Below are 55,215 nucleotides of genomic sequence, written 5' to 3'. Positions count from 1 at the left end.
CTGCTTGACGATCACGTTGTTCCCGGCCGGCAGGCGGAACTCCAGCTGCGCGGTCAGTTTGTTCCAGGGGGCCAGCACGGACGGCGTGACCAGCACCGGCCGGACCTGCACCGCGCCGGGCGTGGCGGGATCGGTGGCGATCACGGCGTTCGGGTAGCGGCGCTTGATCGCTCCGGCCGAGTCGCGCTGCATGGCTTCCAGCACACCCTGACGCTGCTGGGCGCTCACGGCGTTCGGGTTGCCCTGAATCTGCGGGGCCAGGATCACGTACGTGGCGGACGACAGCGCGGCGCCGTTCCAGCCGGCCGGGCCGGCCTGCGCGTTCCCGACCGGCAGCGCGGCAGCGAGCAGCAACGCGGCGGGCAGCAGGGCCACGCGCCGCCGGGCCGGGCGGGTCAGGAGGGGGGTACGGGTCGGTTCGGTCATGATGGGCATGGCCGCAGTGCATCACACTCCAGCTGACGCGGCATGAAGTGAGGGTGAGGGACCGCGCCCCGGCCGCCGCGCGGCCTCATACGGACTGCCGTCTGTTTCGCCAACAATCCGGAACTTCACCGCCCCTGCTGGCTCCACGTCCGGAGGGGCGTGTGGCTCCCACTCTGCGGGGCAGCTCTCCGAGTCGCATCCGCTCGGACCGGGCGGGCTTTGCAGCCCATTCAATCGGAGTCCGTCTCATGTGTTCCGGCGTACGGACGGGCACGCAGGTGCGGGCGCTACAGTGACGGCATGCAGGACCTGCTGACGATCATGCGCCGCCTGCGCGCCCCGGACGGGTGCCCCTGGGATCAGGAGCAGACCCACGACTCCCTGCGCCCCTACCTGCTGGAGGAGGCGGCCGAGGCGGCCGACGCGGCAGGCAGCGGCGACCCGGCCGCGCTGAGCGACGAACTGGGCGACGTGCTGCTTCAGGTCGCGTTTCACAGCGTGATCGCCGAGGAGGCCGGCACCTTCGACTACGCGGCCGTCGAGCGGGGCATCGTGGAAAAACTGGTGCGCCGCCACCCGCATGTGTTCGGTGAGGCCAGCGTTCAGGACAGCGCGGACGTCATGAGAACCTGGCAGGCGATCAAGGCGCAGGAACGCGGCGGCCGGCCGCGCCGCCCCGAGGACCGCGTGCCCGCCGGGCTGGGCGCCCTGGCCCGCGAGGCCAAAACGCAGAAACTGGCGGGCGTTCCGAAAGTGCCGGCAGAGCAGGCGCGGGCCGCCGTCACGCAGGCGGCCACGCAGGCCCCCGATACCGCGCAGGGCGTGGCGGACGTGCTGGCGGCGGTGGTCACCTGGGCGCGCAGCGTGGGCGTGGACCCGGAACTGGTCCTGCGGGACCACTCGCGGACAACGCTGCGCGCCCTGCCCGGCACGGAGGACACTTGAACGGCGCCGACCCGCTGGACCACGCGCTGGCGGACCCCTGGGCGCTGTGGGTGGGCGAGCGGGGCCGGCGCAGCCTGCACCTGCCCACCTACCGCCGCGCCGCCGTGCTGGTCGCCCTGACCCGCGAGGTGGACCCGCGCGTGCTGCTCACGGTGCGCTCGGCGGACCTGCCCACCCACCAGGGGCAGATCAGTTTCCCCGGCGGCAGCCTGGAACCCGGCGAGACGCCCGTGCAGGCCGCCGTGCGCGAGGCCTGGGAGGAAGTGGGCCTGGACCCCGCTCAGGTGACGGTCCTGGGTGAACTGGACGACGTGTTCACCCCGGTCGGTTTTCACGTCACGCCGGTCCTGGCACGCATTCCGGCCGAACCCACCCTGACCCTGGGGGGCGAGGTGGCGCAACTGCTGCTGCCGTCCCTGGCGGACCTGCGGGAACTGCCGGTGGTGCGGGAGGTCCGCACCCTGCCGGACGGGCAGCGGGTGCCGCTGTACCGCTACCCCTGGCAGGGCCACGACATCTGGGGCATGACGGCGCGCGTCCTGCACGACCTGCTGACCGACGGACCCGGCTGACCACCCCGCCCCCGTGGCCGTCGTCGAGCAGGCCAGAACGGGCCGCCCCCACTCACCAGGGTTCGGTGAGTGGGGGCGGCCCATGGGCTCAGGTCAGGCCTGCGCAGTGTGGACCCGGATCAGCGGGCGGGTTCAGCGCGTGGGGGTGATGGTGATCTGGCCGTTCTGGGTGATGTTGTAGGTGTTGCTGAAGGTACGGTAGCCGGGCGCCACGAGCAGGATCTCGTGGGTGCCGCGCGTCAGCTGGAGGTTCAGCTGGCCGCCGCTGACCGTGCCGGCTTCCTGGCCGTCCACGAACACGCGCGCGCCGTTCACGGTGGTGCGGATGGTGACGGTGAAGCGGTTGGTGACGGGAGCGGGCGTGACGGCCTGCGCGAACTCCACGTTCAGGTTGGTGGTGCTGCCGGCGCGGACGGTGATGGTCGTGGTGTAGTCACGGTAGCCGGGCGCCTTCACACGAACGGGGTAGGTGCCGGCGCGCAGGCCGCTGTACGTGACGTTCGCCGCGCCGAGGGTCCGGCCGTTCAGGATGACGCTGGCGTTGGCGACGTTCGTGCCGACGAACAGGCTGCCGGTGCTGACCGGGTTGCGGGCGGCGACGGTGTAGAAGGCCGTGTCGCTGACCCAGCTGTTCTGCGGCAGGGGCGTGACGACGATGCTCAGGGCCTGCGCCAGTCCGTTCTGGTTCTTGGCGTTCACGGTGGCGAACTGGTCCTGGGCGGTCTTGAAGGAGCTGATCTGGTCGAGTTCCAGCGGGGTCAGGCTGGCGAGCGCCAGGACCTTGTTCTGCCCGACGGGACCGCCCACCGTGTACGTGAAGTTGTCGCCCGGCGCGGGGAAGCTCTTGGTGGTGCCGGCCTTCACGAAGTTGCTGTCGCTCAGGCGGTTGGGGAGAATCTGGTCGACGCTGCCGTCGGGGTTCACGTTGAACAGGTACACGTACGCGTCACGGTTGACGGTGGCGCTGACGGTGATCTTGTCGTCCACGCGGTAGGCGGGGTTCTGGTTGCCGGTGGCGTCCTTGTCCACGCGGACGCTGACGTTCAGGTCCGGCTGCGCGGGGTTCACGATGATGCTCTGCGCGCTGATCTTGGGGGCGGCGGCGGCGGTGCTGAGCAGCAGGGCTGCGGGAATCATCAGGAACTTGTTCATGGGTTCAGCCTAGGCGCCGTCACATGACGGACCATGAGGCGAACCCGGTGAAACGTTTAGGGGCGTTCAGCTGACGGTCAGGTCGGAGACTCACAGCGGTTTGCACTTTCACCCCGGAGCCGACGGTACGCCCCAGGGTTTCACTTCCAATGGAGGAGTCCCCTCAACACACCAGAAACCGCTCTCATACGGATTCCGTTTGTTTCGCCGACAATCCGGAACTTCACCGGATTGCCGGCTTCACGTCCGGAACCCGTTTCTCTCCTGCTCGCATCCGCTCGGATTGAACGGGCTTTGCAGCCCATTCAATCGGAGTCCGTATCAGCGGATGATGCGGGCCGGTTCGATGCCGGCGGCGCGCCGGGCGGGAATCAGGGCGGCCAGCAGGGTGGTGATCAGGCCGATGGCGTTCACGCCGATCAGGTCGCTGGCGCGCACCTCGACCGGGAGGCTGGTGATGAAGTACAGGTCGCCGGGCAGCGTGAAGGGCCGCACCGTGAAGTACGCGCTGATGCCCAGGCCCAGCACGTTGCCCAGCAGCAGGCCGCCCAGGCCCAGCGCGAGGCCCTCGAGCAGGAACACCTGCGTGATCAGGCGGCGGGTGGCGCCGATGGCGCGCAGGATGGCGATCTCCTGGGTCTTCTCGAACACGGCCAGCGTCAGGACGTTGGCGATGCCGAACGCCGCGACGACCACGATCAGCAGGACCACGAACCCGATGACCTTCTTCTGCAGCGCCAGCTGGTCGAGCAGGGTGCCGTACAGGCTCTGCCAGGGCAGCGGCGAGTACGGGCGGGTGCGGGTCAGGTCGTCCCCGACGGCGGGGGCGAGGTCCGGGTTGCGCAGGCGCAGCTGGTACCCGGTGATGTTGGTGGTGCCCTGGAGGGTCTGGAGGGTGCTCAGGTTCGTGAAGGCGTACGCGGAGTCGATCAGGTAGTTGCCGGTGGTGAACACGCCCCGGACGCTGAGGCTGGTGCGGCGCTGCGTGGAGTTCAGCAGGCGGACCTCGTCGCCGGTGAAGGCGCCGACGCTGCGGGCCAGGGCCGAGCCCAGGATCACCTCGCCGTCTTTCAGGGAGGCCAGGGCGGCGCGTTCGGCGGGCGGCAGGTCGAGCACGCGGGCGGCCTGCCCGGTCACGCCGAACAGCGTGGCGAAGTCCACCCCGGCGGCGCGGCCCTGCGTGGCGGGGCGGGTCAGCAGGCCCTTGTCGGCCAGGAAGGGCGTGAAGGCCAGGACGCGTGGGTCGGAGGCGGCGGCGCGTTCCAGTTCGCGGTCCGGGCCGGAGGCGTTGAAGGCCGTGACGCTCAGGTGGGGGCTGGCGCGCAGGGTGGCGTCCACCAGGGCGCGGGTGAAGCCGTTGGTGAGGCTCAGCGCGGCGATCAGGGCCATGACGCCCACGGCGATGCCGAGGATGGTCAGGACGTTCTGGGTGCGGCGGCGGCGCAGGTGGGCGCGGGCCAGGGACCATGCCAGCGAGCGGTCGGGGGCGGCGGGGCCGCGCTCGGGTGGGGTGGCCGGGGCTGAATTCATGCAAGGCGGAGGATACCAGAAGCGCCCGGAGGCTTCCGGGCCGGCGTGCGGGCAGATTGAAACCGGGCCCCGCTCGCGTGGAGGGGGCCCGGTCGGGTGCAGGGGGTCAGTGGGCGGGGATCAGCGGACGGCGGTGATGCGGATCTGGCGTGCGCCCCAGTTCAGGGCCTCGCTGCGGGTAGCCATCCAGATGTCGACCGAGTTGGTCTTGCGGGCGGCCATGGTGTCCTCGACGATGAAGACGCGGCCCTTGAGCATGTTGGTGTACTTGCCGCTCAGGTCCTCGATCATGACCTTGGTGCCGTAGGGGAAGGTGCGCAGCAGGTCGCGGGACAGGGCGACCACGCCGGGGCGGGTGCGGGTGCCGGTGGCCGTGATGAACGGCGTGGAGTCGGTCTGTCCGGGGACGCTGTTGTACGCGGTGGAGCGGGCGATGGCGGTCTTGCCGCGGATGGGCGTGAGCGCGACGGTATCGCTGGCGGCGCTGGCGCGGGCGACGGCCTCGGCGCGGACCTGCGCGGCGCTCTGGGCCTGGGTGGCGGCGGGTGCGGGGGCCGGGGTGGTGGCCAGGGCGTCGCGGACGGCGTCGGTGGCGACGGTGCTGGCGGGCAGGGCGGGGGTGGCGGCGGCCACTCCGGCGAGGCTGAACAGGACGGCGCGGGTCCAGCGGATCAGGGGTTGAAGCATGAGGTCTCCTGCGGAGGCGGGGCGGGTGGCCCGGCAGCATCCGGCGTTTTTCTGGTGGTGGATTCAAGTGCGGGTGCCAGCATGAAGGCTTTCCCGATCTCGAGAATGAGCGTACGGGGCCAGGATGGCAGCTTCCTGATAAATAGCCGTTTGTGATCTCATTCTAAAGATGATTTATTTCTTGATCGAGTTCAAAAAAAACAGAAAGCGCCCACAGAAAGGCGCTTTCTAAGATGAGACAAGTTCTAATGCTCTCATTTAGTTTCTCATAGAAATGTTCTGCGCAGGGCAGAATCTGGTAAAGACCACCACTCCCGACGACCTGGATTGGCCTCAATTAGTAAGCCAGATTACCCTGCCGGAGGACCGGACCGTGAGAGAACCCCGAAAGCACAGATGTACTGGCGGTCAATTCCGGACGCGCACTCATGAATGACTCATACGGACTGCCGTCTGTTTCGCTGGCAAGCCGGTGAGGTTCCGGTTTGCCAGCTCCAGGTCCGGCACCCGCCCAGCTCCTACACGCATCCACTCGGATTGAACGGCCGTGCAGGCCATTCAACCGGAGTCCGGATCAGTCGTCCTTGCTCTTGCCCGGCGCGGCCGCCCAGCCGGACAGGACGTCCGCCGAGATCTCCTTGAAGATCGGCGCGGCCAGCTGCGAACCGTGGTAATCGAGCCGGGCGCCGTGGACCATCACCGCGATCGTCACGCGCGGCGACTCGGCCGGGAAGAACCCACCGAACGTACTGTCGTAGATCGTCTTCGAGTACCGGCCGTTGGCGTCCACCGTCTGCGCCGTGCCGGTCTTGCCCGCCAGGTCGTAACCCTCGATGCCCGCCTTGGCGAAAATGCCCTCATTGATCACGTTCCGCAGCATCAGCCGCGTGGCGCGCGCCACCTCCGGACGGATCACGTTGCGGCGCTCCACCCCGCCGGCTCCCTCGACCAGACGGGGCGTCACGTACTGCCCGTCGTTCGCCAGGACGTTGAAGGCCGCCGCCAGTTGCAGGTTCGTGCTGCTCATGCCCTGCCCGAACGAGTTCGTGGCGCGCACCAGATCGTTCCAGCGGGCCAGGGGTTGCAGCGATCCGGTCGCGGCCGGCAGGTTCGGCAGGCTCATCTGCCGCCCGAACCCGTAGTCCTGAAGGTACCCGTACAGGTCCTCGGACGGGAAACGCTCGACGATGTGCGTCATGCCCACGTTGCTGCTGTACCGCAGGACGCCCTGGGTGTTCAGCGAGGACGGGTGAGCCACGGCGTCCCCGATGGTGCTGCCCCAGCGGCCCCCCACGAAGCGGCGCATGGGCGTGCTGTACACCGTGTCCGGCGTGGTCAGGCCCTCGTTCATGGCGGCGGCCACGACCAGCGGCTTGACGGTGGAGCCCGGCTCGAAGCGGGTCACGAACGGCCGGTTCAGCCAGACGTCCGGCTTGTAGCGGCGCCACTGGTTCGGGTCGAACGGCGGGTACGTCGCGGCGGCCAGCACGCGGCCCGTGCGGGTCTCCAGCACCACCACCGACCCGAATTCGCCCCGGTGCGCCGGAACGGCCCGCGCCAGCGCCGCCTCGGCCGACGCCTGCACCTGGGTGTCCAGCGTGAGTTTCAGGGTCTGCCCGGCGGCCAGCGAGTCGTTGTACGCCGCTTCCAGGCCCTCGAGGCCCTCGGTGGCGCCCATCATGCCGACCAGCTGCCCGGCGATCTGCCCCTGCGGGTACACCCGCTTGCCGTCGCGGCTCATGGCCAGCACCTTGCCGTCGGAGGTCACGATCTTGCCGCGCCCCTGCATCACCGAGCTGCGCACCGCCTGCGGCACGCCCCACTCCAGCTGCCCGTACGCCCAGACCAGCAGCAGGAACATCCCCAGGGCCAGCACCCGCATGAACGCCGAACGGTTCCGGATCTTCACTTCCACTGAACGCTCACCTCCACCCGGCGGGGCGCGGTCGGCGCGGCCGGCGCGGCCTTCACGCCCGCGATCTTCGCGGTTTCCTTGCGGGCGTCCGTGAACCGCTGCATGCCGTTCGCGAACGCCCAGTCCCTCAATCGCTGCGGGTTTTCCAGCATCTGCAGTTGCAGCGCCAGGTCGTCACGCTGGGTGGTCAGGGCCGCCTCGCGCGCCTGCGCCTCTTTCAGGTTCGGCCGGACCTGCTGGGTGGCGGCGCGGACCGTCACGAGCGCCAGCACCATCAGCAGGTAGATCAGCACGTACCGCACCGCCCGGCCCCGCCAGGTGGGCAGGCTGGTGTCCACCGTCAGGCGGCCCAGGCGCACCTCGCGCAGCGCCGCTCCCTTCCGGAACGGCAGGATCACGCGCTTCCCACCCGTTCGGCCGAGCGGAGTTTCGCGCTGCGGGCGCGCGGGTTGGTCGCCTGCTCGGCCTCGGAGGCGATCACGGGGCGCTTGGTCAGCGGCGACAGGACCTCGCTGCCCAGCAGGAAGCGTTTCACGATGCGGTCCTCCAGCGAGTGGAAGCTGATCACGGCCAGCCGCCCGCCGGGGGCCAGCAGCGTCTCGGCGGCCTGAAGACCGTCGCGCAGCGCGCCCAGTTCGTCGTTCACGTGGATACGCAGCGCCTGGAAGGTCCGCCGGGCCGGGTGGATGCCCTTGCTGAAGCCCGGATACGCCCGCTTGACGATGTCGGCCAGTTGCACGGTCGTCTCGATGGGCGCCTTCTCGCGGGCGTACACGATGCCCCGCGCGATCCGGCGCGACAGGCGGTCCTCGCCGTACTCGTAGATGATCGCGGCGATGTCCTCCTCGTCGTAGCTGTTCACCACGTCGGCGGCGCTCTCGCCGGACTGGCTCATGCGCATGTCCAGCGGCGCCTCGGTGTGGTACGAGAAGCCGCGCCCGGTGTCGTCGAGCTGAAAGGAACTCACGCCGATGTCCAGCAGGATGCCGTCCACCTGCGTGACGCCCGCGCCGGCCAGCAGCGCCACCATGTCGCGGTAGTTGCCCTGCAGGACGTGCAGGCCCGCGTGGTTCGCGGCGCGCGCCCGGTCGAGCGCGAAGGGGTCCTGGTCGATGCCGTACACGGTCGCGCCGGCTGCCAGCAGCAGCCCGGTGTGCCCGGCGCCGCCCAGCGTGCCGTCCACGAAGACCTTGCCGGGCGCGGGCGCCAGGGCCTGGATGACCTCGTCAGCCAGTACCGGCACGTGCGAGAGGCTCCCGGTGTCCTCGGCCGGGTCGGTGGGGAGCTCAGGGTGAATCGGTTCAGACGGAGCGTCAGGCTCCGGGGTCAGGCGGTTGGGGTGTTCGGTATCTGCATTCATGCTGTTCACGCCACGAAGTTCACGAGAAGGTCAGGGTTGGGCGGGTTGTCCTGCACGGCCGTGATGGCCGCCTCCCAGCGCGCCGGGTTCCACAGTTCCAGGCGGCCGGGTGCGCCCGCCACGATCACGTCGCTGTCCAGACCCGCGAAGGCCCGCAGGGTCTGCGGGACCGACACGCGGCTCTGGTTGTCCAGCCGGGCCTTGTTCGCGCCGGAGTAAAAGAAACGCACGAACGCCCGCGAGCCGGCGTCCGTGAGGGGAAGACCTTCGAGCTGCTCCTCGACACGCTTCCAGCTCGACACCGGAAACACGTACAGGCAGCCCTCCATGCCGCGCGTCAGGATCATGCCGTCCTCCACGAATTCACGAAAAGGCGGTGGAATGACCACACGCCCCTTGTCGTCGATGGTGTACGGGTACTCTCCGAACGGCAACGTCTCCCCTTTTCCCCACCCGTTCCCACCGGTCAGCCCGGCGGAACGTCAGGCAACGTTCAACCATGAACACGAACTAAACGCATTGAGGTTGATGCGGGGAGTGTAACAGTCCTCCCCACGAATTACCACCAATTCCCACCAGACCCCACAAATCGACCCCCAAGCCGGCCGTTTTCCCACCCCGGCCCCCCGGACACCGTTCCGGGGGTTCCCGGTCGCGGCCGGGTTCCCCGCAGGACACTTTCCCCGGACCCGCCGGACTAGCATCCGCGTATGCCTGCCCCCCACGCCCTGCGAAGCGGCGCGCTCCTGGCCGCCGCGGGCGTCGCGCTCGGCGCGTTCGGAGCCCACGCCCTGAAAGCCCAGCTGACGCCCGAAGCCCTGACGACCTTCGAGACCGGCGTGCGTTACCAGATGTACGCCGCGCTGGCCCTGATGATCCTGGGCACCCAGCCGGCCCAGATCCGCGCGCCCTGGCCGCTGCTGGCGGGCGCCGTGATCTTCAGCGGCAGCCTGTACCTGCTGACCCTGACCGGCGTGAAGATCCTGGGCGCCGTCACCCCCATCGGCGGCGTCCTGATGATCGCCGCGTTCGTGCTGGCCGCCCTGGACGCGAGGAAGGCGGCGTAGATCGCGGGCTGTGGGAACAGCACGCCCCACAGCCCACCACCTGAAGCAGGCCGCCTCCGGAAAACCGGGGCGGCCTGCTCGTACTGGTGCGGGGGAACTGTAAGCCGGGTTCTGTCCGTCACTCTCGTGACTGTTCGGCCATCTCTCTGGGACGCGCGTCGCCGCGCGCCTCAAGCGACCATCCTGGCGGTCATCGGGCGGGCCACCCTCGCGCACTGTCGGGTCTTGCACCGGATGGGGTTTACCAGACACCTCCGGTCTCCCGGAAGCCTGGTGCGCTCTTACCGCACCGTTTCACCCTGACCACCTGCCCGCCCGCGCCGGGGCTCCGCGTACTGAAACGTCAGCAGGTGGCGGTCTGGTTTCTGTGGCACTGTCCTTCGGCTTCGCCGCCACCCACGCGCAGGCGCGCGCCGCGGGCACTTGACTCGCCGACCAGCCGTTAGCTGGCATCCCTGCCCTGCGGTGCCCGGACTTTCCTCACCCAGACTCACGCCTGGGCGCGGCCGAACATTCCCCCGCAAGGACAGAGCATAGCAGGATGGGGTGTGGGCTGTGGGTTGCGGGAACGGCACTGCCTGTCAACCCACAGCCCCCTTACCCCCCTTTACCCCCAGCGTTTCTGGATGCGTTCCCACTCGCGGTCCCAGACGGCTGCCGGGACCTTCTCCGGGTGCAGCAGGTCCTGCAGGTCGCGCCCGTCGAGCTGCTGGTACTCGCCGACCTCCATGTTGCCCAGCCACAGGCCGCCCACGCGGTAGCGCAGCAGGCGCGTGACCGGGTGCCCGATCCCGTCGAGCATGCGCCGCACCTGCCGGTTGCGGCCCTCGCCGAGCGTCACGAACGCCCCGCCGCGCGCCGGGGTCGCCTGCAGGGCGCGGGCCGGACCGTCCTCCAGTTTCAGGGTGCCGTCCGTCAGGGGGTCCAGGTCCGCCTGGGTGGGGTCTTCCGGGCCGTCCGTCCAGGCGCGGTACGCCTTCTCGTGCCCGTAGCGGGGGTGGGTCATGGTCAGTGTCAGGTCGCCGTCGGTGGTCAGCAGCAGCAGCCCTTCGGAGTCGCGGTCCAGGCGGCCGACCGGGTGCAGGCCCGGAATGTTCGGCATGGCGTCCAGCACGTTGCGGCGGCCGTACTCGTCGCGGGCGGTCGTGACGTACCCGCGCGGTTTGTACAGCATGAACGTGACCTTCGGGACGCTCTCGGTCTCGATCAGCCGCCCGTCCACGCGGATGTCGTCCGCGTCGGTGACGGTGCGGCCCAGCACGGCGACCTCGCCGTTCACGGTCACGCGGCCCGCCTTGATCAGGTCCTCGACGGCGCGGCGCGAGGCGACCCCGGCGCGCGCGAGGCGTTTCTGGAGGCGTTCCCCGCCGGGACTGGTGGGGATGGGGTCGGGATGGTCAGCGGAACGGTCGGTCATAGGTGCCCCCGGCGGGATGGAAAGGAGAGGATGGCCAGCACGGCCAGGACGATCAGGAAGGCCGACAGGCCCAGCAGCAGCGAGCGCAGGCCCGGCGGCAGGGATTCGGCGCCGCGCAGCGCGGCGGGCAGCAGCGCGGCCACGCACAGCAGGTTCCCGCCGACCAGTCCGGCGACCTTCACGGCGTCCGGCCGGAAACTGGCCGCCACCTGAAAGGCCCCCCAGGCCAGCAGCAGCGCGCCGCTGCCGCGTGCCAGCCACAGCGGCGAGACGCCCAGCAGGGCCGCCACGCCCGGCGACAGGAAGTAGAGGTACAGGCCCAGCGGGATGAACAGCAGGGCGGTCAGCCAGAACGCGACGCGCAACACAGGACCCAGTCTACCCGCCCGGCTGAGCGGCGTCGCCCCGCGCAGTCCCGGCCGCCGGGGGGCGCTGCGGCGGGCTCCCGCACCTGCTACCCTCCCCCGTATGCCCGTGATTGCCGTGGACAAGCCGCTGAACCTGACCTCACACGATGTCGTGAACCGCGCGAGGCGGGCGCGCGGCACCAAGCGCGTGGGGCACACCGGCACGCTGGACCCGCTGGCGACCGGGGTACTGGTGCTGTGCGTGGACGACTCCACGAAGGTCGTGCAGTTCATGGAGGCCGACAGCAAGGACTACCTCGCATGGATCAGCCTGGGGGCCGGGACGCCCACCCTGGACGCCGAGGGGCCCGTGGAGGAGGTCGCGGACGTCTCCGGTTGGTTGACCCCGGACGCGAAGAGTCTTGATGACCTTCGCGAAACTCTCTACACGTTCACCGGGCCGCAGGCGCAGGTGCCGCCGCAGTACAGCGCGATTCAGGTGGGCGGCCAGCGGGCCTACGCGGTCGCCCGAGCCGGGGGCGCGCTGGACCTGCCTGCCCGGAACGTGACCATCCACTCGCTGGACCTGCTGGGCGTGTACCCCAGTGTGGACGCCGCGCCGCGCACCTTCGACCCGCAGGACTGGACCCCCGCTGAAACCGGCCACACCTTCACCCTGCCGCCCGCGCTGGGCGAGTTCCCGACCCTGCTGGTGCGCGCCAGCGTGGGCAGCGGCACGTACCTGCGCTCCCTGGCCCGCGACGTGGGCGCCGCACTCGGCGTGCCCGCGCACCTGGGCGGACTGGTCCGCACCCGCGTGGGCCGCTACGACCTGCGTGACGCCGTGACCGTGGACGACCTGCCCGGCGCGACCGGCATCCCCGACCTGGCCGCGCTGGACTTCCCCGTCATCGAGGCCGACGACCGCGTGGCCCGCGAACTCCGCCAGGGCAAACGCCCGGCACACACCGCGCAGGGCCGCCACGTCGTCACCCTCAGCGGCGAACTGGTGGCGGTCGTGGACGGCAACGGCGAGCAGCTGAAAGTCGTGCGCGCCTGGGCGTGAACGGTGCTTAGAGAGTGGGAAGTGGTGAGTAGGTCCAGCCCTCTCCACTTCCCACTCTCTGCAGCCCACTCTTTGCGGCCGAGATCAGTAGCCTGGCGCCACCTGCGGCTGCGCGAGGCCGATGCCTTCCAGCGCACCGGCGACCTGCACGAGGCGTTCGTCGTGCAGGGCAGGCGCAATGAACTGGATGCCGACCGGCAGGGGCGTGCCGTCCACCGTCTCGAAGCCGGCGGGGACACTCAGGGCCGGGAGGCCCGCGAGGTTGACGGCGACGGTGTCCACGTCGGCGGCGTACATGGCCAGCGGGTCGCTGGTCTTCTCGCCGCGCCGGAACGCCGGGAAGGGGCTGGTGGGCGTGACGAGCACGTCGAACTGCCCGAAGGCCTGCGTGAAGCGGTCGGCGATCAGGCGGCGGACCTTCATGGCCTTGCTGTAGTACGCGTCGTAGTAGCCGCTGCTCAGGGCGTACGTGCCGATCAGGATGCGGCGCTGCACTTCCGGGCCGAAGCCCTGCTCGCGGGTCAGGGTCATGGCCTCGGTCACGTCGCTGCCGGGGGCGCGCTGGCCGTACACCATGCCGTCGAAGCGGGCGAGGTTGCTGCTCGCCTCGGGCATGGCGATCAGGTAGTACGCGGCGATGGCGTAGCGCAGTTCCGGCAGGCTGACCTCGGCGACGGTCGCGCCCGCGCCGCGCAGGGCGTCCAGGGTGGCGTTCAGGGTCGCCTCGACGCCCGGCGTGTTCCCGGCGAGGCTCTCGGTGATCACGCCGACCCGCAGGCCGCGCAGGTCGTCGGGCGTCCCGGCGGTGAAGGCGGGCGGCGCGTGCAGGCTGGTGGCGTCCAGGGGGTCGTGCCCCGCGATGACGTTCATGACGAGCGCGAGGTCCTCGGCGCTGCGGGCGAACGGCCCGATCTGGTCGAGGCTGCTGGCGTACGCGATCAGGCCGGAGCGGCTGACCCGGCCGTAGGTGGGTTTCAGGCCGTACACGCCGGTGAACGCGGCGGGCTGGCGGACGCTGCCGCCGGTGTCGCTGCCCAGGCTGACGGCGCTCAGGCCGGCGGCGACCGCCACGGCGCTGCCGCCGCTGCTGCCGCCGGGCACGCGGGCCGGGTCGTGCGGGTTCAGGGTGGGGCCGTAGGCGCTGTTCTCGGTGGAGCTGCCCATGGCGAACTCGTCCATGTTGGCCTTGGCGACGATCACGGCGCCCGCCTGCACGAGCCGCGCGGCGGCCGTGGCGTCGTAGGGACTGACGTACCCGCGCAGGATGCGGCTGCCGCTGGTGGTGGCGGTGCCCGTCACGTTGATGTTGTCCTTGACGATCACCGGCACACCCGCGAGCGGCAGGGGCTCTCCAGCGTCCAGGCGGGCCTGCACCTGCGCGGCCTGCGCGGCGGCGTGCGGGTTGACGCTCAGGACGGCGTTCAGGTCACGGGCCGCCTCGATGCGGGCCAGGGTGGCGGCCGTCAGGTCCTGGGGGGTCGTGTCGCGCGACTGCACGGCGCGCGCCTGGGCGGCGGCGCTGCTGGTGGCGCTGGTGGGCGGGGTGGCGGGCACGGACATACCCGGTCAGTCTAGCGGCGCGGCCCGGTCCGGTACGCCCGGCCGTCTGAACCGCCCGGCCCACGACAGGGCGGGTGGGACGGCTCCCCTCACAGAACCGTCCCACCCTTTCTTTATCGCGTGCGCCCAGCTTCAACCCTGGAGCGCGGTGCGGTCACGCCTCAGCGCGTGCCGTAATCCTGCACCCAGTACGTGCCGTACCGGCTGCCGGGCTTGTAGACGTAGCCCACGCCGACCTCTTTCAGGGTCGGGTCCATCAGGGTCTTGCAGTGGCTGGGGCTGTCCAGCCAGCCCTGCGTGACGTTGGCCAGGGTGTACCCGGCGGCGATGTTCTCGGCCACGATCCGCCAGCCGGTGTACCCGGCCGCCTCGGCGCGCTGGGCGGGCTTGACGCCCTCCGGGGTGTCGTGGTCGAAGTACCCGCGGGCAGCCATGTCGGCCGCGTGGGCGCGGGCCGCGGCGGCCAGGTAGCCGTTCCAGGTGACGGGCGCGGCCGCTTCGAAGCGCTGGGTACCGCAGGTGCGGGGCACGGCGCGGGCCTCGTTGATCTCCCGCAGGATCTGGGCTTCCTCGGCGCCCATGGTCTGGCTGCCGGCGTCCTTCAGGCCGCTGCCCTGGTTGCCGGTGGTGGTGGTGCTGCCCACGGCGCTGGGGACGCTGGGGCCGGCGCCGCAGGAGGCGAGCAGCAGCGCGGCGGGGATCAGGAGGGTCAGGGGGTGGGGGAAGCTGGGCATGTGAGGTGTCCTTTTTCGCTGCCTGAATGGGTTCAGCGGTTGAAGTGCCCTCACCTTAGTCAGTGGTCCCTTTCAGGCGGCTCACGTACGGAGTCATGAACAGCCGCGCCCTGGATTGCCCCCATCCGGGGGGGGCACCCCAGGCCGGGCACGCCCCGCCCGGCCACCCGCACAGTGGGATTCTTGGTCGATCCAGACGCATTTTTCCCCATGCCCTGCCATTCTTGCGGGGGTGGGGGGTGGGGGGGTCAAATCAGCGACGACCCGTCGCGGAAACGGGTCGTCGGCAGCCTGAAGTGGGTTGTGACAGACAGCGGCGCCTGTCAGAGTTCTGTGACAATTCCGGCCAGGGTGGGCCGGGGCGGCGCGTCAGCGCATACGGTTCAGCGCGTGCGGTTCAGGCCCTCCTGGGCCAGCCGGTACGACGGACTGAGTTTCAGCGCCGCCTCGTAGTTCTCGCGGGCCTTCAGACGGTCCGGCGCGACCGCACCGGCGCCCCGCTCGTAACTCAGGCCCAGGTAATACAGGTACTCGGGGGTGTTGCTGCCCAGCGCGGCGGCGCGCGTCAGGTTCTCACGGGCGGCCTTCAGTTCGCCGCTGTCGAGGTTCAGGCGACCCAGGTAGTAGTAGAACTCCGGGTAGCGCAGCGGGTCGAGCGTGACCGCCTGGGTCAGCTGCGCACGCGCCGTCGCCGTGTCCTTGGCGAGGTAGCTGACCACGCCGTACTGCCCGACCGCGTAGGCGTTCTTCGGGGCCAGACGCGCCGCCTGGGCGGCCTCGGGGCGCGCGGCGGTCAGGTTGCCGCTCAGGGCCAGCAGCTTGGCGTAGTACGCACGGTTGTACGCGTCGCGCGGGTCCACGATCACGGCCTGCTGCAGGTAATCGAGCGCCTGCGGGATGTTCCCGGTCGCGTAGTACATGTCGCCCAGGTTGTACAGCAGGATCGAGTTGTCCGGGTTCAGCGTGGACGCCTGCCGGAACGCCTCGATGGCCTTCGTACCGTCGCCCTGCAACTTGTACACGTACCCGCGCTCGTTCCACACGCGGCTGAGCGGCACGTTCCGGGACGCGCCGGCCGGCGCCACGGCCTCCGCATCGGTCAGGACGCGCAGCGCCTCGTTCAGGTTGGAAGCGACGCTGGCGCGGTCCCCCGCCCCGATGTACTGCTGCACGTACGCCTGCGACAGCGAGATGTACGCGTCGAAGTTCCGGCTGTCGATGCTGATCAGGCGCCGGAGGGTCTCGATACCGGCGCTGTACAGGCGCAACTTCACCTGCGAGCGCCCCAGGCCGATCAGGGCGTCGGTGTTGCGCGGGTCGATCTCGGCGGCGGCGCGGTACGCCACGTACGCCTGATCGAACTGCCCCTGCTCGTAGTAGTACACGCCCACCGCGACGTAATTCGCGGCCGGAATGACGCGCGCCGGAGCGGTGGGAGCAGGCGCCGCCTGGGCAGGCTGGGCGGGCGCGGTCTGGGTGGGGGCCGTCTGGGCGACCGCGGCAGATGCCGCAGCGAGACCCAGGGTAATCATCAGGCCCAGCAGGCCAGAAACGGTCGTGCGTCGATTCACTCGAAAAACCTCCGTGGGGTCCGTCCGGGGCGGCTGCACCGGAAACGGCCACGCCCTGCCAGTATGTGGCGTGAGCGGATAATACGTGAGAACGAACACAGCGGGGGTGAAGCGGCTGTGAGACAGGGGGCCATCCATTCTGACAGTCTTCACGCCCGGCGTGACCGGCAGCTGACGCGCCCCCGCCCGGTCCGGCCACACTGCTCGCTGCTACAGTCGGCAGCATGAGCCTCCCCTCCCTCCGGCGCATCGGCCTGACCGGGTCCATCGGCGCGGGCAAGAGCACCGTCGCCGCCCTGCTGCGCGCACGCGGCCTGACCGTCCTGGACGCCGACGAGCAGGCCCGGCTGGTCACGCAGGACCCCGAGGTGCTGGCCCTGCTCGAAACCCGCTTTCCCGGCGTGGTCGCGGACGGCACCCTGGACCGCGCCGCCCTGGCCGCGCGGGTGTTCGGCGACCCCGCCGCCCTGGCAGACCTGAACGCCATCACGCACCCCCGCGTCCGGACACGCATGGCCGCCCTGGAAACGCAGGCCGCCGCACACGGCGCGCCGGCAGTCGTACAGGACATCCCGCTGCTGTTCGAGGGCAGCCTGGACGCCCAGATGGACGCCGTGATCGTCGTGGACGCCCCCCTGCCCCTGCGCGTGCAGCGCGTCATGACCCGCAGCAGCCTGACCGAAACCGAGGTGCTGGCCCGCGACGCCCGCCAGCTCCCCGCCGAGCAGAAACGCCAGCGCGCCACCGTCATCATCGACAACAGCGGCGACCACGCCCACCTCGAAGCTCAGGTGGACCGGGCGCTGCGCCAGCTGGGGCTGGATAATTGATGGCTGATGGTTGATGGCTGATGGCTGATGGTTGATGGCTGATGGCTGATGGCTGATGGCTGATGGCTGATGGCTGATGGTCAACAGCGTCTGCGGGACCCGGCTGCCCGTGTCAAGGCCGCCCGATCCCCACAGACCAGAGAAGGGGGCGGACCCGGCCTGCGAGTCCGCCCCCCTCTTCACTGTGGGGTTATGCCTTCTGGGCGTCCAGTGCGGCCTTGATGAAGGCGGCGAATGGGGGGCTGGGGCGCATGGGGCGGCTCTTGAATTCCGGGTGGGCCTGGAGGGCCACGAAGAAGGGATGGCCGGGAATCTCGATGGTTTCCACGAGGCCCGCGCCGCGTCCCTCGACGCCGGGGGTGACGCCGCTGATGACCAGTCCGGCGTCCTTGAGCTGCTGCGTGTAGGCGGGGTTCACCTCGAAGCGGTGGCGGTGGCGTTCGCGGACGGTGCCGCCCTGCGGAACGCCGTACAGTTCGGCGATCTTCGTGCCGGCCTGCAGGTCCATGGGCCAGTCGCCCAGGCGCATGGTGCCGCCCATCCCGGCCACTTCGAGCTGTTCGGGCATCAGGTCGATGACCTTGTGCGGGGCGTACTCGTCGAACTCGGCGCTGTTCGCGCCTTCCAGGCCGGCCTTGTGGCGGGCGTATTCGATCACGGCGATCTGCATGCCCAGGCAGATGCCCAGGTACGGGGTGCCGCTCTCGCGGGCGTGCTGCGCGGCGCGGATCTTGCCCTCGATGCCGCGGATGCCGAAGCCGCCGGGCACGAGGATGCCGTCGGCCTGCGCGAGTCTGGCCTGCACGTCCGCGTCGGTGACGCTGGGGTCGGCGAGGTCCTCGGCGTTCACCCACTGGATGTTCACGCGGGCGTCGTTGGCGATCCCGGCGTGCGTGAGGGACTCCATGAGGCTCAGGTACGCGTCGGGCATCGCGGTGTACTTCCCGGCGATGGCGATCGTGACTTCACGCGCGGGCTGCTTGATAGTCTTGACGGCGTTCTGCCACACGGCGAGGTTCGGGTGGATGCGTTCCAGGGACAGGATGTCCTCGACGGTCTTGCCCAGGCCCTGTTCCTCCAGCGCCAGGGGCACCTCGTACACGTGCGACACGTCAAAGCTGGAGAACACGCGGTTCTCGCGGACGCTGGTGAAGGCGGCGATCTTGCGGGTGATCTCGGCCGGGAGTTTCTCCTTGCTGCGGACCATGACGATGTCGGGACTGATGCCCACGGAGCGCAGTTCCGCGACCGAGTGCTGGGTGGGTTTGGTCTTGAACTCGTTGCTGGTGCCCAGGTAGGGCACGAGCGTCAGGTGCAGGTACAGGACGTTCTCGTCCCCCTCGTCGAACTTGAACTGCCGGATCGCTTCGAGGAACGGCAGCGATTCGATGTCGCCCACCGTGCCGCCCACCTCGATCAGGACGATCTCGGCCCCGGCGCGTTCACCGGCGGCGCGCACCCGGCGTTTGATCTCGTCCGTGACGTGCGGGATGACCTGCACGGTCTGCGACAGGTAATCCCCGGCGCGTTCCTTGCGGATGACCTCCTGGTACACCTGCCCGGTCGTGATGTTGCTGCCCGCCGGGATGTCCAGGTCCAGGAAGCGCTCGTAGTTGCCGATGTCCAGGTCGGTCTCGGCGCCGGACGCGGTGACGAAGCACTCGCCGTGCTCGTAGGGCCGCATGGTGCCCGCGTCGATGTTGATGTAGGGGTCGATCTTGACGGCCGTGACCTTGTAGCCGCGCGCACGCAGCAGCGCCCCGAGGGACGCGCTGGCCACGCCTTTACCGAGGCTGCTGACGACGCCGCCTGTAACGAAGATGTATTTCATGTCTGACCGCGAGCGCCCGCTCCACGTGGGACCACCCCACTACCAGGGAGCCAAAAAGAAAAACCGGGGCGCTCGGCCTCCGGGATTTGATGCTAGCACACCCAGGCAGGGGGGTCGCCCCGCGCGGCATACTGCCGGGCGTGAGGGCAGCTTGATCGCGTGGATTCTGGTGGGGGGCCGGCTGATGGATTCGCCGCTGCTGCAGGCGTTGCCGCGCCCGGCGCTGGTGGTCGCGGCGGACGGCGGGGCGCGGCACGCGGCGCTGCTGACCATGTGGGGCCTGGGCGCGCCGGTGGACGCCTGGGTGGGGGATTTCGACTCGTCGGCCGGAGTGTTCGTGGACGCGCCGCGCGAGGTCCACCCGGCCGCGAAGGACGAGACGGACGCGGAACTGGCGATCCGGGTGGCGCGCGAGCGGGGCGCGACCGAACTGGTGCTGCTGGGCGCGTTCGGCGGCCGTTTCGATCACGCGCTGGCGCTGGCGCTGCTGGCGGTGCGCCTGACGGAACGCGACGGGCTGCGCGTCACCCTGACCAGCGGGGACGAGTGGGGCTGGCCGCTGACCGCCGCCTCTCCCCTGTCGCTGGCCGTCGCGCCGGGCGCGACCCTGAGCGTGCTGGCCCTCTCGGACCTGCGGGGCCTGAGCCTGGGCGGCGTGCGCTGGCCGCTGGACAGCGCCGATATTCCGCTGGGCAGCGGCTGGACGGTCAGCAACGAGGTCCAGGGCGGCCCGGTGACCGCCTCGCTGCGCGGGGGCCACGCACTGCTGACCGCGCTGCCCACCCTGCCGGACTGATACGGACTGCCGTTTGTTTCGCCGACAATCCGGAACTTCACCGACCCTGCCAGCTCCACGTCCGGAGGGGCGTTTCTCCCCTTCTCTGCGGGGCAGCTCTCCGAGTCGCATCCGCTCGGACCCAGCGGGCTTTGCAGCCCATTCAATCGGAGTCCGTATGAACCGACGGCGGCGGGAGCACCCCGACCCGAACCGGAATGCCCCCGCCGCTGCTGCGTGTCTACTGGCTACGGCCTGAAACCCACCGCCCTCAGTTCGCGGGGCAGGCGTCCACGCCGGCGCGCGTGCCACGGGTGAAGCGGCAACCGTAGGTGGGCTCGGCGATGACGGCGGGGGTGGTCACGTCGTCCCCGGCGGGTCTGGCGCCGCCCGCCTCCCATTTCACGAGGTCGCCAAAGCCCTCGACGAGTTCGGCGGCCGTGAAGTCGCAGTGGCCGGGGGCGCGGACGGCGCGCTGCACGAGGCGGTCGCCGTTGCCGGCGGCGGTGGCGGCGGCGCGGTACAGCTGCTGGTGCCGGAAGGGCACGTAGAAGTCGCCGGTGGTGTGCAGGGTCAGGACCGGCACGCTGAATTCGCCGTTCACGCGCGGCAGGTACCGCACGCGGTCCGGCAGGGCCGGGTTGGGGTTCTGGGCGGGCGTGACGCGCAGGACGCTGGCGTTGAAGGCGACCTCGGCGGCGGTGGGGGTTGCGGCGGTCGTCCAGCGGTAGGTGGTGGTGGCGTTGCCGTAGGTGTTGCGGGGCAGGATGCCGGTCAGGGTGCCGTCCGAGCCGCCGGTACTCAGGACGGCGCCCTGGAGCGCGCCGACGCGGAAGCCCAGGTCGAACACGGGGCGGGGGCCGCCCGTGAGGTTGCGGGCGATCTCGCGGAGCTTGGCGCCCTGGGTGGCGTTCTCCTGCCACAGTGCGCCGCTGTACGAGCTGAAGCTGGCGTTCAGGATGTCCGGCAGCAGCGCCTTGAAGGTGTCGGTGCCCTGCGGGAAGGTCTTGGCTCCCAGTCCCGCGAGGTGCGCGGCGACCAGGGTGTAGTCGCCCAGCCACTGGAACTCGTACTCCTCGTCCATGACGCCGCACACGGGCATGGCGGCGGCGTAGGTGGTCCTGTTCTTCGCGGTCTGCGCGGTTTCCTTCTCGACGGCGGCAGCGGCGACGTGGCCGCCCATGCTGACGCCCATGATCAGCGTCTTGGTGGGCCGGGCGCGGCCAGTCAGGGCCGCGAAGGCGTTCGCCAGGGCGTTGGTGTCTTCCACGCCGGCCTGCACGTCGTAGTAGTTGGCGCTGTAGGAACTGGCGGCCCAGGCGTAGCCCAGGCTCAGCCAGTAGTCGCGCAGCGGGGGGGTCTGCACGCGCAGTTCCGGGCCGTCCCCGGCGTACCCGTGGGTGTACATGACAAGCTGTCCGTTCCAGGTGGCGGGCACCTCGATGGCGTAGGCGGCCTCGCCGCGCAGGCCCGGCATCTTGCCCTGGTAGAGTTGCGCGCCGGTCCGGGCGGTCAGGGCAGGCGTGACGGCCGTGAAGGTGCGGGTGTCCTGCGTGCGCGTCTCGGCGGGCGTGGGCGTGCGGGAGCAGGCGGCGAGGGCCAGGGCCGCGAGCAGACTGACGGTCAGGGAACGCATCATGATGGAACCTCCGGGGTGGGGTGTGGATTGTGAGAGTGCCGGCCCATGATAGCGCCCGCGCGGGCGGAACCATCCGGGGATCACCTGCGTACCTGGGAGCATGAAAAGGACGGAAGCAGGTCAGTCGGGAGCCGACGCGTGAGGCAGGGTCGGGGACTGGGGTGCGGCTGCCTGGGCTGCGGGGGCGGGACGCTGCTGGTCCTGGCGTTACTGGGGGGACTGGCGTGGTTCCTGGTGGTGCAGCCGGCGCGGGCCTTCCTGGCGAACTGGCAGCCGCCCGCCACGCAGAGCCAGCCCCAGACGGATCAGACGCAGCCGGCCGGGACGGACACCCCCGGCACGGCCGCGCCGCTCACGCGGGCAGAGGTTCAGCAGTTCGTGCGGGTGCGCCGCAAGGTGAGCGCCGCGATGGGCAGTTCGTTCACGGGCGTGCAGCAGGTCTGGACCGACATTCAGAACGGGCAGAACCCGAACCTGTTGCAGATGATGGCGGTCCTGCGGGACGCGGGCAGCAGCGTGGGAGCGGCACGTCAGGCGCAGTCGGCGGCGCTGGCGGCCGAGGGGATGACGCCGGAACGGTACGCGCAGGTCCGTTCGGGCGTGAACCGCGCGCTGGGCCTGCCGAACATTGATTTCGCGCAGGCGGCGCAGGCCCTTCAGAGCGGGCAGTTGCCGGACCTGAGCCGCGACGTGCAGACCGGCACCGCGCAGGAGCGGGCGCTGGTACAGCCCTTCCAGCGCGAGCTGACCGACACGGTCGCACTGGGGCTGCTGGGGCTGTAAAACGGACTGCCGTTTGTTTCGCTCGGACCCAGCGGGCTTTGCAGCCCATTCAATCGGAGTCCGTACGACTCGGGCGGGCCGGCGGCGGGAATAGAGGCTCCGTTCCCGCCGCCGACCTTCATGATTCGTTGAAGTTCACGCGGCGGCCCGGTGCGGGTGGGCGTTGTGTGTGCGCGCTGCCGCACTTGCCTCACGGGCCTCCGATAAGGTGAGCGTCATGAAGACCGAGTTTATGTCTGCCGTCCAGTCCGCGCCGACCGCGCAGTCCGAGGCGCTGTTCGCGCGGGCGCGCGCCGTCACGCCCGGCGGGGTGAACAGCCCGGTGCGGGCCTTCCGCAGCGTGGGCGGCACGCCGCGCTTTATTGCCAGCGCGCAGGGCGCGTACCTGACGGACGCGGACGGCACCCGTTACCTGGATTACATCGGGTCGTGGGGGCCGATGATCCTGGGCCACAACCTGCCCGCCGTGCGCGAGGCGGTCGCGGACGCCCTGCAGTTCGGCACGAGTTTCGGCGCGCCCGGCGAGCGTGAGGTGCTGCTGGCCGAGCAGGTCACGCGCCTGACCGGCGTGGACCGCGTGCGGTTCGTCAGTAGCGGCACCGAGGCGACCATGAGTGCGCTGCGGCTGGCGCGCGGCGCGACAGGCCGCAAATTCATCCTGAAGTTCCGGGGGAACTACCACGGGCACGCGGACGGCCTGCTCGTCGAGGCCGGCAGCGGCCTGATGACGAACGAGGGGCACCTGGGCGCGGCGGCTCCCAGCAGCGCGGGCGTGCCCGAGGAGTACGCGCGCCTGACACTGGTCAGCGAGTACAACGACCCGCAGGCGCTCGACGCCCTGATGGCCGAGCGGGGGCACGAACTGGCGGCCGTGATCTTCGAGCCGGTCGTGGGGAACGCCGGGGTGCTGGTGCCCACGCCGGAATTCCTGGCGGCGCTGCACCGCGTCAGGGAGCACGGCACCCTGCTGATCGCCGATGAGGTCATGACCGGGTTCCGCCTGTCGCTGCGCGGCGCGACCGGCCTGCTGGGCCTGCAACCGGACCTGATCTGCTGGGGCAAGATCATCGGCGGGGGCCTGCCGGTCGGCGCGTACGGCGGCCGGGCCGACGTGATGGATTTCGTGTCCCCGCAGGGACCGGTGTACCAGGCGGGTACGCTCAGCGGGAACCCGCTGGCGATGGCGGCGGGCCTCGCGACCCTGACGGCGCTGGAGAACACCCCGGACCTGTACGCGCGGCTGGACGCCTACACGGCGCAGCTCGCCTCGGGCCTGAAGTCGGCGGCGCAGACGGCGGGCGTGCCGGTCAGCGTGAACCGGGTGGGCAGTATGCTCACGGCGTTCCATCAGGACGTCCCGGATGGCAGCGTGCGCACGTACACCGACGCGGCCCGCAGCGACACGGCCGCCTTCGCCCGCTGGTTCCAGGGGATGCTGGCGCGCGGCGTGTACTGGGCGCCCAGCCAGTTCGAGAGCATCTTCGTGAGCGGCGCGCACGGCGACGCGGAACTGAACGCCACGCTGGAAGCCGCGCAGGCCGCGTACCGGGATCTCGGTGGCCGTGACCTGGGCGCGCATGAACAGGGAGGCGGCGCATGACCCTCCTGACGCAGACGACGCAGATCGTGAACGTCCTGAGCACCCACAAGGTGATCGCGGTGGTCGGCTTCCACCATGACAGCGTGAAACCCGCGTACTACGTCCCGGAGTACATGCACCGCCAGGGGTACACCATCCTTCCCGTGAACCCGGCGCTGGCCGCGCGCGGCGAGAGTTACTTCGGGCACCGCGCGGTATCCACCCTCGCCGAGATCGGCGTGCCGGTAGACATCGTGGACATCTTCCGCCGCAGCGACAAGGTGAGGTTGCACGTGCCGGACATCCTGGCCATGACGCCGCCCCCGAAAGTCGTGTGGATGCAACTGGGCATCCGCGACGACGCCGTGGCCGCCGAGCTGAGCGGTCACGGCATCGACGTGGTGCAGGACCGCTGCCTGCTCGCGGATCACCGCGCGCTGCTGTGATACGGATTCCGTCTGTTTCGCCGACCATCCGGAACTTCACCGGATGGCCAACTCCACGCCCGGAACCCGTTTTTCTCCTACTCGCATCTGCTCGGATTGAAGGGGCTTTGCAGCTCCTTCAATCGGAGTCCGTATGACCCGCGCAGACGTGCTGGTGGTCGGCGCGGGCCTGGGCGGACTGGCCTTCGCGCAGGACGCCGCCCGCGCGGGCCTGCGCGTGGGGCTGCTGGACAAGGCGCGCGGCGTGTCCGGCCGGGCCGCCACCCGCCGCGTGACCCTGCCGGACGGGCCGGAGGTCCGCGTGGATCACGGGGCGCGCTTCTTCACGGCCCGCAGCGACCGCGCCCGCACGCTGGCCGAGGGTGGCGTGCGCGACGGCTGGAACGCCGTGTGGACGCGCGACGTGGCCCGCTGGCAGGCCGGGCAGGTCACGCCCCCCGACGATGGCCACCCCCGCTACGCGCCCCCGGCGGGCATGAGCACGCTGGGCCGCACCCTGGCGCGCGGACTGGACGTGAGCACGGGCGTGACCGTCACCAGCCTGGAACGCCTGGATGCCGCTCAGGGCGGCGGCTGGCGCGTACACTCGCGCGAGGGCCAGTCCTGGGAGGCACCGACGCTGATCCTGAACGTCCCGGCCCCGCAACTCCTGGCGCTGCTGGGTACCTTGGACCCCGGCAGCCATGACCCCGTCCCGGCCGTCCTGCGCGGCCACGCTTCCGGCGAGGCGGCGCGGCAGGCGGCGCAGGTCACGTACGACCCCTGCTGGGCGGCCGGCGTGATCCTGCGCCAGGACGTGCCCGCCCACTGGCGCGCCCTGCGGCCCGATCATCCGGTCCTGGAATGGATCGCCCGTGAGCACACCAAACGCCCGGACGGCGCGCCCCCCGCCCTGACGCTGCACGCCACGCCCGCCTGGACCCGCGCGAACCTGGAACGCACGCCCGAACAGGTGCTGCCGGACCTGCTGGCCGCCGCGCAGGACATCCTCGGCCCGCTTGACGCCGCGCAGGCCTTCGCGCACCGCTGGCGGTACTCCATCCCGGCCGTCACCGCCCCCGGCCCCTGCCACTGGGACGCCGACCTGAACCTGGGCTGGTGCGGCGACTGGTTCACGCCGGACCCGCACGGCCCGCGCGTGGAGAGTGCGCTGCTCAGCGGCTGGGCGCTGGCCCGTCGCCTCGTCGGCGCGTAAGACCGACTCCGATTGAATGGGCCGCAGAGCCCGCTGGGTCCGACCGGAGCGACTCGGAGAGCCGCCCCGCAGAGTGGGAACAGGGCGGACTGCCGTTTGAGCAATGGTACAGACACTGTTCCAGCGGCAGAGGGGACAGGCACGGAACACGTCTTCTGTCACGCCGTTCCTGCTCACCCCCTCCCAGCCTCCCCCCTCAAGGGGGAGGAGTAAGCACTGCCTGTTCATCGCTGGCCTGCCCGGAACACGACCGGGGTGCCAACGAAACAGTCGGAGTCCGGATCAGTCGGCGCTGACCGCCTCGCGTTCCGGCACGCCGGGGAGGCCCAGCATGGCGTGGACGCTGGCGCTCCAGCCGCCGTCGTCCAGGGTGCGCCAGTGGTGCGCCCACTGCCAGCGGCGGTAGGCGTCGGCGGCGGCTTCCAGGCCACCTGCCTCGTCCAGCAGGGGGTTGGCGGGCGGGGTGCCCAGGTGGTGGCGGGTCAGGCTGCCTTCCAGGTCCGCGAGGGTCCGGGGGCCGAATGCGAACGACACGCGGCCCTGGCCGGCCCAGCGGCGCAGGTCGTCCTCGGGCGGCAGGGCGTACAGGATCAGTTCGCCGCCGGGGTGCGCGTCGCCCGGCCCGGTCAGGGTGAGGCCCGGCACGTTGTCGCGCAGGTACGCGGCGACGGGGCCACTGGCGTGCGCGGCGGCGCCGGCGCGCAGGTGGTCCATGGCCGCTTTCGGGTTCAGGCGCGGGTAGGGTTGCGGGGCGGGCGGCGCGTCCAGGCGCAGGGTGGCGGGGGCACGCAGCGCCTGCCCGTGAAATTCCAGGCGGGTCTGGCCGCGCCACTCGCTGCTGACCAGTTGCGCGGCGAGGTCGCGTTCGCCGCCGGTGTCGTCGGTCTCGTCGAACTTGATGCCGCGCAGGCCCGCCACCTTGAACTGCAGGCTGTTGCCTTTCTTGCCGACCAGTCGGGTGTCGGTCAGGGTGTCGCGCAGGTGCCACAGCGGCAGCGGGTGGCCCTCCCCGAACGGTTCGAAGGTGGCGGCCTCGGCCAGCAGGTCCAGCGAGGCGCCCAGGCCGGGCAGCGGGGCGTCCAGGCGCACGCGGGGGTGCGGCGCGGGGAACTGCCGGGCGTACGCGTGAATGCGGTCCCGGAACGCGCCGATGTTGGCGGGGTCGATGGAGAACCCGGCGGCGCCGGGGTGCCCGCCGTAGCGTTTGAGCAGGTCGTGGCTGAACCGCAGGCCCTGCACGGCGCTGATGCCGGGCGTGCTGCGCACCGAGCCCTTGCCCTGCGCGATGATGTACACGGGCTTGTGGTACGTCTCGAGCAGTTTGCTGGCGACGATGCCCATCACGCCGGCGTGCCAGTCGGGGTGCGTGACGACCAGCGCCGGTTCGGCGGGGTCGGCGATGCTCAGGGCCTGCGTGAACATGTCGTCCTGCAACTTGCGGCGTTCCAGGTTCCGGATTTCCAGGTATTCGGCGAGGCGGGCGGCCTCGTGGGGGCTGCGCTGTGTGAGCAGGTCCAGGGCCACGTCGGCCTCGCCCATGCGCCCGGCGGCGTTGATGCGCGGCGCGAGAATGAACGCCACGTCCCGCGCGGTGGGCCGCCGGACCCGTCCGGCGTCCAGCAGGGCGCGCAGGCCCGGCAGTTCGGTGTCGGCCAGGGCGTCCAGTCCGGCGCGGACCAGGGCGCGGTTCTCCCCGATCAGGGGTGCCACGTCGGCCACGGTGCCCAGTGTCGCCAGGGCCGCGTAGGGGCGGGGTTCCGGCTGGCCGAGCAGGTCGTTCACGGCCCACAGCAGGTGGTACGCCACGCCGGCGCCGGTCAGGTTGTGCAGGTCGTGGTCGAAGTCGGTGGTCAGGCTGGGATGCACGACCAGCGCGTCCGGGAATTCGTCGCCGGGCGCGTGGTGGTCGGTCACGATGACCTGCGTGCCGTGGTCCAGCAGCGCGCGGATCTCGGCGTGGTTGGTCACGCCGCAGTCCACCGTGACGAGCAGGTCGCAGGCGGCGGCGTGTTCCGGCACGCGGTCCGGGTGAACGCCGTACCCCTCGTTCAGGCGGTGCGGGATGAAACCGTGAACGTCGGCGCCCAGGTCACGTAGACCCAGGACCAGGGTGGCGGTGGCACTCACGCCGTCCGCGTCGTAGTCGCCGTGGATGCGGATGCGTTTGCGCTCGCGGATGGCCTGCACGATCCGCCCCGCCGCCTCGCGCAGCGCCGGGTTGGGTGTCAGGGTCAGCGGCGGGTCCAGCAGTGCAGGGCTCAGGCCCCGGCCGCTCAGGACCTGCGCCAGCGGCGGTGAGACCCGCCAGCGGCGCATGGTGTCCAGCAGCGCCTCGCGGCTGGCTGGCGGGGCCAGCAGCCACTCGGTGGGCGGCGTGGTGGTGGGCGTGCGGCGGGTCACGCGGGCTCCTGCTCGGCCGGCTCGGAGGTCAGGGGCAGCATGGCGCCCAGGCGGGCCTGGAGGGTGGCGGTCAGGCGGTCCTCCGCCGCGCGGCGTTCACGGGCCTCGCGCCGGCGGCGCTGGCGTTCGCGCCACAGGCCGGGCAGCAGCAGCAGGGCCATGAAGGTCGCGCCGAGCAGCAGGAACAGGCTAACGCTCACGCCCACCGAGACGGTCAGTTCGCCCCGACCGAACGGCAGCGGCAGGCGCACCAGGGCGGGGTTCTCCAGCGCGAACAGCGCCAGATAGACGCCGATACCGAGCAGTAACAGCACCTGAAGGAAGGAAACGAGGCGCATAACCGTCAGTCTAGCGCGTGCAGGGCGGCGCGAAAGGAAGCCCGGACCTTCCCCCGGAATCGGACGGGGGAATGGCACAGGGGCGGCCCCCGTGGTGGGAGCCGCCCCTGCTGGCTGCGATCCTGGTATCAGGTCGCGGTGGTGGTCAGGTTCAGAAGAAGAACTTCACGCCGGCTTTCGCGCCGAGGTTGAAGCCGCTCTTGTCGGCGGTGGCCAGACCGGTGCCGTACCCGTTGTTGCTCAGGTAGTACTTGCCGTTGCCTTCGACGTAGGCGGAGATGCTGTCGGTGATGCGGTAGTCGGCACCCAGGACGGCGTTCACGTACACGTCGGACTCGTTCTTGGTGACGTCGCCACGCTTCTGGCTGCTCGTCAGGCCCAGACCGGCGCCCACGTAGGGGGTCAGGTTGCTGCCGGTGCTGACGTCGTAGGTGGCGCTGACGTCGCCGCTGATGGCGTTCCAGCCGGGCTGGTAGTCACCGGCGACGCGCACGCCGACCGGGCCGATCACGTTGCTCTTGCCGATCACGGCGCCGCCGCTGAAGCAGTAGCCGACGGCCGTGTTCTTGCCGTCCACGCTGCGGCACTCGGAGCCGGTACCGGCGCCCTTCACGCCGCCGTTGATGCCGACGTACAGGTCACGCTGGGCAGCGGTGGTGGTCGGGGCGGTGTCGCCGATCACGACGGTGCCGGTCGCGGGGGTGGTGGGGGTGGTGGTCACGGTGCCGCTGGCGCTGGTCCCGGCGGGGCCGGCAGGACCCTGGGGACCGGCAGGGCCGGCGGGGCCAGCAGGACCGGCGGGACCCTGGGGGCCGGCGGGGATGTTGCGGATGGCCGCTTCGAGCGCGTCGATGCGGGCGGTCATGGCGGCGGTGTCGGTGCTGGCGGCGCCGGCGCCCATGCCCTCGATCTTGGCTTCCAGGGCGTCGATGCGGGCCTGCTGGTCGGCCGTGAGCTTCTCGAGGTCGGTGACGCGGCTGGCGATGGCGGCCAGCTCGGTGCTGACTTCCTGCATGCCGTTGGCGACGGCCGTCATGTCCTGCTGGCTCAGGCCGCAGTTGCTGAGGGCGCCGGTCTGGAGGGCGCGGTAGAAGATCAGGGCCGCTTCGTAGCGGGTGAGGTTCTGGTTGCCGCGGTAGGTGCCGTCGGGGTAACCCTGGATCAGGCCGCACTGCACGATCCGGTCCACGGCGTCCTTGGCCCAGTGGCCGGCGGGCACGTCACTCAGGGTGACCTGTGCGGGGGCGGCGGTGGTGGTGGCGGTCTGGGCGCTGGCAGCGCCGAGGCTCAGGGCCAGGGTGGACGCGATGATCAGTGATTTGCGCATGATGTTCTCCTTGGTTCGTTCGGCTGCGGAAGGGGGACCCTGGGGCCGCACTCTTCTTCGCTTTCCTGACGTTCACCGTAGGCAGCGGCGGTGAGTGCTTTGTGAACTTCTGTACGGTTGCCCTTGGGGTCAGCTGCCGTTTATGTGACCAGGGATTGATTTCGTCCCTACGTGAGCGTCTGATGACACCAGGGTCATTTGAGGTGAGAGGGACGCAGCCCGTGGTGGACGCCAGAGTCGGGCATTTCGTGAGAAGCCTGTCGAAACGCCAATGCATCCGCCTCATGAGGGGATTCTCATGGCCTGTAGGGACCACCCGGCCGGTCCGGACGGGGAAAGCGCCCCTTATACTCCGCGCATGAGCCAGATTCATGTTCGCGCCCAACCCGGAGACGTCGCCCCCTACGTGCTGCTGCCCGGCGACCCCAACCGCGCGCGGTACATCGCGCAGACGTACCTGGAAGGAGCGCGCGAGTACACCAGCCACCGCCAGCTGCTGGGCTTCACCGGCACGTACCAGGGCGTGCCGGTCAGCGTGCAGACGACCGGCATGGGCTGCCCCAGCGCCGCCATCGTCACCGAGGAACTCGCGCGGCTGGGCGCCACCACCCTGATCCGCGTGGGCACCCTGGGCGGCGCGACCCCCAGCGTCGCGCCGGGCGACCTCGTGATCGCCACGGCCGCCGTCCCGAACGACGGCACCACCCGCCAGATGCTGGGCGGGGCGCCGTACGCTCCGGCCGCCAGCTTCGAGGTCGTGGAGGCCAGCGTGAAGGCGGCCCGCGCGCACGGCGCCCCGCACCACGTGGGTCTGGTCATGACCGAGGACGCCTTCTACGCCAGTACCCCCGAGCACGCGCGGCTCTGGGCGGGCCGGGGCGTGCTGGGCTTCGAGATGGAAGCCAGCGCCATCTTCCTGGTGGCGGCGCAGCGGGGCCTGCGGGCCGCGTGCCTGACCGCGTGCAGCAACGACATAGGCGACCCGCAGCTGGTGCCGGACGAGGTGCTGGCCGCCGGGGTGGACCGCATGGTGCGCGTGGCGCTGGACGCCGTGGTGACGCTCGCCACGAACGACGCCAGCTGACCCCGCCCGGTCGGCTGCGGGGCGTTCCCGGAGGGGCGGGGGCAGCCACGACGTGAACAGTGGCCGCGTGGGCTGTGGCAGGATACTCCCATGACCCAACTCGACGAACTGGAATTCGACAACGTGCAGATCGATCAGCATGGCCCCATCGCCGTGCTGACCGTCAACCGCCCCCGCGCACTGAACGCCCTGAACGCCGACACCCTCTCGGAGATCGCGCAGGCCGTGAACATGATCATCGAGGACGCCGAGGTGGGCGCCCTGATCATCACGGGCGGCGGCGAGAAGGCCTTCGTGGCGGGCGCGGACATCAGCGAGTTCGGCGACCTCGAAGGCGTGTACGACGGCCGTGAACTGGCGCTGGCCGGGCAGGACGTCATGCACCAGATCAGCAGCCTGCCCATCCCGGTGATCGCGGCCATCAACGGCTACGCGCTGGGCGGCGGGCTGGAACTGGCGCTCGCATGCGACGTGCGCGTGGCCTCGGCGGGCGCCCGCCTGGGCCTGCCGGAGACGGGCCTGGGCCTGATTCCGGGCTTCGGCGGCACGCAGCGCCTGCCGCGCCTGATCGGCACGGGCCGCGCGCTGGACCTGATCCTCACGGCCCGTCAGGTGAAAGCCGACGAGGCGCTCGCCATGGGCCTCGTGAACTACGTGGCCGACAACGCCCTGACCAAGGCGCGCGAGGTGGCCGAGGCGATGCTGAAAAACGCCCCGATCGCCGTGTCGCTGGTCAAGGAGGCCGTGCGGCGCGGCATGGACACCACCCTGGAAGGCGGCCTGGAGATCGAGGCGGACCTGTTCGGCATGACGGTCGCCACCAAGGACTTCCGCGAGGGCGTGGACGCCTTCCTGAACAAGCGCCCGGCGGAGTTCCAGGGTGAGTGAGCCGGGCGGCCCCTCCGACGGGAAGGGCAACCCCCAGAAGTTCCGCCTGAGTGTTGAGAGCGGCGTCGTCCGCGACGTGACCGGCCGGAACGAGGCCCCGTCCGCCACCCCCAACGCGCAGCGGGTCGTGGAATTCACCACGCCGCGCGCCAAGCTGATCGAGGAGGCCAACCAGGCGATCCGCGCGGACCTGGAAGCCTTCCCGCGCGCCCTGGCCGCCTACGAGGCGCTGCGCGGCGACCCGGAAGCCCTGGCGCACTGGGACATGGCGAACTACATCACCATGCGCAAACTGGGCTACAACGACCACGGGCGCGTCCACGCGTTCATCACGGGCGCGGCAGGCATGGCGATCACGGAACTGTTGATCGAGGGCGGCGTGAAACCCGACCTGATGGACAGCGGCGTGGGCGACGCGGACGACGTGTTCCTGACCGTGATTCTGGGCACCATGCTGCACGACATCGGCAACCAGATTCACCGGGCGGGGCACGAGGCGCACGGCGTGGCGCTGGCCCTGCCGATCCTGGACCGGATCATGGGGCCGCTGTACCCGGACCCGTTCAAGCGCACCAAGGTCCGGTCGTTCATTCTGGGCGCCATCAACTGCCACGACCTGAACCCGGCCCCGCTGACGGTCGAGGGCGGCATCGTGGCCGTCGCGGACGGCACGGACATCACCAAGGGGCGCGGCCGCAAGGCGTTCAGCCTGGGCAGCGTGGACATCCACTCGATCAGTGCGCTGGCCGTGGATCAGGTGGTCATAGAGAAGGGCCGCGAGAAGCCGGTGCTGATCAGCGTGACCATGAACAACTCCGGCGGCATCTTTCAGGTCGAGGAGATCCTGGCGCCCAAGGTCATCCGCACGCCGCTGCGCCGGTTCGTGGAACTACGCGCCACGACCCGCCCGCAGGGCGACGAGCAGATCCTCTCGCGGGTCCGGCTGGACGGCGACCACTTCGTGATGGACCTCGAGAGCGGCGAGCGGGTCGAGGTGGAAGTCATGGACTCGCAGAAGCAGGCGCAGCAGGCCGTGGCCGAGAACCTGGGCCTGAGCAGCGACAGCCGCTGACCTCACGCAGGAACGCCCCGACCAGATCACCGGCCGGGGCGTTCCTGCATGGAGGGGTTATTTCTCAGTGCCGGGCAGGGGGGTCGTGCGGGGCGGGCCGCCGTCCACACCGCCGCTGCGCTGCGCGCCCTCTCCCCCACTGGCGCGGCCCTCGAGGTCGCTGTCGCCGTCGTTGTTCGGGGTCCCCTGCCGGTCCTCGAAGTCGTGGCCGCCCAGCACGCCGTCATTGAAGCCCGGCTGGTCGTTGGGGTTGGTGCCGTCCGCGTCGGCCGCGCCGCGCAGCAGGCTCTCGGCCGCCATCTTGTCCTGGAGCAGTTCGCCGGTGGTGCCGTCGTCGCGCACTTCCCCGTCCGGGGCGTAGTCGGAATCGTTCTTGCGGGTCATGTGGGCAGCGTACCCGGCCCCGCGCGGGGGCAGGTGGGGAGCGGCGCGAGGACTTCTTCATGTCCGGCCTCATGTGCCCGCCCCACGCCTGCCGGGCAGCGGCGCGGCGTCACATGCACGGTCAGGTCCGGACGCTCTATACTTGACTGTCTATGACGAAAGAACGCATCACCATGACCCAGCGCGGGTATGACAAACTGCTCGAAACCCTCCACTTCCTGAAAACCACCAAGCGGGAGGAGATCTCCGAGAACATGGGGCGCGCCATCGCGGACGGCGACCTGCGGGAAAGTGCGGCCTACGACGAGGCCCGCATGCAGCAGTCCGAGAACGAGGCCCGCATCTCGGAACTGGAAAGCCAGCTGGAACGCTCGGTGATCATCGAGGAGGACAGCAGCGGCGGCGCCGGCCTGGGCGCCAAGGTCACGGTGAAGGACGCCAAGGGCAAGGAGCACCGCTTCGAACTCGTCGGCACCTACGAGGTCGACGTGCTCAAGGGCAAGATCAGCGACGCCAGCCCCATCGGCAAGGCCCTGGCCGGCCGCCGCGCCGGCGAGAAGGTCACGGTGCAGCTGCCCAAAGGCACCGCCGAGTTCGAGATCCTGGCCGTCGACTACTGATCCGGACGGCCGTTCGGTTCGCTGACACTCCGGAACTTCACCGCCCCTGCCGGCTTCACGTCCGGAGGGGCGTTTCTCTCTTTCACGCTTCGCCCGGACAGTCCGTATGCCCCCGCATCCCCGGCCCACGGGAACGCCCCGGTCCCCTGAGGGCCGGGGCATGTTCATGCGCCCAACGTCAGGGGCGGGGTTTCAGCGCCGGTATGCGCAGTCCTCCCCGCCCGTCCCAGCCCTTGAACGCGTAGAACCGTCCGGGCTCCCCTGTCTTCAGGAAATCGCTCAGGGGCTCACGCATGGGCGGGGATTCGATCAGGTCCAGCGCCTCCTCCGGGGTGCAGAAGCGGGCCTCGACGATGAAGCCGTCCGGGTCGGCGGGGTTCAGCAGACCGTCCCAGGTGGCCTCGAACGCCACGGCGATGGCCCGTTCGCCCCGGCGTTCGTCCTCGATGTGAACGGTGTACGCCATGTGCTTGATGCCCGTGAGTTTCAGGCCCGTCTCCTCGAAGATCTCGCGGTACAGCGCCTCCGGGAGGGTCTCGCCGGGTTCCACGACCCCGCCGGGCAGGGTGTGGCGCACGCGGCCGTGGCCCTGCCAGTCGTTCCCGACCAGCAGGACCCGCCCGGCGCGGTCGCGCAGGATGCCGGCGGCGACCAGCAGGTCACGCCGCGCCATGCTGCCCCTCCTGGCGCTGCATGTCCATGAGTTGCAGTTCCCGCTGCGCGCGCGCCAGGGCCGCCACGACCGGCGCGAGGTTCCCGGCGATCACGCTGTCGAGCGGGTGGTTCTTGCCCTCGCCCTCGAGGCGGTGGTCGGTCACGCGGTTCTGCGGGTAGTTGTACGTGCGGATCTTCTCGCTGCGGTCGCCGCTGCCGACCTGCGCGGCCCGCTGCGAGCGTTCGCGTTCCTCGCGGGCGGCGCGTTCACGTTCCGCGAGGCGTGACGCGAGGACCACCAGCGCCTTCTCGCGGTTCTTGATCTGCGAGCGGCCGTCCTGGCAGACGACCATGATCTCGTCGGGCGTCCCGGCGCGGTACACGGCGCGCACGGCCGAGTCGGTGGTGTTCACGCCCTGCCCGCCGGCGCCCTGCGAGCGGAACACGTCGATCCGGACCTCGGACAGGTCCAGTTGAACCTCGGCCGCCTCCGCCTCGGGCAGCACGGCGACCGTGACGGTACTCGTGTGGATGCGGCCCTGACTCTCGGTGGCGGGCACGCGCTGAACGCGGTGAACGCCGCGCTCCCAGCGCAGCGCCCGGAACGCGCCGTCCCCCGTCACCTCGGCCACGACCCGGCTGGCGCCGCCCAGGTCGCTCTCGTTGGCGTCCAGGACGTTCAGGCGCAGGCCCGCGCCCTCCACGTAACGGGTGTACATGCGCAGCAGGTCCATGACGAACAGGCCGGCCTCCGCGCCGCCCGCCCCGGCGCGCAGTTCCAGGATCACGTCCTTGGAGTCGTCCGGGTCGGTGGGCAGCAGCAGCACCACCAGTTCGGCTTCCAGTTCCGTCAGGCGGGCTTCCAGGGCCGGGATCTCGCCGGCGGCCAGTTCCCGCATGTCCGGGTCGCCCAGCAGTTCGCGGGCGCCGTCCAGGTCGGCCTGCACGCTGTCACGTTCGCGCAGCAGCGTCACCAGCGGCAGCAGTTCCCGGTGGCGGCGGGTCAGGCGGGCGTACTCTCGGGGGTCGGCCAGCGCGGCCGGGTCGCCCAGGGCGCGCTCCACCAGACCGAATTCGGCACTCAGTTCAGTCAGGCGGGCACTCATGGCCGGACCTGACGCCCGGCCCAGGGTGGGCACAGGCGAAGCGGACGGAAGATGAACACGGGAAACATGCACGCAGTCTAGCGTCCCGCCCTCTGAGCCACTGATGTGGAACCCTGAACCCCTTGGGCGTTTCAAATGAAAGGCTTCACGTTCAACGGACACCGCCCGGCACCACACCTATCCCGCCCCCCCGGCGCGGCGCGGGCCGGGCGCTACAGTCGGGCGCATGAGAACCGTGACTGTGGGCATGCTCGGCTGTGGCACCGTGGGGCAGGACGTCCTGAACCTGATCGAACGCCGCGCGGCGATCTTCGCGGACCTGGGCGTACGGATCGAGGTCGTGGGCGTGCTCGTGCGCGACACGGCCCGCGAGCGCCGCATTCCGGCCGGCACGCCCCTGACCACCGACCCCGCCTTCCTGCAGGAGTGCGAGGTCGTGATCGAGGCGATGGGCGGCGTGCAGCTGCCCATGACCATGCTACGCCCCTACCTGCGCTCCGGGCGGCCCGTCATCACGGCGAACAAGGCGCTGCTGGCCGAATGCTGGGACGAACTGCGCGATCACGCCCTGAACGGCAAGCTGTACTACGAGGCGTCCGTGATGGCCGGCACGCCCGTCATCGGCCCCATGAGCACCGTGCTGCGCGCCAGTACCTTCACGCGCCTGCAGGCCGTGCTGAACGGCACCTGCCTGTACATCCTGACCCAGATGGAAGGCGGCAAGGACTACGCGCAGGCCCTCGCCGAGGCCCAGGCGCTCGGGTACGCCGAGGACCCGCCCACCCTGGACGTCGGCGGCTTCGACACCGCGCACAAACTCACGGTCCTGGCCCGCTTCTGCGCCGACGGGAACTTCCGGTACGACCGCGTGCAGGTGCAGGGCATCGAGCACATCACCCAGGCCGACATCCAGGCGGCCCGCGCGCGCGGCGAACGCATCAAGCTCGTCGCGGAACTCGAATCCGTCGGCGGCGAGTGGCAGGCCCGCGTCGCCCCGCAGTCCCTGCCGGACACGCACCCGCTGTGCACCGCCGGAGCCAGCCGCAACGCCATGGTCTACGAGGGCGAGGAATGCGGCACCCTGATCTTCGCCGGGGGCGGCGCCGGCGGCATGGTCACCGCCAGCGCCATGGTCGGCGACCTGCTCGACCTGCTCATCGGCTTCCCCGGACACGTCCCCCTGCACTGAACCCCACCGCACCGAACCGGCCCCTCCACCGGGGGCAGGAACAGCAACAGCGGGGAGCGTCGGCGTCAGCCCTCGCTCCCCGCTTCTCGCTGGTGGCTTCAGCGGCCGCAGGTCCTACGGATTGCGTCTGTTTCGCTGACACCCCGGAACCCCTTGTTCTCCCACTCTGCGAGGCAGCTCTACGAGTCGCTTCGCCCGGACCCAGCAGGCTTTGCAGCCCATTCAATCGGAGTCTGCATCACTCCAAGCCCGCATCACTCCTCGTCGCGGTCGTCCTCGTCCTCGTCGAGTTCCACGTCGTCCACGTCCTGATCGTCGGCCCAGTCCTTCAGGACGTTGGTGCGGCGCAGGTCGTCGCGGGGCGCGGCGAGACGGGCCTGGGCGCGGTCCTCGCCACTCATGACGCCCTGCGCGCGGCCCAGGACGGGCAGGTCGCCGGGCTCCTGCCCGTAGCGTTCGGCGAGGTACGCGGCGACCCACGCGCCGAAGTACCACAGGGCCAGCGCGGCGGGGTAACCGACAGCGCCGTCCGGGTACGGGACGTGGATGATCTCGTCGATGCGGCTCTCGAGGATCTCGCGGGCGAGCAGCAGGGTGTCGTCGGCGTCGCCGAGGATCAGGGCGACCTTGGCGTCGCCTTTCTCGTGCTGCGCCTCGAACGCGCCGGTCACGAAGGGCAGCGGGTCGCCCAGCACCGGGACGCTCAGGGTCTTGCCGGTGCGTGCCAGCAGCTGCTGCCACGCGTGCGGCAGGGCCTCGGCTTCAGGCGCGGCGAGCAGCAGGGGCGTGCGGCCCCACAGGCTCCAGGCGAGGTCGCGGGCGGGGTTGTTCTCGGTGACGTGCGGGGCGCAGCGCGCGGCGAGGTCGGCGATCAGGGCGTCGGCGGCGGCGGCCTCGTCGCTGTGGCCGCTGGCGTGCGCGACGAACTGCGCGAAGTGGTACGTGGCGAGCGGGCCGCCGGGCACGAGCACGTCGATCTCCTCGGGGGTGCCGCCGGTGGCGACGCGGCGGGCGTTCGCGCCGGCCACGACCGCCAGGTCGGCGTAATCGGTGGCGAGGGCGCTGGCGTCGGGGCTGCCGAGCACGAACTGCGTGCCGCCGCGCGTGAGGCTGCTGGCGATCAGCGTCTGGGCGATGGCGGCGGCCAGGGCGCCCTCGCCCACGCCGACCAGGCCGTAGGGAGCCTCGTCGGGGCGGGCGGGACCGGCGTACGAGCCGGGCAGCGTTTCGAGCAGGGTCAGGAGGGTGATCGGGGCATTCATGCGTGACAGCGTACAGGGCGAGGCGGGGGCGGGTGGGAACGCAGCGCACGGTCAGGGGCACGCCCGCCGCCCGGCCGGAGCGGGAAAAAGAGTGCCGCAGACGCCGTTTCCTGCTTCACGCCCGCTTAATCTTGCGTGCTAGAATCCGGCGCGTGCGACTCCAGATCATCCCGTCAAGGCGCCCGCGCGTGACGGGCGGACCCCTGAACAAAAACACCACCCTTGCGGGTGGCGTTCATGGAACTTCTGTGGTGCACTCGACTGGACTTGAACCAGTGGCCTTTGGCTTCGGAGGCCAACGCTCTATCCACCTGAGCTACGAGTGCATAGCTCGCGTACCCTAGCACTTCGCATGAAGGAGATCAAGTGAACAAGAAGAAGATCGTGAACGTCATGCTGGGCGTTCTGGCCCTGCTGCTCGTCGCGGGCATGGCGTTCCAGTTCACCCCGAACGTCGGGGAGCTGTTCAACCGGCAGACCGGCACGCCCGCCCTGACCGTGAACGGCACGACCGTCACCGTCGAGGAACTCGAAGCGGCCCGCCGCGCCAACCCCGTCCTGGCCAGCACCGATACCGGCGTGCTGGGCGACGACTTCAAGACTTTCGTGGTGGCGCAGCAGGTGCAGCAGACGCTGGTCCGCAACGCCGTGAAGGACATCCGCGTCAGCCGCGCCGACGTGGCCGCCAAGGTCAAGGAGGTCCGCGAGGCCAACCAGCTGACCGACAACAAGGCCTGGACGGACGCCCTGCAGGGCGCCGGTCTGACCGACAGCTCGTACCGCGAGCAGGTCCGCCAGAGCCTCGCCATCGAGCGCCGCGTCGAGGAGATCAAGAAGGCCGTGCCCGCCGCGACCGACGCGGAACTGCGCGCGTACTACGACCTGAACACCGAGAAGTTCCAGACGGACGCCCGCATCCAGGCCCGTCAGATCGTCGTGGCCGACAAGGCCAGGGCGCAGGCGCTGCTGAAGCAGGCGCAGGGCGGCGCGGACTTCGCGGCCCTGGCCAAGGCCAACAGCAGCGAGTTCGCCGACCGTGGCGGCGCCCTGGGTCCCGTCGAGAACGGCGCGCCGCGCCCGGTGGCGCAGGTGGCGCTGCCCGCCGAGGTGGGCGCGGCCGCGTTCGCCCTGACCAGCGGCGGCCTGACCGACGTGATCGAGAGCGGCGGTAAGTTCTACGTCGTGAAGGTCGAGAAGTACCTCGCGCCCGCCCCGAAACCCTTCGCGGAGGCCCGCAGCGACCTCGTCACGGCCGTGAACGAGCAGAAGAAGAACGCCGCCGTGGAAGCCTGGGTCGCCGACCTGGAAAAAGACGTCAAGGTCGAGTTCAAGGACCTGAACTGGAAGGTCGAGGACCCCACCGTCGCGACCGTCGCCGGGAAGAACATCCCGTACTCGAAGGTGATCGAGCAGGTCGTGAACAACCAGCAGTTCACGGCGCTGCTGCAGCAGGTGGACCCCGCGCAGGCCGCGCAGCTCGTGAACTCCATCCTGAAACCCCAGGTGACGCAGCAGCTGATCGCCGGGTACGCCGCGCCCACCCTGGTCGAGCGCCTGAAACTGAACCTGACCGGCACGCAGCAGGAACTGACGGCCGGCATCACCGCGTACGGCGCGCGGAACGTGAAGGTCACGGACGCCGACATCAGCAGCTTCTATGCCGAGAACCGCGAGCAGTTCCAGACGCCCGCCAGCGGCACGGTCCTCGAGGCGAGCTTCAAGACGCAGGCGGCCGCCCTGGCCTTCCGCAACAGTTACGGCGGCCAGACGGACTTCGCGGCGGCGGCCGGCAAGGCGGGCGGCACGGTCAGCGAGCGTGGCAGCGTCACGGCCGGCGACGGCAAACTCAGCGAGGAGCTGAACGCCGCCGTGTTCGAGGCCCGCAGCCTGCGTGACGCGGGCGAGGGCAGCCTGACCGACCCCGTGAAGATCGGCGAGCGGTACTCGGTGGCGTTCGTGACGGACCTGAAACCCGCCGCGACCCAGCCGCTGAGCGCCGTGCGCGACCAGATCGAGTCGCAGGTGCTGGCCCAGAAGAAAGGCGAGGAAGGCCAGAAGTTCCTGGATTCCCAGGTGGCCAGCCTGAAAGCCAAGAACAACCTGCAGGCCGTGCTGGCTGCCCAGCAGAAGCGCGTGGACGCCCAGACGCCCAAGGCGCCGCCCGCCGAGGATGCCAGCGGCGAGGAAGGCACCAGCAGGGACAGCGCCGCCGAGGACAACGCCGCGCCCGCCACGCAGGGCGAAACCCCGGCCGCTCCCCCCGCCGACCAGTAATTCGGACTCGGATTGAATGGCTTGCACAGCCGTGTCAATCCAGCAATCCAGACTGTGCCCTGAGAAAGCCTCGCCCCGCGCGGGGCTTTTTCATGCCGCCTGCTTTTTGTGGGCGCCGCCCGCTAGAATCACGGGGTTATGCCGCGTGTCTTTTCAGGAATCCAGCCGACCGGCGAGCCTCACATCGGGAATTACTTCGGGGCCATGCGCAACTACGTGCGGCTGGGCGAGGAGTTCGGGAAGAACTCCATCTACTGCGTGGTGGACCTGCATGCCATCACGAACCCCGCGTCGTTCGAGCCGGGCCTGCTCGCGCAGCGGACCTTCGAGATGGCGCTGGCGAACTTCGCGGTGGGCCTCGATCCCAGCCGGGTCACGTTCTTCGTGCAGTCGCACGTGCCCGAGCATCAGGAACTATCGTGGATCTTCACGACCCTGACGCCGGTCGGTGAGCTGGAACGCATGACGCAGTACAAGGACAAGTCCGAGCAGCTGGAGAGCGTCCCGGCGGGCCTGCTGATGTACCCGGCGCTGATGGCGGCCGACATCCTGCTGTACAAGGCGGACACCGTGCCGGTCGGTGAGGACCAGACGCAGCACATCGAGCTGACGCGCGAGATCGCCCGCAAGTTCAACCACGCGTTCGGTGAGACGTTCCCGGAACCGAAGGCCGTGTACGAGAAGCAGGCGCTGCGGATTCCCGGCGTGGACGGCAACGGCAAGATGGGCAAGAGCAAGGGCCCCGGCAGCACCATCGGGATTCTGGAGCCGCTGGACGCCATCTGGCAGAAACTGCGCGTGGCGCCGACCGACCCGGCCCGCGTGCGCCGCACCGACCCCGGCAACCCGGACGTGTGCCTGATCTTCGATTACCACAAGCTGTTCAGCGACCTGGAGACGTTGCAGACCGTGGACGCCGGGTGCCGCACCGCCGGGATCGGCTGTATCGACTGCAAGAAGACGCTGCTGGCCGGCATGACCGAGCACCTGAGCCCCATTCACGAGCGGGCCGAGGCGCTGAAGGCCGACCCGGACTTCGTGCGTGACGCGCTCGCGCAGGGCGCGAAGGAAGCCCGCGCCGTCGCGCAGCCGATCATGGAGGAAGTGCGCGGGAAGGTCGGGTTCCTGAAACTCTGAGCGCCGTTTCCCCTTCACCCGTGACCGCCGCTCCTGCACTGCCCTCGCCCACCCCGCCGCCCGTGACCGGGGCGGGGTTCACCGCGCAATTGCCGGCGTTCACGGGCAGCCTGACGGACCTCGCCTCGGCGCTGAGGTCCGGGCGGGTCGGGCCGGGCGAGGTGCCGCTGCTGCGCCTCACGCGGGACGTGCTCGCCTGGGCGCAGGCCGTGACGGGCAGCCCCCTGAGCGCCTCGCCGGACCTGCTGCCCACCCTGGCGGCCGTGATCGCCCTGAAGGCCCGGCTGCTGCTGCCGCAACCCGACACGGACGACCCCGAACCGGACGGCGACTGGCCTGAGCCGCTGGATGACGTGCTGGAAGGCGTGGAGGCCCTGGCGGAACTGGACGCCCTCGTGGGGTTCCTGGCCGCGCGCCGCCGCGAACGCGAGGGCCTGATTCCCGCCCGCGCCGTGCCCGTGACCCTCCCGCGCCGCGAGCGGCCCCGCAACCCGCAGGGCAGCCTCGCGAAGCTCGTGAAGGCCGCGCAGAACGCCGTGCGGCAGGTCGAGGTGCCCCTGCTGGCCCGCGACCGCCTGACCCTGGCCGACGCGCTGGGCGCCCTGCGGGCCTTCGGGACGCGCCTGCGGACCTTCACGTTCCGGGGCATTCCCGCGCAGGACTGGGGCGAGCAGACCACCTACTTCGCCGCGCTGCTGGAGGGCGTCAAGGAGGGGAACTTCAGCGTGCAGCAGGACGAGGCCTACGGGGACATTCAGGTGCAGTCCCACCTGCGCGAGGCCAGCGACCCCGACTGATCCGGACTCCGATTGAATGGGTTGCAAAACCCGCTGGGTCCGAGCGGACTCGTAGAGCTGCGCAGCAGAGCGAGTAGGAGAGGGGCGGGTTCCGGGCGTGGAGCTGGCAGGGGCGGCGATGTTCCGGGTTGTCGGCGAAACAGACGGAATCCGTATGAGCCGGGGGGCGGAGGTCAGTGGGCCAGTTGCGCCTGCACCGTCCCGGACGCCGGGTCGAGCGTCACGGACGGCCAGGGGTTCGGCGTGCGGTCCGTGCGGATGTCGATGCGGTAGGTCGCGCCGGGTTCCAGTGTGACGGGCGTGACCACCCCGCCCCGCAGGACCGGTTGCGCCGCCCCGCCCAGCGGCGTGACCGTGACCGTCACGCGCCGCACCTCGTCCAGCAGCGCTTCCGGCACCGAGTCGATGGGGTCGGCGCTCACCTGTCCGTCCGTGATGCGCACCCGCAGGTCCGCGTAGTACGTCAGGAGGTCGGCCTCGGGCAGGAACGCGGCCAGCGCGGCCGTGAACGTGGGCGCCCAGACGGTCACGGTCCAGCGTTCTGCGGTCACGCGCAGGTCCGGGCAGTTCAGGGCGTAGTCCGGCGGGACGCTCCCGGCCGCCGCGCCCGTCCCGTACTCCAGGATGCCCATGGCCCCCACGCGCGGCGATGCGGCGCAGATCGCGGCCTGCTGCGCGTCACTGAAATCCGTGAAGTCGTTCGGAATCACGGACGAGGTGGGCACGCACCCGACCAGTCCAAAGGCGCCCGCCACCGCCACCGCTGCCTGCATCCACGCCGAACGCCGCTGCCGTCGCTTCATGCTGCCCTCCCCCGGACCCGCCGCACATGGTGGGCGCGGCCGGACCTGAGCAGACTTCACCCTATCCGGCCGGTCATTTCAAGGGGGCAGCAGGAGCCCAGATCAGGTGCGCGCGAATTCGACGGCTGAGCGCACCTGCTCGTCCGAGGGGCGCACGCCGGTGTACAGCACGAACTGCTCCAGCGCCTGCAGGGCCACGACCTCCAGCCCGGTCACGACGGGTTTGCCCTGCCGCCGCGCCTCCACGATCAGCGGCGTCTCGCTGGGCAGGGCGACCACGTCGAACACCGTGCCCGCGCGGGCGATCTGCTCGGGCGTGAAGGCCAGCGTGTGCTCGTCCGGGCCGCCTGCCATGCCCAGCGGCGTGACATTCACGAGCAGGTCGCCTTCCTGAATGTCGGGCGTGGTGGGGTGCCAGTCCCAGCCGCAACGCGCCGCCAGTTCCCGCCCGGCCCCCTCGTTGCGGGCGACGATCACGCCGCGCGTGAAACCCGCGTCCCGCAGGGCGCTCGCCACGGCCTTCCCCATGCCGCCGCTGCCGCGCAGCACCACCCGCGCGTCCCGGTCCAGCGCGTGCCGCTCGATCAGCAGCTGAATGGCGGTGTAGTCGGTGTTGAAGGCCTTCAGGTGCCCGCCCGTGTTCACGATGGTGTTCACCGACCCGATCGCCGCCGCCGAGGCGTCCAGCTCGTCCAGCAACGGAATCACCGCCTCCTTGAACGGCATGCTGACCGCGCAGCCCCTCACGCCCAGCGCCCGGATACCCGCCACGACACCCGTGATGTCCTGCACGCCGAACGCCTTGTACACGAAATCCAGCCCCAGCGCCGCGTACAGGTGGTTGTGAAAACGCGTCCCGAAGTTGCTCGGGCGGGCCGACACGCTCATGCACAGCGTCGTGCCCCGGTTGATGTCCAACTTGCTCGCGCCGGACGCCACCTCAGCCCTCCAGTCCGAGCATGAGGTTCAGGTTCTGCACCGCCGCGCCGCCCGCGCCCTTCCCGAGGTTGTCCAGCCGCGCGACCAGCAGCGCCCGCTCGCCGTCCGCTGACGGGTACACGAACAGCTCCAAGTCGTTCGTGCCGTTCAGGGTCTGCGGGTCGAGCACCTCCGGATTGTCGCTCAGGTCGAACACGCGCACGAACCGCTGCCCGGCGTAGTGATCCTTCAGCGCCGCGTGCAGGGCGTCCGGCGTGGTGCCCAGTTCGCGCAGGTGCAGGGGGATGGTCACGGTCATGCCCTGCGCCCACGCGCCCACGTTCGGTGTGAAGATCGGCGTGCGGGTCAGCCCCCCGTAGCGCATCGTCTCGGGAATGTGCTTGTGCCCCAGCCCCAGCGCGTAACTCAGGAATGCGCCCTTCATGGGGTGATCCTCGCCCTTCTCGTGCGCGTCCACCAGCGCCCGGCCCCCACCGGTATAGCCGCTATACCCCTGAATACTGACCGGGAAGTCCGCCGGGATCAGGCCCGCGCCCGTCAATGGGGCCAGCAGCGAGATCGCCCCAGTGCTGTAACAGCCGGGGTTCGCCACGAACCGCGCCGCGCGGATCGCGTCCGCCTGCCCAGCGTTCAACTCCGGGAAGCCGAACACCCACGCCGGATTCACCCGGTGCGCCGTGCTCGCATCCAGCAGGCGCGCGGCCGGGTTCGTGGTCAGCGTGACCGCCTCGCGTGCCGCGTCGTCATGCAGGCACAGGATCGACACGTCCGCCGCGTTCAGCAACTCCGCCCGCGCGTCCGCATCCTTGCGCCGCGCCGGGTCGATGCTCAGCAACTCGATATCCGACCGACCCTCCAGCCGGGAGCGGATCTGCAGACCGGTCGTGCCGGCCTCACCGTCAATAAATACCTTGGGGACTGTCATGCTTGATTCTCCATCAGAGACTGAGTGACCTGCGCGTGCAGGCGTTCGAAGGTCATAGCCAGGGACGTTCCGGGTTTCAGGTGCGTCCAGAGGTCCGGGGTCATGGGCACGATGCGGATCACGCCGTGCCCGCCTCGCCCGATGACCTCCGGGTCATGGTTCTCCCACCACGCGTATGCATTCACCGGCTCTCCGGCCCGCTGGAAGCTGAAGACGCTGCCGTCCATCGCGCCCACGTTGTCCCCGAATCGCCGGTAGATGAATGACGTCGTCCGGTCCTCCGGCAAATGGAGGCGGGCGAGCAGGAACGGCGCGTCACGCATGGCCCACCCCGTAGCACAGCTGCACGAGGCGTTTCAGGTCGCCCTTGGCCGGGTCGCCCTGCTCGATGCGGTGCACGAGTTCGGTGGGCGTGAGCCACTGCGCGCTGCTGAAATCGTCCGGATTGAAGGCGGGCGGGTCGTCGCGGCGCAGTTCGTAGACATGCATGAAGGCGCTCAGGCCGTCGCGCGGTCCGAGCTTGGCGATCTGCTGCCAGGGGAGGTCATTCACGTTCAGGTTCAGTTCCTCCTGCGTCTCGCGGCGGAAGGCCTGCTCGTAGGTTTCGCCGTGTTCGACGTGCCCGCCGACGCTCATGTCGAGGCAGCCGGGGAACAGCCGTTTGTGCGCCGTGCGGCGCGGAATCCACAGCTGACCCGCGCGGTTGATCAGGAAGGCGTTGATGACGCGGACGGTCAGGCCGCGCGCGTAGGCGTCCTCGCGGGTGGCCTGACCGATGACCTCGTCGTGCCCGTTCACGACGTCCAGCCACTCCGTGACCTGCGTCACGCGGTCCACTCGGCGGCCAGGACAGCGTAGAGGGCGTCGTCGGTCCATTCGCCCCGGTGCCGGTAGCTCTGGAGGCTGGTGCCCTCGTGCCGGAAGCCCAGGCGGGTCAGCAGCGCCGCGACCGCCCGGTTGCGCGGGTCGATGCTGGCGTGGACGCGGTGCAGGCCCAGGTCGGTGAAGGCGTGCGTGATGAGGGCGTGCAGGGCCTCGCGGGCGTACCCGTGCCCCTGGGCGTGGCGGGCGAGTGTCACGCCGACTTCCGCCTGCGGCCCCTGCATGTTCAGGCCCACGTCCCCCAGTAGTTCACCGCCCGTCAGCGTGACGGCGCGCTGCACCCAGCCGAGCGCTCCCAGCGGCGCGTCCGTCACGAGCCCCGCCACGGAGTCCGGCGTGGCGGGCAGCGGCCAGCCCTGATACCGGGCGACCTCCGGATCGTTCCGGTAGGCCAGGACACGCGGCAGGTCGTCCGGCGTCAGGGGCCGGAGGGTCAGACGGGACGTGTGCAGGATGGTCATGGGGTCAGCGTGCCAGAGAAACGGGCGGGCGCGCATCCGCGTGACGGCAGATGCGCGCCGCCCCAGTGGTTTACCAGCGGGGTTTGAGATCGCCCATGAGGTGGTACATCAGGGCTTTCTGCGCGTGCAGGCGGTTTTCGGCCTGATCGAACACACGGCTCTTGGGGTGTTCGGTGGCCTCGGGGACGGTCTCCTCGCCGTAGTGGGCGGGCAGGCAGTGCAGGAAGATGCCGTCCGGCGCGATGGAGTCGAGCATCTCGGGCGTGACCTGATAGCCCTGGAAGGCGCGGCGGCGGATGTCGGCCTCGGCCTCCTGGCCCATGCTGATCCACACGTCGGTGTACAGGACGTCGGCGCCCTGCACGGCGGCGAGGTCGTTCGTGAGGGTGATGTTGACTCCGGCGCGGACGGCGTCCATGAGGACTCCGGCGTTCGGTTCGTAGCCGACGGGGGTGACGACGGTGACGTCGGTGCCGGTCAGGATGCCCATGTGGATGTGGCTGTTGGCGAGGTTGTTCCCGTCGCCGATGTACACGACGCAGCGGCCGCGCAGGTCGGTGCCGAATTCTTCCTCGATGGTCTGGTAGTCCGCGAGGAGCTGCGCGGGGTGCAGCATGTCGCTCAGGCCGTTGATGACGGGGACGGCGGCGTGCTGGGCAAGTTCCTGGAGGGTCTGCTGGAGGTACACGCGGCCCATGACGGCGTCCACCCAGCGTTCCAGGTTGCGGGCAACGTCGGACACGCGTTCGCGGGTGCCCAGGCCGATCTCGGTGTTGCTGAGGGTGATGGCGTGCCCGCCGAGCTGGTACATGCCGACGTCGAAGGTGGTGCGGGTGCGCAGGCTGGCCTTCTCGAACACCAGCGCGATGCTGAGGCCCGCCAGGGGTTTCACCGCGCGCCACTCGCCGCGTTTCATGGAGTGCGCGGTGTCCATGACGGCACGCAGTTCAGTGGCGGTCATGTCGAGGTTGCTCAGGAAGTCCCGCCCGGCCATGACGGGTTTCGGGAGGGTGTCCGGAGTGAGCAGCACGGGCGCAGCGGCCACCGGGGCTGCATCTTTTTTCGCGGCAGCCTTGCGCGCCGCCCCGGTTTTCTTCGGAGCGGCGCCGGCCTGGGCCTGGGTTTTCTTCGTCTTGGCGACTTTCGTCATAGGCGAGGAGTATACCCGCTCCGCGTCAACGCAGGATCACGCCGTCCGGCAGGCGCATGAATATGCATTCCGGATGACTGGACATGCAGACAGGGTGTGGGAAAACTCTGTGCTCCCACACCCCACTGCCTCCCGCTTCCCTTACCTCGTTTCGGTCAGGGTGTAGCTGCCGCTGCCGGAGTAGGCGTACACGCGCCAGCGGTACGTGCCGCTGGTGGCCGCGTAGGTGATCGCCTCGGTGCTGGTGCTGCCCTCACTGGCGGCCACCTGGGTCCAGGTGCTGCCCGAGAGCTTCTGCAGGTACAGGTCGAAGTCGGTGCCCGCAGCGGCGCTCAGGTTGCCCTTCAGGGTTCCGCCTGCGTAGCTGAAGCCGGCGGTGCCGGGCTGGTAGGAGTTGCCGCGGCTGGCGACGGTGCCGGTGTACGTGGTACCGGGCGGGGTGGTGCCGCCCACCGTGACGAACACCGCCGACACCGGGCCGTACGTGCCGCTGTTGTTGCGGGCGCGGACGTAGACGGTGTGTTTCCCGGCGCTGAGGCCCGCCACGGACACGGTGGCGCGCACGGCCTCGGTGGCGGCATTGAAGGTGCCGTCGGTGGCGGTCATGGCGGTGGGTGTCCCGCCGGCCCAGGGGGGCGTGTCGATGAAGTACTCCGCGCCGGTAATGGTGCGGGTGGGTTCGGCGCCGTTACTGGTGTTGAAGCGGGTGTTCGTGGCGCTGGCACTCAGGGTGAACGTGCCGCCCGTGGCGACGCTGGCGGGCGCGCTGACGCTCACGCTGTCCGGGCCGCTGCCCAGCTGGTACGGCGCGCGGGCCACACGCAGGGCGTACAGCAGGGCCGCCTGGTTCTGCGGGAGGATAGTGCCGGTAAAGGCGCTGCACGACTCGAAGAAGGCGTTGCCCAGCTCGAAGGTGTACGACGCGACGCCCAGCTCCCCGTACGCGAAGTCGTTCGTGGTGCCGCTGGTGGGGTACAGGCCGATGGACTGCTCGGGGGTGTACCCGTTGAAGAAGGCCAGTTTGCGGCCCAGCGATTGCAGCGCCACGCCGTTCGGGGCGACCGTGTTGGTATCTCCCCACGGCCACAGGACCAGCTTGGAGTAGCTGTGAATGTCGATGTACACGCCGGGCGTGCTGGCGGGCGCGGCGTCGGTGCGGGCGGGGCCACGGCTGTCGGGGAAGGCGTCCCGGATGAGGGTCTGGAGGTTCTGTGTTTCCGGTTCGGAGGCCGCCCCCACGCCCCGGTACGTCTCGTTGCAGGGGTCGGTGCTGGACCCGCCGGTGCCCCAGGCGTAGTTGAAGTTGCGGTTCAGGTCCGCGCCAAACAGGCCGTTCCCGCAGGCCTGGGTGTCGTTCGCGTTCTTGCGCCACGACGCGCCCGCCTCGGCTTTCTTGCGGCCGTCCGGGTTGCTCTGGAGGACCAGCCAGACTTCCTGCGTGTCCAGCATCCAGGTGACGTCGGCGTCCCGGCCGTAGTTCGCGAGCAGGTACTCCGCGAAGCGGGTGGCGAGTTCGGCGGGCGTGTACTCGCGCGCGTGGATGGACGCCGTGATCAGCAGGCGGGGTTTGGTGCCCGTGACGCTCCTGTTGGTCAGCTTCAGGACGTTCATGTCGTACCCGCCGCGCCCCTTGCTCTTCAGCCACGAGGACCCGAAACTGCTCCAGCTGGCGAGGTTCGGGTACTGCGCGACCAGATTCTGCGCGCTGGTGTACGTCTCCTCGACCGTGCGGTAGCAGGAGTAGCCGTTGATGCTCAGGGCCCCCAGCGGGGTTTTCAGCGAGGCGCTGTGCCGCTGCGTTTCCCTGGCGTCGATCTGCACGGTCCAGCCGCGCGTCAGGCCGGTCACGCGCAGGCGTTCGAAGTCTTCCTTGCCGACGTCCAGCAGCACGAAGCCTTCCTCCAGGCTGCCGCCGACCGGTTCGAAGGTCTTCACGATGTCCAGCCAGTCGCGCGGCGTCCTGAACTCGATGCGGGACACCACCACCGGGTTCTGCTCGAAGGTGCGGCACTCGTCGGCGCTGGCGACCAGCGTGCCGGTCCCGGCGGGCGGGGTGGCCGCCACGGGCTGCGGCGCCTGCGAACAGGCTCCGAGCAGCAGGGACGCACTCAGGATCAGGGACAGGGCCGGGCCGTTCGTGAATCGCTTCATGGGACCTCCGGTGAAGGCACGCCAGAAACAGCCCGGTGGGGGCGGCAGGCAGCGTGCGGGTGAATTGGTCGGTACCGGTCCACTGTAACACCCGCACACGGGCGGACGTGGGCCGCGCCGTCCAGCCCTGCGGGATGCCGGGCCTGCCGCGCCCCGGCCTGGACCCGCGCGGGGGCGTACACTCGCGCGCAGTGAGCACCCCCTCCCCCACCAGCCCCCTGAACGCCCGCGCGCTGCTGCTGGCCCTGCTGATCACGGGCATCTGGGGCGTGAACTTCGTGGTCATCAAGTGGTCGGTCGCGGACGCCCCGCCGCTGCTGGTGGCCGCGCTGCGCTTCGCCCTGGCGGCGCTGCCCGCCGTGTTCTTCGTGCCGCGCCCCCGGATGCCCACCCGGCTGCTGTGGGGGTACGGGCTGGCGGTGGGCGTGGTGCAGTTCGGGCTGCTGTACCTCGCCATCGGGCTGGGCATGAGCGCCGGCCTGGGCTCGCTGCTCATGCAGATGCAGGCGTTCTTCACGGCGCTGCTGGCCGCGCGGTTCCTGGGCGAACGCGTGCAGCCGTGGCAGGTGGCGGGCATCACGCTGGCCTTCGCTGGCATGGCCCTGATCGGCGCGCTGTCCGGCGGGGACCTGCCCCTGATCAGCCTGGGTCTGACGCTGGCCGCCGCACTCGGCTGGGCCGTCAGTAACCTGATCGTGCGGGCGTCCGGCGGCGCGAACATGTTCAGTCTGGTCGTCTGGAGCGCCCTGATTCCGCCCGTTCCGCTGGCCCTGCTGTCCGGCGTCGTGGACGGCTGGGACGCCGTAACCCGCGCCCTCACGCAGTCCGGCGCGGGCTTCTGGGCCGCTGTCCTGTTCATGGGCCTGGGCAACACGGTTCTGGGCTTCGGCGTGTGGGCCGCGCTGATCCAGCGGCACGGCGCGGCCCGTGTCGCCCCGCTGTCGCTGCTGGTCCCGGTGTTCGGCCTGATCGCCAGCGCCCTGGTGTACCAGGAGGCATTCCCGCCCGGCAAGGCCGTCGGCGCGCTGCTGGTCTTCGCGGGCCTGACCCTGCACGTCTTCGGGGGCCGCTGGTGGCACCGGCCCGGACAGCGCACCCCGGCCTGACTGGGGACGGCGTAGGCCACCCGGCGCATGGCACGCCACGCCGGGCACCCGCTAGGCTGCGCGGCATGTTGAGGGCACGGGTGCTGGGCCGACCGGCAGAGGACAACGCGCTGTGGGTCGTGGCGGACAGCGGGCAGGGGCAGACGCGCCTGCTGCTGGACTGCGGCGCGCGCGTGCTGGACACGCTGCCGTTCGCGGAGGTGCAGGCCACCGATCACCTGCTGCTGTCGCACCTGCACATGGATCACGTGGGCGGCTTCGACGATTTCTTCCGCGCGACCTTCGACCGCGCGGCGCCCACGCACGCCTGGGGGCCGCCCGGCACGGCCCGCATCCTCGGGCACCGCTTCCAGGGGTACTGGTGGAACCACGCGCCGGACCTGCGCGGGCAGTGGTTCGTGCATGACGTTCACGACGCGCACGTGCAGTCCTTCCGCTTCGAGGCGCAGGAGGCCTTCGCCGTGGCCCACGACGCGGGCCGCCGCCCCCACGACGGCACGATCCTCACCACCCCGCACGTCAGCGTGCAGGCCGTCCCACTGGAACACCACGGCCGCAGCCTGGGCTTCATCCTGCGGGAGGAAAGCCGGGAGCGCGTGAACCCCGCCGCCCTGGCAGGGTTGGCCCTGCGCCCCGGCCCCTGGCTCGCCGCATTGAAAGGCGGGGCGACCGGGGACATTGACGTGAACGGTCAGGTCCACCATGCGGACACCCTCCGCGCCGCGCTGATGGAACGCGAGACCGGAGAGAGCCTCGCGTACCTCACGGACTTCCTGCTGGACGCCGCGCAGCAGGCCCGCCTCGCCCCCCTGCTGCGCGGCGTGCAGACGCTGTACGCCGAGGCGCAGTACGCCCCCGAAGACCACGCCCTCGCCACGCGGCACCAGCACACCACCGTCACGCAGGTCGCCGCCCTCGCCCACGCGGCGGGCCTGCCCGCGCTGACGCTGCTGCACCTGAGCCGCCGCTACCGGCCCGAACAGTGGCCCGCCATGCTGAGTGCCGCGCAGGCCATCCACCCCGCCACGCGCTTCCCGGACGGCTGGCTGGCCTGAAGGACGCGCGGGGCTGCCGTACCCTGTAGGGCATGACTGCTCTGCTGTTCGATTCGCACATGCACACGCCCCTGTGCGGGCACGCGACCGGGTCGCCCCGCGAGTACGCGCGCTCAGCCCTGGATGCCGGACTGGCGGGCATCTGCTTCACGGATCACATGCCGATGCCCGCGTGGTACGACGCGCCGTGGCGGATGCGCCGCGACCAGCTGGCCCAGTACGTGGCCGACGTGCAGGACGCCCAGGCGGAGTTCGCCGGGCGGCTGGAGGTCCGGCTGGGCCTGGAAGCGGACTTCCACCCCGGCACCGAGAAGTACGTGGAGGAGGTGCTGGGCGCGCACCCGTGGGACTACGTGATCGGCAGCGTCCATTACATCGGCGCGTGGGGCTTCGACAACCCGGAATTCATCGCGGAGTACGACAGCCGCGACCTCGCGGGTCTGTACCGCGACTACTACGCGCTGGCCGAGGGCGCCGCGAAATCCGGCCTGTTCGACTCCATCGGGCACCTGGACCTGCCCAAGAAGTTCGGGCACCGCGACCCCGAAGGGTACGCCGCGCTGCACGCCCTGGACGTCATCGCCGAACGCGGCCTCGCACTGGACTTCAACACCGCCGGGTGGCGCAAACCGGTCGCGGAAGCCTACCCCGCCCCGGACCTGACGCGCGCCGCCGCCGAGCGCGGCATTCCGTTCGTGCTGGGCAGCGACGCGCACAAACCAGAGGAGGTCGGGCACCGCTTCACCGACGCCATCAAGCAGATTCACGACGTCGGCGGACGGATCGTGACATACCAGGGACGCATCCGCCACGGATAAAGCGTTGTCTCTCTGGCTCCCCTTAAGGGGAGCTGGCCGCGCAGCGGACTGAGGGGTCGCCTACCGGCCCGACTGGTCAGGCGTTCGGCACGCCCGCCGACTCCCGCTTCCCCGTACTCTGGGTCCATGGAAGTCACGAAGAAGTCCCTGGTGGGCGCGCTGAAGACGACGGCGGATCTGCTGGATCTGCTGGGGGTGGGGGATGATCCTTTCCGGGCGCAGGCGTTCCGGAGTGCGGCGCGCAGCCTGGAGGGCGTGCAAGATGAGGTGGATGTGCTCGCCGCGCGGGCGTTCGCGGGTATCCCGAAGGTCGGGAAGGCCATTGCGGCGGACCTGCTGGAGTACGTGCGGACGGGGGTGTTCGGGCCGCTGGAGGACGCCGCGAGTCTGATTCCGGCGGGTGTGCTGAGTCTGTTCCGGGTGCGGGGGCTGGGGCCGAAGAAGATCCGGGCGCTGTGGGACGCGGGCATCGATTCGCTGGAGGGCCTGCGCGAGGCGTGCCGGGACGGGCGGGTGGCGGCGCTGAAGGGGTTCGGGGCGAAGAGTGCGGCGTCGTTCCTGGCGGCGGTGGAGTTCGCGCTGAGCGCGCAGGAGCGGCAGCACCTGAGCACGGCGCACGAGGTCGCGGAAGGGTTGTGCCGCGTGCTGGACGGGCTGGAGCCGCGTGTGGCGGGGGACGTGCGCCGGGGCCTGGACACGGTGCGGGTGGCGCGTGTGACCGTGACTGCCACGCCGGAGCAGGTGCAGGAGCGGCTGGCCGGGGTGGTGGAGGGGCTGGAACCGGTCGGGAAGAAACCCCTGTTCGCTGGCCGCGTGGACGGCGTGCCGGTCGAGGTGGCGTACGCACCGCGTGAGGGCGTGCGGGGGGCACTGGACCTGATGATGGGCGGCGGCACCGCCTACCGCGAGTCGCTGCGCGAGGAGGCCAAGGTGCGGGGCTTCGACCTGAGCGGCCACGGCCTGATCCGGGCGGGCGCGGTGCTGGACACGCCCACCGAGGCGGACGTGATGCAGGCGCTGGACCTGCCCCTGCGCCCCGCCGAGTACCGCGAGCCCGAGCATGACGGCGTGTGGGAGACCCTCCCCCACCCGGATGAACTGGTGACGGTCGCGGACCTGCGCGGGATGCTGCACACGCACTCGACGTGGTCGGACGGCGCGGCCAGCATTGCCGACATGGCCGCCGCGACGGTGCGGCTGGGCCACGAATTCCTGGGCACCGGGGATCACTCGCGCGCCGCGCACTACGCGAACGGTCTGAGCATCGAACGCCTGCGGGCGCAACTGAAGGAAATCCGCGAGTTGCAATCAGCGGGCGTGCCCCTGGTGGCGGGCGCCGAGGTGGACATCCTCGAGGACGGCAGCCTCGACTACCCGGACGACGTGCTCGCCGAACTGGATTACGTGGTCGCCAGCGTCCACAGCCTCTTCACGCTGAGCCCCGAGCGGCAGACCGAGCGGCTGGTGCAGGCCGCCCGGCACCCCCTCGTGACCATCCTGGGGCACCCCACGGGCCGCCTGCTGCTGCGCCGCCCCGGCTACGCGCTGGACCTGAACGCCGTGATGGCCGCCTGCGCCGAGCGGGGCACGGTCGTCGAGATCAACGCGAACGCCTACCGCCTGGATCTCGACTGGCGCGTGGCGCTGGCGTGGCGGGACCGCGTGCGGTTCGCCGTCAACACCGACGCGCACGTGCCGGGCGGCCTGAAAGACGCCCGCTACGGCGTGATGGTCGCCCGCAAGGCCGGCCTGACCCCACAGCACGTCATCAACACCCTGGACCGCGACGCGTTCCTGGCGTTCGTGCAGGCGCAGCGGGCCGCGCGGATCTGACCCTGGGTCGGGCGCCGTCCGTCAGACGGGTTTGGCCAGGACGCTGTCGCCGGCGCGCAGGGTGGTGCGCACCAGCAGGTCGGCGGGAATCATGATCTGGTTGGTCAGGTTGGCGGACATGCGGACGGGCAGGGTGTACACCTGTCCGTCGTCGGCTTTCAGGGCCACGAGTTGCGGGTGGCGCACGATGTCTTCCTTCCAGCGCCGGAAGATCAGTTCGTCGACCAGCGCCACACCCTGCACCTGCCGGGTGACGGTGACGGTCAGGCGGGCCACGCGGGTCTTGCGGGGCACGATCAGGCCGATGCGGAACAGTTTGAGCAGCATGCGTTTCGCTTCGGGGTCCTGCGCGAGTTCCGAGACGGGTTTCTGCGCGTCGATCTGCTTCAGGACGTCGAGCTCCTTGAGGCTCCAGCGCATGCGGTTCACCCGTTGCGGTGACGTGACGCGCGCCGGACCGTCGAACGGCAGGTCCTGGAAGGGCATGGCTTCCAGCGCTTCCAGGGTCACCTCGTCCAGGGTGCTGTCCAGGCGGGGGTTGCCGTGCGTGACGCCCTCGTCGAAGTGGAAGCGGCCCTTGGGGTCGTTCATCAGTCGCACAAGCGCCGGGACGCCGTCGTCCTGACCGAACTGCAGGTGCCGGACCCGCCCGGCTTCCAGCCACGCCTGGAACTGCCCGTCCGGCCGGAAGACGTACAGGACGCCCGTGCGGCCCTGTTCGGTCAGCAGGTACAGCAGTTCCAGGAAATCGAAGGTGTCGAGGCTGGAGGTGGATCTGGTCATGCGTGCGTGGCGTTCAGAGTGATCACGTCCTCCCGTCGCGGCGCCGCGCGCCCCTGCGCTCATGTTCGCTCATCTGCCCCGCCCGGACAAGTGGGGTTCCGTCCGCTGCGTGACTGGAGCGGACGCCGCGCCGTCCGTGCCCGGCAGCCACGGCTCCCCTCCTGGCTCCATCCGGGTGCATCGTGCGGCCCTGCCGGTCCCGGTCCGGATCAGCTGCGCAGCAGGTGCGAGAAGTTCGCGTTCTCCAGCGGCGGCAGCTCGTCCAGGCCGGTCAGGCCGAAGTCCAGCAGGAAGCGTTCCGTGGTGCCGTACAGCAGCGGGCTGCCCACCGCGTCCGAGCGGCCCACGAC

The 55,215-nt window shown here is 70.4% G+C and carries 54 protein-coding genes, 1 tRNA gene and 1 other RNA gene (2 of these 56 cut by a window edge); 22 read left to right on the top strand and 34 right to left on the bottom strand.

Translation table 11 applies throughout. From position 1 onward, the window contains the following. A protein-coding gene (locus CBQ26_RS16245) for a hypothetical protein (protein WP_229843937.1) crosses the window boundary here: on the bottom strand, positions 1–435 show its 5' portion. 84 nt of this gene lie to the left of the window's left edge; 435 of the gene's 519 nt are visible here — the first part of the coding sequence; the start codon lies at positions 433–435; the stop codon falls past the left edge of the window. Positions 436–726: 291 nt separating this feature from the next. Between CBQ26_RS16245 and CBQ26_RS16240 the strand changes: the two genes are divergently transcribed. Both CBQ26_RS16240 and CBQ26_RS16235 read left to right on the top strand, forming a co-directional pair. Beyond that, the gene (locus tag CBQ26_RS16240; RefSeq protein WP_088249681.1) at positions 727–1,371 is read left to right on the top strand and encodes a MazG family protein; all 645 of its coding nucleotides are present in this window, start codon (positions 727–729) and stop codon (positions 1,369–1,371) included. Next, positions 1,368–1,943: an NUDIX hydrolase gene (locus tag CBQ26_RS16235; RefSeq protein ID WP_088249680.1), complete on the top strand. Its 576-nt coding sequence runs from the start codon at positions 1,368–1,370 to the stop codon at positions 1,941–1,943. Before CBQ26_RS16240 ends, CBQ26_RS16235 begins: the two co-directional genes overlap by 4 nt. A 132-nt stretch (positions 1,944–2,075) precedes the next feature. Here CBQ26_RS16235 and CBQ26_RS16230 read toward each other — a convergent pair whose 3' ends face one another. The 7 genes from CBQ26_RS16230 to mraZ form a co-directional block, all read right to left on the bottom strand. Continuing rightward, the gene (locus CBQ26_RS16230) at positions 2,076–3,095 is read right to left on the bottom strand and encodes a PEGA domain-containing protein (protein WP_088249679.1); all 1,020 of its coding nucleotides are present in this window, start codon (positions 3,093–3,095) and stop codon (positions 2,076–2,078) included. A 321-nt stretch (positions 3,096–3,416) separates the two neighbouring features. Further along, entirely contained in the window at positions 3,417–4,625 is a 1,209-nt protein-coding gene (locus CBQ26_RS16225; protein ID WP_088249678.1) for an ABC transporter permease, read from the bottom strand. A 120-nt stretch (positions 4,626–4,745) separates the two neighbouring features. After that, positions 4,746–5,312 carry a 3D domain-containing protein gene (locus CBQ26_RS16220; protein WP_088249677.1) on the bottom strand — a complete coding sequence of 189 codons (567 nt, stop codon included), beginning with the start codon at positions 5,310–5,312 and terminating at the stop codon, positions 4,746–4,748. 574 nt (positions 5,313–5,886) lie between these two features. Further along, positions 5,887–7,227 (bottom strand): peptidoglycan D,D-transpeptidase FtsI family protein, encoded by a 1,341-nt coding sequence (locus CBQ26_RS16215; protein ID WP_088249676.1) that lies wholly within the window; start codon positions 7,225–7,227, stop codon positions 5,887–5,889. Next, positions 7,218–7,625: a hypothetical protein gene (locus CBQ26_RS16210; RefSeq protein WP_229843936.1), complete on the bottom strand. Its 408-nt coding sequence runs from the start codon at positions 7,623–7,625 to the stop codon at positions 7,218–7,220. The genes CBQ26_RS16215 and CBQ26_RS16210 overlap by 10 nt, the downstream gene beginning before the upstream one ends. Further along, the gene (gene rsmH, locus CBQ26_RS16205) at positions 7,622–8,587 is read right to left on the bottom strand and encodes a 16S rRNA (cytosine(1402)-N(4))-methyltransferase RsmH (protein ID WP_088249737.1); all 966 of its coding nucleotides are present in this window, start codon (positions 8,585–8,587) and stop codon (positions 7,622–7,624) included. Before rsmH ends, CBQ26_RS16210 begins: the two co-directional genes overlap by 4 nt. A gap of 5 nt (positions 8,588–8,592) precedes the next feature. Further along, positions 8,593–9,021, bottom strand: coding sequence for a division/cell wall cluster transcriptional repressor MraZ (gene mraZ, locus CBQ26_RS16200; RefSeq protein WP_088249675.1), 429 nt, complete (start codon positions 9,019–9,021; stop codon positions 8,593–8,595). A gap of 276 nt (positions 9,022–9,297) precedes the next feature. Here mraZ and CBQ26_RS16195 point away from each other — a divergent pair, with 276 nt between their 5' ends. Then, positions 9,298–9,654, top strand: coding sequence for a DUF423 domain-containing protein (locus CBQ26_RS16195; protein WP_088249674.1), 357 nt, complete (start codon positions 9,298–9,300; stop codon positions 9,652–9,654). An 84-nt stretch (positions 9,655–9,738) separates the two neighbouring features. Here CBQ26_RS16195 and rnpB read toward each other — a convergent pair. The 3 genes from rnpB to CBQ26_RS16180 all read right to left on the bottom strand — a co-directional run bounded on the left by rnpB (position 9,739) and on the right by CBQ26_RS16180 (position 11,439). After that, positions 9,739–10,176, bottom strand: an RNA gene (rnpB, locus tag CBQ26_RS16190) — RNase P RNA component class A. Positions 10,177–10,261: 85 nt separating this feature from the next. Further along, positions 10,262–11,071 carry a pseudouridine synthase gene (locus tag CBQ26_RS16185; protein ID WP_088249673.1) on the bottom strand — a complete coding sequence of 270 codons (810 nt, stop codon included), beginning with the start codon at positions 11,069–11,071 and terminating at the stop codon, positions 10,262–10,264. Beyond that, the gene (locus tag CBQ26_RS16180; protein ID WP_088249672.1) at positions 11,068–11,439 is read right to left on the bottom strand and encodes a hypothetical protein; all 372 of its coding nucleotides are present in this window, start codon (positions 11,437–11,439) and stop codon (positions 11,068–11,070) included. The genes CBQ26_RS16185 and CBQ26_RS16180 overlap by 4 nt, the downstream gene beginning before the upstream one ends. Before the next feature lie 100 nt (positions 11,440–11,539). Here CBQ26_RS16180 and truB point away from each other — a divergent pair, with 100 nt between their 5' ends. Further along, positions 11,540–12,484 carry a tRNA pseudouridine(55) synthase TruB gene (gene truB, locus CBQ26_RS16175; RefSeq protein WP_088249671.1) on the top strand — a complete coding sequence of 315 codons (945 nt, stop codon included), beginning with the start codon at positions 11,540–11,542 and terminating at the stop codon, positions 12,482–12,484. Between the two features lie 84 nt (positions 12,485–12,568). On the opposite strand, the gene gatA is transcribed toward truB, so the two are convergent. The 3 genes from gatA to CBQ26_RS16160 form a co-directional block, all read right to left on the bottom strand. Continuing rightward, positions 12,569–14,044: an Asp-tRNA(Asn)/Glu-tRNA(Gln) amidotransferase subunit GatA gene (gatA, locus tag CBQ26_RS16170; RefSeq protein WP_088249670.1), complete on the bottom strand. Its 1,476-nt coding sequence runs from the start codon at positions 14,042–14,044 to the stop codon at positions 12,569–12,571. Between the two features lie 161 nt (positions 14,045–14,205). After that, complete coding sequence (locus CBQ26_RS16165) at positions 14,206–14,778, bottom strand: CAP domain-containing protein (RefSeq protein WP_088249669.1); 573 nt, start codon at positions 14,776–14,778, stop codon at positions 14,206–14,208. Positions 14,779–15,161: 383 nt separating this feature from the next. Beyond that, positions 15,162–16,349, bottom strand: coding sequence for a tetratricopeptide repeat protein (locus CBQ26_RS16160; protein ID WP_229843935.1), 1,188 nt, complete (start codon positions 16,347–16,349; stop codon positions 15,162–15,164). A gap of 224 nt (positions 16,350–16,573) precedes the next feature. Here CBQ26_RS16160 and coaE point away from each other — a divergent pair, with 224 nt between their 5' ends. Further along, the gene (gene coaE / locus CBQ26_RS16155; RefSeq protein ID WP_088249667.1) at positions 16,574–17,179 is read left to right on the top strand and encodes a dephospho-CoA kinase; all 606 of its coding nucleotides are present in this window, start codon (positions 16,574–16,576) and stop codon (positions 17,177–17,179) included. A 190-nt stretch (positions 17,180–17,369) separates the two neighbouring features. Here the strand turns inward: coaE and CBQ26_RS16150 are convergent, their stop codons facing one another. Further along, the gene (locus CBQ26_RS16150; protein WP_088249666.1) at positions 17,370–19,010 is read right to left on the bottom strand and encodes a CTP synthase; all 1,641 of its coding nucleotides are present in this window, start codon (positions 19,008–19,010) and stop codon (positions 17,370–17,372) included. A gap of 151 nt (positions 19,011–19,161) precedes the next feature. Here CBQ26_RS16150 and CBQ26_RS16145 point away from each other — a divergent pair, with 151 nt between their 5' ends. Next, positions 19,162–19,806 (top strand): thiamine diphosphokinase, encoded by a 645-nt coding sequence (locus tag CBQ26_RS16145; protein WP_088249665.1) that lies wholly within the window; start codon positions 19,162–19,164, stop codon positions 19,804–19,806. Between the two features lie 250 nt (positions 19,807–20,056). Here CBQ26_RS16145 and CBQ26_RS16140 read toward each other — a convergent pair whose 3' ends face one another. After that, a complete protein-coding gene (locus tag CBQ26_RS16140) occupies positions 20,057–21,424 on the bottom strand; it encodes an alpha/beta hydrolase (RefSeq protein WP_088249664.1) in 1,368 nt (455 codons plus the stop codon). A gap of 138 nt (positions 21,425–21,562) precedes the next feature. Here CBQ26_RS16140 and CBQ26_RS16135 point away from each other — a divergent pair, with 138 nt between their 5' ends. The 4 genes from CBQ26_RS16135 to CBQ26_RS16120 all read left to right on the top strand — a co-directional run bounded on the left by CBQ26_RS16135 (position 21,563) and on the right by CBQ26_RS16120 (position 25,427). Then, complete coding sequence (locus CBQ26_RS16135) at positions 21,563–22,207, top strand: hypothetical protein (RefSeq protein WP_088249663.1); 645 nt, start codon at positions 21,563–21,565, stop codon at positions 22,205–22,207. Positions 22,208–22,424: 217 nt separating this feature from the next. Beyond that, on the top strand, positions 22,425–23,807 hold the full coding sequence (hemL, locus tag CBQ26_RS16130) for a glutamate-1-semialdehyde 2,1-aminomutase (protein WP_088249736.1): 1,383 nt from the start codon (positions 22,425–22,427) through the stop codon (positions 23,805–23,807). Further along, positions 23,804–24,232: a CoA-binding protein gene (locus CBQ26_RS16125; protein WP_088249662.1), complete on the top strand. Its 429-nt coding sequence runs from the start codon at positions 23,804–23,806 to the stop codon at positions 24,230–24,232. Before hemL ends, CBQ26_RS16125 begins: the two co-directional genes overlap by 4 nt. Positions 24,233–24,365: 133 nt before the next feature. Further along, the gene (locus CBQ26_RS16120) at positions 24,366–25,427 is read left to right on the top strand and encodes an NAD(P)/FAD-dependent oxidoreductase (protein ID WP_088249661.1); all 1,062 of its coding nucleotides are present in this window, start codon (positions 24,366–24,368) and stop codon (positions 25,425–25,427) included. Between the two features lie 282 nt (positions 25,428–25,709). Here the strand turns inward: CBQ26_RS16120 and CBQ26_RS16115 are convergent, their stop codons facing one another. The 3 genes from CBQ26_RS16115 to CBQ26_RS16105 form a co-directional block, all read right to left on the bottom strand. Beyond that, positions 25,710–27,743, bottom strand: coding sequence for a single-stranded-DNA-specific exonuclease RecJ (locus CBQ26_RS16115; protein WP_088249735.1), 2,034 nt, complete (start codon positions 27,741–27,743; stop codon positions 25,710–25,712). 80 nt (positions 27,744–27,823) lie between these two features. Further along, the gene (locus CBQ26_RS16110; RefSeq protein ID WP_088249660.1) at positions 27,824–28,165 is read right to left on the bottom strand and encodes a lipopolysaccharide assembly protein LapA domain-containing protein; all 342 of its coding nucleotides are present in this window, start codon (positions 28,163–28,165) and stop codon (positions 27,824–27,826) included. 151 nt (positions 28,166–28,316) lie between these two features. Then, positions 28,317–29,492, bottom strand: coding sequence for an S-layer homology domain-containing protein (locus CBQ26_RS16105; protein WP_088249734.1), 1,176 nt, complete (start codon positions 29,490–29,492; stop codon positions 28,317–28,319). Between the two features lie 358 nt (positions 29,493–29,850). On the opposite strand from CBQ26_RS16105, the gene CBQ26_RS16100 reads away from it, so the two are divergent. From CBQ26_RS16100 to CBQ26_RS16090, 3 genes are all read left to right on the top strand, one after another. Then, a complete protein-coding gene (locus tag CBQ26_RS16100; RefSeq protein WP_088249659.1) occupies positions 29,851–30,576 on the top strand; it encodes a phosphorylase family protein in 726 nt (241 codons plus the stop codon). 90 nt (positions 30,577–30,666) lie between these two features. Then, positions 30,667–31,464 carry an enoyl-CoA hydratase-related protein gene (locus tag CBQ26_RS16095; protein WP_088249658.1) on the top strand — a complete coding sequence of 266 codons (798 nt, stop codon included), beginning with the start codon at positions 30,667–30,669 and terminating at the stop codon, positions 31,462–31,464. 76 nt (positions 31,465–31,540) lie between these two features. Next, positions 31,541–32,536 carry a phosphohydrolase gene (locus CBQ26_RS16090; protein WP_373297104.1) on the top strand — a complete coding sequence of 332 codons (996 nt, stop codon included), beginning with the start codon at positions 31,541–31,543 and terminating at the stop codon, positions 32,534–32,536. Between the two features lie 57 nt (positions 32,537–32,593). On the opposite strand, the gene CBQ26_RS16085 is transcribed toward CBQ26_RS16090, so the two are convergent. After that, on the bottom strand, positions 32,594–32,920 hold the full coding sequence (locus CBQ26_RS16085) for a hypothetical protein (protein ID WP_088249656.1): 327 nt from the start codon (positions 32,918–32,920) through the stop codon (positions 32,594–32,596). A 152-nt stretch (positions 32,921–33,072) separates the two neighbouring features. Between CBQ26_RS16085 and greA the strand changes: the two genes are divergently transcribed. Next, the gene (greA, locus tag CBQ26_RS16080) at positions 33,073–33,540 is read left to right on the top strand and encodes a transcription elongation factor GreA (RefSeq protein WP_088249655.1); all 468 of its coding nucleotides are present in this window, start codon (positions 33,073–33,075) and stop codon (positions 33,538–33,540) included. Between the two features lie 178 nt (positions 33,541–33,718). Here the strand turns inward: greA and CBQ26_RS16075 are convergent, their stop codons facing one another. Further along, positions 33,719–34,213 (bottom strand): NUDIX hydrolase, encoded by a 495-nt coding sequence (locus CBQ26_RS16075; RefSeq protein WP_088249654.1) that lies wholly within the window; start codon positions 34,211–34,213, stop codon positions 33,719–33,721. Beyond that, complete coding sequence (gene prfA / locus CBQ26_RS16070; RefSeq protein ID WP_088249653.1) at positions 34,200–35,300, bottom strand: peptide chain release factor 1; 1,101 nt, start codon at positions 35,298–35,300, stop codon at positions 34,200–34,202. Before prfA ends, CBQ26_RS16075 begins: the two co-directional genes overlap by 14 nt. Positions 35,301–35,526: 226 nt before the next feature. Here prfA and CBQ26_RS16065 point away from each other — a divergent pair, with 226 nt between their 5' ends. Further along, complete coding sequence (locus tag CBQ26_RS16065) at positions 35,527–36,489, top strand: homoserine dehydrogenase (RefSeq protein ID WP_088249652.1); 963 nt, start codon at positions 35,527–35,529, stop codon at positions 36,487–36,489. A 254-nt stretch (positions 36,490–36,743) separates the two neighbouring features. Here CBQ26_RS16065 and CBQ26_RS16060 read toward each other — a convergent pair whose 3' ends face one another. Beyond that, positions 36,744–37,751 (bottom strand): SIS domain-containing protein, encoded by a 1,008-nt coding sequence (locus CBQ26_RS16060; RefSeq protein WP_088249651.1) that lies wholly within the window; start codon positions 37,749–37,751, stop codon positions 36,744–36,746. 249 nt (positions 37,752–38,000) lie between these two features. Continuing rightward, positions 38,001–38,077, bottom strand: a tRNA-Arg gene (locus CBQ26_RS16055). A 40-nt stretch (positions 38,078–38,117) separates the two neighbouring features. Between CBQ26_RS16055 and CBQ26_RS16050 the strand changes: the two genes are divergently transcribed. The 3 genes from CBQ26_RS16050 (at position 38,118) to CBQ26_RS16040 (ending at position 41,959) form a co-directional block, all read left to right on the top strand. Continuing rightward, on the top strand, positions 38,118–40,025 hold the full coding sequence (locus CBQ26_RS16050) for a peptidylprolyl isomerase (protein WP_088249650.1): 1,908 nt from the start codon (positions 38,118–38,120) through the stop codon (positions 40,023–40,025). 138 nt (positions 40,026–40,163) lie between these two features. Next, positions 40,164–41,162: a tryptophan--tRNA ligase gene (trpS, locus tag CBQ26_RS16045; RefSeq protein WP_088249649.1), complete on the top strand. Its 999-nt coding sequence runs from the start codon at positions 40,164–40,166 to the stop codon at positions 41,160–41,162. A gap of 20 nt (positions 41,163–41,182) precedes the next feature. Continuing rightward, the gene (locus CBQ26_RS16040) at positions 41,183–41,959 is read left to right on the top strand and encodes a segregation and condensation protein A (RefSeq protein ID WP_229843934.1); all 777 of its coding nucleotides are present in this window, start codon (positions 41,183–41,185) and stop codon (positions 41,957–41,959) included. 173 nt (positions 41,960–42,132) lie between these two features. Here the strand turns inward: CBQ26_RS16040 and CBQ26_RS16035 are convergent, their stop codons facing one another. The 8 genes from CBQ26_RS16035 to CBQ26_RS16000 all read right to left on the bottom strand — a co-directional run bounded on the left by CBQ26_RS16035 (position 42,133) and on the right by CBQ26_RS16000 (position 49,270). Then, positions 42,133–42,762: a hypothetical protein gene (locus tag CBQ26_RS16035; RefSeq protein WP_143342175.1), complete on the bottom strand. Its 630-nt coding sequence runs from the start codon at positions 42,760–42,762 to the stop codon at positions 42,133–42,135. A gap of 102 nt (positions 42,763–42,864) precedes the next feature. Further along, positions 42,865–43,701 carry a shikimate 5-dehydrogenase gene (locus CBQ26_RS16030; protein ID WP_229843933.1) on the bottom strand — a complete coding sequence of 279 codons (837 nt, stop codon included), beginning with the start codon at positions 43,699–43,701 and terminating at the stop codon, positions 42,865–42,867. Between the two features lies 1 nt (position 43,702). Then, positions 43,703–44,626, bottom strand: coding sequence for an N-acetyl-gamma-glutamyl-phosphate reductase (argC, locus tag CBQ26_RS16025; protein WP_088249647.1), 924 nt, complete (start codon positions 44,624–44,626; stop codon positions 43,703–43,705). Continuing rightward, complete coding sequence (locus CBQ26_RS16020) at positions 44,623–44,949, bottom strand: hypothetical protein (RefSeq protein WP_088249646.1); 327 nt, start codon at positions 44,947–44,949, stop codon at positions 44,623–44,625. Before CBQ26_RS16020 ends, argC begins: the two co-directional genes overlap by 4 nt. After that, on the bottom strand, positions 44,942–45,463 hold the full coding sequence (locus CBQ26_RS16015; protein WP_244898061.1) for an NUDIX hydrolase: 522 nt from the start codon (positions 45,461–45,463) through the stop codon (positions 44,942–44,944). The genes CBQ26_RS16020 and CBQ26_RS16015 overlap by 8 nt, the downstream gene beginning before the upstream one ends. Next, the gene (locus tag CBQ26_RS16010; protein WP_088249645.1) at positions 45,451–45,969 is read right to left on the bottom strand and encodes a GNAT family N-acetyltransferase; all 519 of its coding nucleotides are present in this window, start codon (positions 45,967–45,969) and stop codon (positions 45,451–45,453) included. Before CBQ26_RS16010 ends, CBQ26_RS16015 begins: the two co-directional genes overlap by 13 nt. A 70-nt stretch (positions 45,970–46,039) precedes the next feature. Further along, positions 46,040–47,119 (bottom strand): ornithine carbamoyltransferase, encoded by a 1,080-nt coding sequence (gene argF, locus CBQ26_RS16005; protein ID WP_088249644.1) that lies wholly within the window; start codon positions 47,117–47,119, stop codon positions 46,040–46,042. Positions 47,120–47,260: 141 nt separating this feature from the next. Then, positions 47,261–49,270 (bottom strand): M14 family zinc carboxypeptidase, encoded by a 2,010-nt coding sequence (locus CBQ26_RS16000; RefSeq protein WP_088249643.1) that lies wholly within the window; start codon positions 49,268–49,270, stop codon positions 47,261–47,263. 218 nt (positions 49,271–49,488) lie between these two features. Here CBQ26_RS16000 and CBQ26_RS15995 point away from each other — a divergent pair, with 218 nt between their 5' ends. From CBQ26_RS15995 to CBQ26_RS15980, 4 genes are all read left to right on the top strand, one after another. Further along, entirely contained in the window at positions 49,489–50,376 is an 888-nt protein-coding gene (locus CBQ26_RS15995) for an EamA family transporter (RefSeq protein ID WP_425319430.1), read from the top strand. Positions 50,377–50,441: 65 nt separating this feature from the next. Beyond that, entirely contained in the window at positions 50,442–51,431 is a 990-nt protein-coding gene (locus CBQ26_RS15990) for an MBL fold metallo-hydrolase (protein WP_088249641.1), read from the top strand. Positions 51,432–51,463: 32 nt separating this feature from the next. Continuing rightward, positions 51,464–52,249, top strand: a complete 786-nt coding sequence (locus CBQ26_RS15985; protein WP_088249640.1) for a histidinol-phosphatase — start codon at positions 51,464–51,466, stop codon at positions 52,247–52,249. Between the two features lie 126 nt (positions 52,250–52,375). Continuing rightward, on the top strand, positions 52,376–54,082 hold the full coding sequence (locus CBQ26_RS15980; RefSeq protein WP_088249639.1) for a helix-hairpin-helix domain-containing protein: 1,707 nt from the start codon (positions 52,376–52,378) through the stop codon (positions 54,080–54,082). Positions 54,083–54,103: 21 nt separating this feature from the next. Here CBQ26_RS15980 and CBQ26_RS15975 read toward each other — a convergent pair whose 3' ends face one another. Then, complete coding sequence (locus tag CBQ26_RS15975; RefSeq protein ID WP_088249638.1) at positions 54,104–54,865, bottom strand: DUF4388 domain-containing protein; 762 nt, start codon at positions 54,863–54,865, stop codon at positions 54,104–54,106. 209 nt (positions 54,866–55,074) lie between these two features. Continuing rightward, positions 55,075–55,215, bottom strand: partial view of an SMC-Scp complex subunit ScpB gene (gene scpB, locus CBQ26_RS15970; RefSeq protein WP_088249636.1) — the end only. Its footprint extends 396 nt past the window's final position; only the last 141 of its 537 coding nucleotides appear in the window; its start codon lies beyond the right edge, outside the window; it ends in the stop codon at positions 55,075–55,077.

This window comes from Deinococcus indicus (assembly GCF_002198095.1).
GTDB lineage: Bacteria > Deinococcota > Deinococci > Deinococcales > Deinococcaceae > Deinococcus > Deinococcus caeni.
The sequence above is the reverse complement of the archived record's forward strand: the minus strand, read 5'-3'. Positions and strand labels throughout refer to the sequence as shown.

Coding starts and splice junctions, on each gene's coding strand:
- CBQ26_RS16225 (WP_088249678.1), bottom strand. CDS start 4,625: ATGAATTCAGCCCCGGCCACCCCACCCGAGCGCGGCCCCGCCGCCCCC.
- CBQ26_RS16065 (WP_088249652.1), top strand. CDS start 35,527: ATGAGAACCGTGACTGTGGGCATGCTCGGCTGTGGCACCGTGGGGCAG.
- CBQ26_RS16075 (WP_088249654.1), bottom strand. CDS start 34,213: ATGGCGCGGCGTGACCTGCTGGTCGCCGCCGGCATCCTGCGCGACCGC.
- CBQ26_RS16000 (WP_088249643.1), bottom strand. CDS start 49,270: ATGAAGCGATTCACGAACGGCCCGGCCCTGTCCCTGATCCTGAGTGCG.
- CBQ26_RS16140 (WP_088249664.1), bottom strand. CDS start 21,424: ATGATGCGTTCCCTGACCGTCAGTCTGCTCGCGGCCCTGGCCCTCGCC.
- argC (WP_088249647.1), bottom strand. CDS start 44,626: ATGACAGTCCCCAAGGTATTTATTGACGGTGAGGCCGGCACGACCGGT.
- gatA (WP_088249670.1), bottom strand. CDS start 14,044: ATGTCCGTGCCCGCCACCCCGCCCACCAGCGCCACCAGCAGCGCCGCC.
- prfA (WP_088249653.1), bottom strand. CDS start 35,300: ATGAGTGCCCGCCTGACTGAACTGAGTGCCGAATTCGGTCTGGTGGAG.
- CBQ26_RS15975 (WP_088249638.1), bottom strand. CDS start 54,865: ATGACCAGATCCACCTCCAGCCTCGACACCTTCGATTTCCTGGAACTG.
- CBQ26_RS15985 (WP_088249640.1), top strand. CDS start 51,464: ATGACTGCTCTGCTGTTCGATTCGCACATGCACACGCCCCTGTGCGGG.
- CBQ26_RS16060 (WP_088249651.1), bottom strand. CDS start 37,751: ATGAATGCCCCGATCACCCTCCTGACCCTGCTCGAAACGCTGCCCGGC.
- trpS (WP_088249649.1), top strand. CDS start 40,164: ATGCCGCGTGTCTTTTCAGGAATCCAGCCGACCGGCGAGCCTCACATC.
- CBQ26_RS16085 (WP_088249656.1), bottom strand. CDS start 32,920: ATGACCCGCAAGAACGATTCCGACTACGCCCCGGACGGGGAAGTGCGC.
- CBQ26_RS16150 (WP_088249666.1), bottom strand. CDS start 19,010: ATGAAATACATCTTCGTTACAGGCGGCGTCGTCAGCAGCCTCGGTAAA.
- truB (WP_088249671.1), top strand. CDS start 11,540: ATGCCCGTGATTGCCGTGGACAAGCCGCTGAACCTGACCTCACACGAT.
- CBQ26_RS16105 (WP_088249734.1), bottom strand. CDS start 29,492: ATGCGCAAATCACTGATCATCGCGTCCACCCTGGCCCTGAGCCTCGGC.
- CBQ26_RS16220 (WP_088249677.1), bottom strand. CDS start 5,312: ATGCTTCAACCCCTGATCCGCTGGACCCGCGCCGTCCTGTTCAGCCTC.
- CBQ26_RS16165 (WP_088249669.1), bottom strand. CDS start 14,778: ATGCCCAGCTTCCCCCACCCCCTGACCCTCCTGATCCCCGCCGCGCTG.
- CBQ26_RS16125 (WP_088249662.1), top strand. CDS start 23,804: ATGACCCTCCTGACGCAGACGACGCAGATCGTGAACGTCCTGAGCACC.
- CBQ26_RS16230 (WP_088249679.1), bottom strand. CDS start 3,095: ATGAACAAGTTCCTGATGATTCCCGCAGCCCTGCTGCTCAGCACCGCC.
- coaE (WP_088249667.1), top strand. CDS start 16,574: ATGAGCCTCCCCTCCCTCCGGCGCATCGGCCTGACCGGGTCCATCGGC.
- CBQ26_RS15990 (WP_088249641.1), top strand. CDS start 50,442: ATGTTGAGGGCACGGGTGCTGGGCCGACCGGCAGAGGACAACGCGCTG.
- CBQ26_RS16010 (WP_088249645.1), bottom strand. CDS start 45,969: ATGACCATCCTGCACACGTCCCGTCTGACCCTCCGGCCCCTGACGCCG.
- CBQ26_RS16195 (WP_088249674.1), top strand. CDS start 9,298: ATGCCTGCCCCCCACGCCCTGCGAAGCGGCGCGCTCCTGGCCGCCGCG.
- CBQ26_RS16110 (WP_088249660.1), bottom strand. CDS start 28,165: ATGCGCCTCGTTTCCTTCCTTCAGGTGCTGTTACTGCTCGGTATCGGC.
- CBQ26_RS16115 (WP_088249735.1), bottom strand. CDS start 27,743: ATGCGCCGCTGGCGGGTCTCACCGCCGCTGGCGCAGGTCCTGAGCGGC.
- CBQ26_RS16185 (WP_088249673.1), bottom strand. CDS start 11,071: ATGACCGACCGTTCCGCTGACCATCCCGACCCCATCCCCACCAGTCCC.
- hemL (WP_088249736.1), top strand. CDS start 22,425: ATGAAGACCGAGTTTATGTCTGCCGTCCAGTCCGCGCCGACCGCGCAG.
- CBQ26_RS16240 (WP_088249681.1), top strand. CDS start 727: ATGCAGGACCTGCTGACGATCATGCGCCGCCTGCGCGCCCCGGACGGG.
- CBQ26_RS16120 (WP_088249661.1), top strand. CDS start 24,366: ATGACCCGCGCAGACGTGCTGGTGGTCGGCGCGGGCCTGGGCGGACTG.
- CBQ26_RS16020 (WP_088249646.1), bottom strand. CDS start 44,949: ATGCGTGACGCGCCGTTCCTGCTCGCCCGCCTCCATTTGCCGGAGGAC.
- CBQ26_RS16100 (WP_088249659.1), top strand. CDS start 29,851: ATGAGCCAGATTCATGTTCGCGCCCAACCCGGAGACGTCGCCCCCTAC.
- rsmH (WP_088249737.1), bottom strand. CDS start 8,587: ATGAATGCAGATACCGAACACCCCAACCGCCTGACCCCGGAGCCTGAC.
- CBQ26_RS15980 (WP_088249639.1), top strand. CDS start 52,376: ATGGAAGTCACGAAGAAGTCCCTGGTGGGCGCGCTGAAGACGACGGCG.
- CBQ26_RS16035 (WP_143342175.1), bottom strand. CDS start 42,762: ATGAAGCGACGGCAGCGGCGTTCGGCGTGGATGCAGGCAGCGGTGGCG.
- greA (WP_088249655.1), top strand. CDS start 33,073: ATGACGAAAGAACGCATCACCATGACCCAGCGCGGGTATGACAAACTG.
- CBQ26_RS16095 (WP_088249658.1), top strand. CDS start 30,667: ATGACCCAACTCGACGAACTGGAATTCGACAACGTGCAGATCGATCAG.
- argF (WP_088249644.1), bottom strand. CDS start 47,119: ATGACGAAAGTCGCCAAGACGAAGAAAACCCAGGCCCAGGCCGGCGCC.